Origin of the sequence: Pseudomonas sp. CDFA 610 (genome assembly GCF_021147865.1) — a bacterium.
Lineage (GTDB): Bacteria > Pseudomonadota > Gammaproteobacteria > Pseudomonadales > Pseudomonadaceae > Aquipseudomonas > Aquipseudomonas alliivorans.
On the sequence record NZ_JAGTPM010000004.1, the window covers coordinates 1 to 56,485 of the forward strand.

Here is a 56,485-nt window from a genome sequence, read left to right on the forward strand (position 1 = left end):
ACGTTTACCTACGACTGCGAAAACCGTCTCGTCAAAGCCGAAACGCTGGTGAACAGCCAGCTTCATAGCACCGGCACGTACCAGTACGACAGCCTGGGGCGACGGGTTGCCAAACAGTCCGAAGTAAACGGCCAGACCCAGCACAAACGCTTCCTCTGGCAAGGCCTGCGGATGCTGCGTGAAGAACAGCCGGGACAGAGCAGCCTGTACATCTACGAGCCCGGCAGCTATGCGCCGCTGGCCCGTGTCGATCAGCGTGAAGGTGAACCCGAAAACACGCTTTACTACTTCCACACCGACCAGATCGGCACGCCACTGGAGATGACCGACACCGACGGCCAGATCGTCTGGCAGGCGACGTACAAGGCGTGGGGTTCGATCGAAGCGCTGACCGTGAACGAGGTCGAGCAGAACCTGCGTTTTCAGGGGCAGTACTTTGATGAGGAGACGGGGCTTCACTACAACACGTTCCGGTATTACGATCCGGAGGTGGGGCGGTTTGTTACGCAGGATCCGATTGGGTTTCTCGGAGGGCTTAATCTTTACTCATACGTTCCTGCTCCCACATTATGGATTGATCCTCTTGGATGGCTTCCTTGGGAGAAAGGAGGTTTTGATAGTTGGTTCAATAATGCTTCTGTTGCTGACGTTCTCAAAAATAAGACTGCAGTGGGAGACGCGCTAAGAAGGCCAGGAGGTAAGCATGAAATGTTTCCAGTTTCAATAGCTGCGAAGGCAAAAGAGCTAGGTTTTTCGGCTCAAGAACTTAGAGAACTGACTGTGCCAACCAAAGATGTTACTTTTGTCGGCGTTACTGATGCGCTCGGCAATCCCGTACCTGACGGATCACACCATAATAGCAGCGCAGGTAGAAACTTTCACAATAAGCTAATAAGAGATTTGGCTAAGACTCAGACAAAGGCTCAGGCGTTGAGTGTAATTGATGCCCATCATCGTGCTCATATGAAATTAGGGAGTTGCTAATGGATACTTACGATATTGAAAGGTATGAAAAAGTTCATATTTGGATCGGTACAAACTTTGAGCCAGAACCGGATTATCAGAAATATTTTGAGCTAGATTATGATGCTGAATTAGATGAGCCAAGCTATAAAGTGTGTGGGTTTTGTAAGGATATAGGGATAAGGTGGTATGATGAGGATTTCATTGGAATCATCCCCAGAGCTGAAAAGGAAATAAGCTTAAATGAGCTTCTTAAAGAGGCTCCTATTGATTCTAATAGTTTAGAAAATGTAAAGGCGGAATGTGCTAATTTAGGTATTTCCAAAGCAAATGCAATATTTTGGTACTCTGACGGCGGTATTGCTGTTTCTCGGCCATATAAGGCTAGCTATAATGGCTTAAAATATGTGGGTCTGTTTGAAGGGAATTGACTTTCTGTATGCTTTTTTAATGTGGAGACTATAAGTGCCTCGAAATAGTGATTGATTTTCAATTGTTTCTTTGAGGTACTTATATATTGCTTCTATTTGCTAGCTATTGAGTGGCTTTTGCATTTTTAAAATTTCGTATTAAATAATTTCTGTCAGGTTGGGTTTTGATTTGTCAGATCTCAATTTTTAGAATGTATTTTTCAGGTCTGTTTCGAGTAAAATTTTTCTGTTCTCGCTACGACTCCGCAGCCAACCGCTTGAACTTTAACACCAGCCGTTTCGACCACGTGACGGACAACCGCCTCAAGCAATGGCGCGATCAGGTATACAGCTACGACGCCTGGGGCAACCTGACCGAGAAAAGCAATGGTCTAGCGAAATGGCAGACGTTTACCTACGACTGTGAAAACCGTCTCGTCAAAGCCGAAACGCTGGTAAACAGCAAGCTCGAAAGTACCGGCACGTACCAGTAAGACAGCCTGGGGCGAAGGGTTAGCAAGACCTCAATAACGGACGGCAAAACCGAACACAAACGCATCCTCTGGCAAGGCCTGCGGATGCTGCGCGAAGAACGGCTGGGACAGAGCAGCCTGTACATCTACGAGCCCGGCAGCTATGCGCCGCTGGCGCGTGTCGATCAGCGTGAAGGTGAAGCCGAAAACACGCTTTACTACTTCCACACCGACCAGATCGGCACGTCACTGGAGATGACCGACACCGACGGCCAGATCGTCTGGCAGGCGACGTACAAGGCGTGGGGAAGCATCGAAGCGCTGACCGTGAACGAGGTCGAGCAGAACAACTGGGCGTTACCGCCGAAAGCCGCTGCAAATCATCGAAGACGCGATGGGCCACTTCCTGCATTTCCTTCGCATCGAGCAAGACACGCTGGCCGACATTAGCGCCACCAGACGCTAGCCCTTCACCATCGAACTGCATGACACCGACCACATAACCGGCTTTACGCTGCTTCATGGCAGCCAGCTTTCGCTTGGGTACGATGGATGTGCCTGGCTGCTCCAGGAAACCGACCCGCTATGTCGGACCATCACCTACCTTCATGAATTTATTGCCACACGCCCCGCAAGTCGCTGGATAAACTTCAAGTTCTTCGCGAGCTCGTTCCTCCCCATCAAGGAAGACCAAAATTGGGCAAACAATCCCGCAACAAACCAGGTCCCCTCGACCCAAAGCTGATGTATTTCTACACCCCGTACACCTTCCGCGCGCGCTATTTTCCGGTGTTCATGTTTTCCATGTTCATGTGCATTTTTTCGCTCGCCATCACGACAAGCATTGTCACGCAGGCCTGGTTTGCTCATGACCGCGATGCGTCCATGGATACCTTCAAGCTCATGATGGGCACCAGTGTGATCATGTCAGCCGGGGGCATTTTGCTGGCAAGAGGGCGGCTGTGGGGGATGTGGGTGTTGGTGACCTTGCTGGCGATTTGTATGGCTACGGCGCTGGTGACTTGGGCTATGCCTGATCGGCGTGTCGATGTGATCAGCTCGATGCTGGGTATGCTTTTTCCGTTGCTTGGCTTTTTATCACTGAACAGCAGGCGTCACCGGGAGATGCGTGAGCAGTTTCTGTTCAATCGTGCGCAGCGCAAGGTGCTACGTGAGGAGTACAAACTCAGGGATGCGCGCAAGCGTCACATCGAGAGTCGAAGGGCCATGCTGCGCAAAAGGAAGGAGAGCCGTCGATAGCCGGATGCGTTTTCGACAGGCAACAAAAAACCCGCCGAAGCGGGTTTTCCCAAGACCATCCCGACTTCCTGTCGGACGCCTCCGAGGCGATGGCCGATCATCCTTGATCCTGGTGAGCTCCCTGCTCACCACTTGTTGGATCCAATATTACGGCTCTTGTTGTTGGACAAAAATAGCCAACTACCCCTAGGGCGTGTAAGCCTTTGGCTATACGAGGCCGTTGCAGCCCTGTTCCTGCATCAACATGCCGTGGGAATGTGACAAGTGATGCGTAGGAGCAGCAGGGCGTACATATTTCGATCAGTCGTCCATGACGCGGCACAAATCGCAGGCAATAAAAAACCCGCCGAAGCGGGTTTGTACCAAGACCATTCCAACTCCCTGTCGGCTGCCTTCCCGGCGATGGTCGATCGTCCCTGATCCTGGCGAACTCCTTGTTCACCAGTTGTTGGATCCAATCTTACGACTGTCCCGTCAGGTCAAAAAGAGCCAAATGACTCAATTGCGTGTAAGCCTTTCGCTATACCTGCGTGGGATTTAGTCGAAGGTCGGGTGATGCAGTCCTGCCTGCGCGAGCTATAACTGAGCACAGCAGCATCACGAAATCACCGGCCCGCTTGGGTCCAGAGCTAATAATTCGCCAGGGTGTGTCTATGTCGATCTTCCATCAGGGGCTGTCCAAAGGCCCGGCCAACCACATGGCGCTTACGCCGCTGAGTTTTCTTGAGCGTACTGCCGCGACTTACCCGGATTATCCGGCAGTCATTCATGGCGCGATTCGGCGTGACTGGGCGCAGACGTATCGCCGCTGTCGCCAGCTCGCTTCAGGATTGAGCCAGTTGGGTGTGCAAAGCGGCGATACGGTTGCGGTGATGCTGCCCAATATTCCGGCAATGCTTGAGGTGCATTTTGGTGTGCCGATGCTGGGTGCGGTGCTCAATACGCTGAACGTGCGCCTGGATGCATCGGCCATTGCTTTCATGCTCGGGCATGGCGAAGCCAAGGTGTTGATTGCCGACCGGGAGTTTCATGTTGTGGTGCATGCGGCACTGGCCATGCTGGAGCATCCGCCGCTGTTGATTGATGTGGACGACCCTGAATACGGGGAAGGGCGGGCGCTCAGCGAGCTGGACTATGACGCATTGCTCGCTGCGGGCGATCCTGAGTTTGAGTGGCAATGGCCCGAGGACGAATGGGCGCCGATTTCCTTGAATTACACTTCCGGTACGACCGGCGACCCCAAGGGTGTGGTCTATCACCACCGCGGCGCGTTTCTGAATGCCATCGGCAATCAGATGGCGTGGGGCATGGGACTGCACCCGGTCTACCTATGGACGCTGCCGATGTTTCACTGCAATGGCTGGTGTTATCCGTGGACGATCACTGCGCAGGCCGGTACGCACGTGTTCCTGAGGCGGGTCGATCCGCAGAAAATCATCACGCTGATCAGCGAGCACAAGGTCAGCCATCTGTGCGGCGCACCCATTGTGCTCAATGCGCTGGCCAATCTGCCCAATGCTGCAGACGTCTCGTTCGGGCACGCGGTCAATGCGATGACCGCCGGTGCTGCGCCGCCTGCCCGGGTCATTGCGTCGGTCGAGGCGATGGGCATCTGTATTACCCATGCCTACGGTCTGACAGAGACCTACGGTCCGGTCACCGTCTGCGCCTGGAAAGCGGAGTGGGACGAGTTGCCGCCTGACGAGCGTGCGTCGTTGAAGGCACGTCAGGGCGTGCGTTATCCGACGCTCGAGGGCGTCATGGTTGCCGACCCGCACACCCATCAGCCGGTGCCGAAGGACGGCCAGACCCTCGGCGAGATCTACATGCGTGGCAACACGGTCATGAAAGGCTATCTGGGCAACCCGGCGGCGACAGACAAGGTCTTCGAGGGCGGCTGGTTTCATTCCGGCGACCTGGCCGTCTGGCATGCCGACGGCTATCTGGAGATCCGTGACCGCAGCAAGGACATCATCATTTCCGGCGGCGAGAATATTTCGACCATTGAAGTCGAGGGCGTGCTGTATCGCCATCCTGCCGTGCTCGAGGCCGCTGTGGTGGCCAGGCCCGACGAGAAGTGGGGCGAGACACCCTGTGCCTTCGTCACCCTCAAGACTGGCTGTGACGAGGTGACGGGGGAACAGATCATGCGTTTTTGCCGCGAGCACCTGGCAGGTTTCAAGGTGCCGAAAACCGTGGTGTTCACGCCGCTGCCGAAAACCTCGACCGGCAAGATCCAGAAATTTCTGCTGCGGGACTGGGCAAAAACCGGCCAGACCGATCAGGGCGTAAAGGTCGCCGCTGCTTCGCAATAACGCTGCTCGGCGTTTCTGCTTTCCTGATCGCGGTCCCGGCTGGCGCGCTTGGTCCAGTCCCGGCATTCTTCGCGGAAATTGACCTGAGCGGATCTGCGGCACTCGCGCCGTTCCACCGAGCGGGCGAGGAAGTTCTCGCACACGCTGTCGCCGTCGATGGTGTTGTCGTAGACACGCCATTGCGCGCGATAGCGGTCACGGCCGTCCCATTCGCGTATGGACACCGTCGCCACCTTGTAAGGACGTGACTGACGGGCGGCGGGGCGAGCGGCATCGGCCTTGAAATCAGCCATGTACGTTGCGGACACCATGCCTTTGGCGGGCTCGGTGTGAACGGGGCGTGGTACCTGGCCAAAGCGACAGTTCAACACGCTTTCGTCGATGACATTGCCGTTCTTCAGGCAGTTGTCCAGCGGTTGCACCGGGGCGTTTTGTGCAGCCGTGTTTGCAGGAGCCGGTGTCGGCACCACGTAAGTTTCCTGGCGCAGGGAAGCAGAAGGCGTGCTCGCAGGCAGTGCGGGCTCGGGGACAGGCTCAGGGGTTTGCGTCTCAACGGCAGGCTGCACGATGACAGGCGCAATGATTTTGGGCTTGCGCAGTTGCGAAACAATCATGCCGCCGAGGCAGCCCGCCACGATCAGACCTGCCAGCCACAGACCGTAAGGGCGTGGCTTGCGGGAACGCGGCGTTGATCGTCGGGCCGGATGCGAACCCAACACCACATCGACCTGGCCGGGCACCAGACGCTGGATGCGGATAATGCCGTCATCGTCAGGCTGCTGCTGTTTGGAATTCATCCCTGCTCCTTGAGTCATCCATGGTGCGCTGCCAGGTCTTGTCGCCATGCAGTGGGCGCGAAACTTCAAGTGTATCGGCGTACTACGGCATTTCTGAAATGGTTTAGGGGTGTATTCACGATGCCCGACAGGCTAAGGTCGAGTCCGATTTGATTCACTAGGAAAGTATTGCCAATGCACGAGCGTCTTGAGCAGGTTTTCGGTTATTCGCAGTTTCGTCCGGGGCAGGAGGCTGCGATCAGCGCCGTGCTCGCCGGGCGCTCTGCCGCCGCGATTTTTCCGACCGGCTCAGGCAAGTCGCTATGTTACCAGTTGCCCGCTTTGATGTTGCCGCACCTCACACTGGTGGTTTCGCCGTTGCTGGCGTTGATTCAGGACCAGCTGGCGTTCCTGCAGCGTCATGGTACTTCGGCGGCAAGTATCGATTCGGCGCAGAGCCGGGAAGATGTCGCACAGGTCATGGCGCGGGCGCGGTCCGGCGAGCTGAAGATTTTGATGATCTCCGTGGAACGCCTGAAAAACGAGCGTTTCCGGCAGTTCATTGCTCAAGTGCCGATTTCGCTGCTGGTGGTGGACGAGGCGCACTGCATTTCCGAATGGGGTCACAACTTCCGGCCCGACTACCTGAAACTGCCCGACTACCAGCGTGAATTCAACATCCCGCAAGCCTTGCTGCTGACCGCCACGGCCACGCCGCAGGTGATCACCGACATGCAGGACAAGTTCGCCATCGCCCCCCAGGACGTGGTGACCACCGGCTTCTATCGTCCCAATCTGCACCTGTGGGTCGAGCCGGTTGCCGGGCGCGACAAGCGTCGGCGGCTGGTCGAGTGGCTGAGCGAGCGAGGCGGGCAGCCGACCATTGTCTATGTCACCTTGCAGAAGACCGCTGAGTTCATCGCCGCGCATCTGCAGCAGAACGGACTTCCCGCCAGTGCCTATCACGCCGGTCTGCCGAACGATAAACGTGAGTCGATCCAGAAACAGTTCATGAATGGTCACCTGAACTGCATCGTGGCCACCATCGCCTTCGGTATGGGCATCGACAAGAGTGACATCCGCAACGTGGTGCATTTCGATCTGCCCAAGTCCATCGAGAACTACAGCCAGGAAATCGGCCGGGCAGGGCGTGACGGTGCTGCGTCCGTCTGTCTGGTGCTGGCCAACCGCGACAGCCTCAACGTGCTGGAAAACTTTGTCTATGGCGATACGCCGGAGCGCGAGGGGATTGCGTGCGTGCTGAACGACCTGCTCGCCGCGCGTGGTGACGGACAGTGGGAGTTTCTGCTGAATCCGCTGGCCGATCTCAGCAACATCCGCCAACTCCCGCTCAAGACCCTGCTGGTGCAGCTGGAACTGCGTGGGATCATCGCGCCGCGTTACGCATACTTTGCCGAGTACCGTTTCAAATTTCTGATCGAGCCGGTTGAGTTGATGGCGCGTTTCGAGGGCGAGCGACGTCAGTTCGTCGAAGCCGTGATCGAGACCTCAAGCCGGGCGCGAACCTGGGCGACGGTGGACTTCGATGCGCTGTATCAACGATACGGTGCCGAGCGTGGGCGAGTGGTCACGGCGCTGGATTATTTTCAGGAGAAGGGCTGGATCGAACTGGAAAGCAAGCAGATGACCGAGGTCTACAGCCTGCTGCGCAGCGATTTTGATCCCGAAGCGCTGAGTGACGAGTTGCACACGTACTTCAGCGAGCATGAGGCGACCGAGGTCGCCCGGATTCATACCATGCTGGAGGTATTTGCCAGTGATCAGTGCCTGACCCACCGCCTGGCCCGGTACTTTGGCGATCACAATGCGCCTGAGCGCTGCGGACATTGTTCGGTATGTCACGGCCAGGTCGCCCACCTGCCAGAGCCGCCTGCGCTGCCGCCGCTTGAGTCAAAGGATTTTCAACCGTTGTGCGGCGACTTCATCCGCAAACACCATGACTACAGCGGCCAGCTACCCAGCACCGAGTGCCTGACGCGTTTCCTGTGCGGTATCAGCGTGCCGCTGTTCACCAGACTCAAGGCGCGGGCGACCGCAGGATTTGCTGAGCTTGAGGATTATCCCTATGCGCAGGTCAGGGCGTGGGTGCAGGGCCGGCTGGATTCATCAAACTGATATGCCTGACGAGAAGCTGCTTGCCTGTGATGGAGTCTGGCGCGGTCTGCCAGCCCAAACGCAAACCGGCCGCTCGAGAGCGGCCGGTCATTCATGCGTTTTGAAGATCAACGATCACGGTAGTAGTGACCATGATTATTCTTGCGATGACCGCGATATTTCTTGCCGTGGCCACGACGATCACCACGATAACCACGTTCATCTTTAAGGCTTTCGTTGCCCATGTAGTTACCCAGCGCCGCGCCTGCACCGCCGCCGGCAGCCGAGCCAACCAGACTGCCTGTGTTGCCGCCCACGCTGCGGCCGATCACGTTACCGCCTGCCGCACCCAGACCGCCGCCAATGGCGGCTTCTGTACGGTTATGGCGATTTGCACCCACTGCACCGCCCGCTGCGCCGCCGACGCCTGCGCCAATCGCTGAACCGGTGCTACCGCCGAGTTGCTGACCGACGACTGAACCGAGTACCCCACCCAATGCTCCGCCTACGCCTGCTGTCACGTTATCGCCTGCAGAGGCGAAACCGGTGCTCAGGGTAAGAGACAACAACAGTATCGAGGAATACTTCATGTAGGGAATCTCATAGGGATGACGGCGCGATATTCGTGTCAAGTGAAGAATGTAGCAATGCAAATCCGACGAGTAACACGAATGCAACACAAACAGCTAAGTTATTGTTTTGACTTAGGAACTTAAACCTGAAAATGCAGTCTTAGGCTACTTGTGACAGGCCCGTTTCCAGTGGAGCGGGCCTTTTTTGTGGGCGTCAGATAATCCGCGCCGACTCCGCCGAGCGCTCGAGACGGATCGCCACGAACTTCGACGTCGGCGTGCTGCTGCCTTCGCCGACGCTTTCCAGTGGCACCAGTGGGTTGACCTCTGGATAGTAGGCCGCAGCCTGGCCGGCCGGGATGTCGAACGGCAGCAGAGTGAAGCCCTTGACGCGGCGTTCACGGTTGTCGCCCCAGATGGAGATCAGGTCGGCTTTCTGGCCCGGCTGGAAGCCCAGACGAATGATGTCGGCCTCATTGACGAACAGCACGTCACGCTGGCCTTTAACGCCGCGATAGCGGTCGTCCAGGCCATAGATCGTGGTGTTGTACTGATCGTGCGAGCGCATGGACTGCATGATCAGGTCCGGCACCTCTCCAGTCGAACTGATGCCTTCATGCAACAGGGTGCCCGGCAACTTGTTGGGTTTGAAGTTGGCGCGGGTCGATGGGGTGTTCCAGCGACGTGCACCCGCCGCGTTGCCCAGATAGAAGCCGCCCGGGTTCTTGATGCGCTCGTTGAAATCCTTGAAGCCCGGAATGGTGTCGGCAATCAGGTCGCGAATGCGGCTGTAGTCTTCGACCAGCCACAGCCAGTCGACAGGCTTCTTGCCCAGCGTGGCATTGGCGATACCGGCCAGAATCGCAGGCTCGGAGCGCATCTGCGACGACGATGGCTGCAATTGACCGTTCGAGGCGTGAACCATGCTGAACGAGTCTTCCACCGTGACCGCTTGCGGACCGTTGGCCTGAATGTCGATGTCGGTGCGGCCGAAGCACGGCAGGATCAGCGCGTCCTTACCGTGGAACAGGTGGCTGCGGTTGAGCTTGGTGCTGATCTGAACCGTCAGGTCGCAGTTGCTGAGTGCTTCTGCGGTGCGATGGCTGTCAGGTGTGGCCTGGGCAAAGTTGCCGCCCAGTGCGATGAACACCTTGGAACGGCCTTCGGCCATGGCATGAATGGCTTCGACCACGTTGTGGCCGTTCTCGCGGGGCACCTTGAACTGGAAGCGTTTTTCCAGCGCATCGAGCAGGAACACCGGTGGGCGCTCGTTGATACCCATGGTGCGGTCGCCCTGCACGTTGCTGTGGCCGCGAACCGGACACAGGCCAGCGCCCGGCTTGCCGATGTTGCCGCGCAGCATCATCAGGTTGGCGATTTCCTGAATGGTCGCCACCGAGTGACGATGCTGAGTGATCCCCATCGCCCAGCACATGATGACGTTCTTGCCCAGGGCATACATACGGGCCGACTGTTCGATGTCGGCAAGCGTCAGACCCGACTGCTCGACCAGTTCGTCCCACGAGGTGTCATCGATAGCGGCCAGGTAATCCAGTACGCCTTCAGTGTGTTCGTTGAGGAATGCGTGGTCGAACACCGATGGCGCGTCGGCAGCCTGCGCCTCACGCTCCCATTGCAGCAGAAACTTGGCCATGCCGCGCAGCAACGCCATGTCGCCACCCAGGGCCGGGCGGAAGTAGGCGGTGTTGGTCGGGCGGTCGCCGTTGGTAAGCATTTCCACCGGATGCTGCGGATGCTGGAAGCGCTCCAGACCGCGCTCCTTGAGCGGGTTCACGCAAACCACTTGCGCACCACGCTTCACCGCTTCACGCAGCGGTTCCAGCATGCGCGGGTGGTTGGTGCCGGGGTTCTGGCCGAGTACGAAAATGGCGTCCGCGTGTTCGAAGTCATCGAAAGTGACGGTGCCTTTACCGACGCCCACGCTCTGCGACAACGCAACGCCGCTGGCTTCGTGGCACATGTTCGAGCAATCGGGGAAGTTGTTGGTGCCGTAGGCGCGCACGAACAGCTGATACAGGTACGCCGCCTCGTTGCTGGCGCGGCCCGAGGTATAGAACTCGGCCATGTTCGGGCTGGGCAGGTTGTTCAGGTGCTTGGCGATCAGCGCGAAGGCCGCGTCCCAGGCGATCGGCTTGTAACGGTCGGTTTCGGCGTCGTAGACCATTGGGTCGGTCAGGCGACCCTGATACTCAAGCCAGTAATCACTCTGCTCCAGCAGCGCCGTGACGCTGTGGCGGGCAAAGAAGGCCGGGTCCACACGACGCTTGGTGGCCTCCCAGTTGACCGCCTTGGCACCGTTCTCGCAAAACTTGACCATGCCGCTTTCCGGCGAATCGCCCCACGCGCAGCCCGGGCAGTCAAAGCCGCCGTTCTGGTTGGTCTTGAGCATCATGCGCAGGTTTTTCAGCGCGTTGTCGCTGCCCAGCCAGGCCTGCGTCACGCTGATCAGTGCGCCCCAGCCGCCTGCCGCACCTTTGTATGGCTTATAACGGGGGGTAGGTGTCTTGTCGGCTTGGTGATGAGTGCTCACGCTTGAATCTCCATCGCAGGGCTATAGACCCGCGGCGCACTGTGCTGCGGCAGGTGGATTAAATTGAGGTTGTGCCGGCGCGCCCATTGCAGGGCCAGACCGGTGGGCGACGACAGGCTGACCAGTGTCTGGATGCCTGCGCGCAGTACTTTCTGGATCAACTCCAGGCTGCATCGGCTGGTCACGATGGCAACGCCACCCGCCAGCGGGATGTCCTGGCGGACCAGCGCGCCGATCAGCTTGTCCAGCGCGTTATGACGACCGATGTCTTCACGGCCCAGCAGCAATTGGCCGTTGCCATCCATGTAAATGGCGGCATGCACCGCACCGCAGTGCCGTCCCAGCGGTTGAAATTCGCCGATGCGCTGACGCAGGCCTTCCAGCCATTGGATTGGTGGCAGCGGCGCACCGGGAAGTACGTTCAGCTCAGGCAGCGCCTGTTCGACCGCCTCGACACCACACAAGCCGCAGCCACTGGTGCCGGCCAGTTGGCGGCGTTGTTGTTTCATTTCCCAGAAGGCACGGCTGGCGATTTCAACTTCGGCCTGCATCGCAGAACCGCAACCGCTGAGTTTGAAGTCGTAGATTTCATCGCGAGAGGCAATGATTCCGCTGCCCAGACTGAAACCGACGATGAAATCTTCAAGGTCGGTCGGGCTGACCAGCATGACGGCCTGGCTGATGCCGTTGTAAGCGATGGCCAGCGCTACTTCTTCAGCAAGCTCGGTGCGTGCGCCGTCCTGACCTTCGAGGGTCGCGTAACTGTAGGACTGGCTGGCTTCGGGGGCGGGCGCGAAAGCAGACGCGGTGCCGACCGTGCGCTTGGCTTGCATGGGCAGAGATACCGGCAGATTGACACCTGTAAGACTAGGCGTGTTGTCCGGTATCGTCTAATCGCTAGTTCCAATGCGCTGATAGATGACGTCGATCAATGTCTTATCGAGGGATTTCTGCCACCAGCGCAAAGCACGCTTCGGCCAGCGCCGAACGAGGTGCACTGCGGCGCATGATCAGCCCCAGCTGGGCCAAGGTGCGGGCATCGGCAATCGGATGCATGGCCAGATGCTCGGTCAGCGTTTCCAGACCGCCGTCCAGCGGCATGATGGCGCAGCAGAAACCGCCATGTACGGCCTGTAATAACTGATGAACGGCATCGGTCTGCAACAGGGGTTGAGGCTGAAGACCCCGGCTGTGGAAGTTGTGATCGATGGATTGGCGAAAGTGCATGCCGCTGGTGAGCGTGCCCAACGGCAGCTCGACCAGATCCGCCCAGCTCAATGGCTCATCGCCAAAGGTGAAGTGGCGTCGGTCGTAGAGCAGGCCCATTTTGGTGTCGTCCAGCGCCAGCGAGTCAAAACGGTCGTTGTCCAGCCGCTCCAGGTACGAAACGCCCAGGTCGATACGATTGCTCGCCAGTTGTTCCAGCACCTGCTCGGAGCTGAGCGAAGACAGTTCGAAACGCAGGTTCGGGTGCATCTGATGCAGCCGCTGCAGCAGCGGCAGGGGGTCGAAGCTCGACAACGGCACCACGCCCAGGCGCAACGTACCGACCAGATGACCCCGACAGGCAGCCGCTTCGGCCTGCAGACCGTCATACGCCGCGAGGACCGTGCGTGCCCATGCCAGCACACGCTCGCCCGGCGCGGTAAAACCTTCAAAACGCTGACCGCGATTGACCAGCGGCAAGCCAAGCTCCTCTTCCAGATTGCGCAGACGCATCGACAGCGTGGGCTGAGTGATATTGCAGCGCGCAGCCGCTTGCCCGAAATGGCGGGTTTCGTCGAGGGCGATCAGGAATTTGAGTTGCTTGATGTCCATATTCACTCCGGTGGGCAATCCAGGTGGTCGATTCTACGCGCTCAGGCTGAACGATGGTCAGCCAACGTTGGTCGGAACTCTGCAGGCCACGGTTTATAAGGGCTATGGTTGATGGTGCATATCTGACAACTCAACTGAGGAGAACCGGATTATGAGCATTTGGAGTTTTGTGAAAGAGGCGGGCGAGAAGATCCTTGATGCGATCACGCCCGGCAATGCCAACGCAGATGAGGTCCTGAAGGATCATATTTCCAGAGTCGGATTGGGCAACCCCAATATTCAGACAGAAGTTGATGGCACAACAGTGGTCGTGAAGGGCGAAGTGGCCAGTCAGGAAGAGAAGGAAAAAATCCTGGTGACACTGGGCAATATCAGCGGCGTTGAAAAAGTGGATGACCAGATGACCGTTGCAGCGGGCAGCGCGACCGCTGCGAGTGCCGAGTCCAGATTCTATGAGGTCAAGAAAGGCGACACGCTCAGTGCGATTTCAAAGCAGATGTATGGCGATCCGAACAAATATCAGAAAATCTTCGACGCCAATAAGCCCATGCTCAAGGATGTGAACAAGATTTACCCGGGGCAGACGTTGCGGATTCCTGAGTAAGTGGCGTCTCGGGCAAATGACTGCTCTCTGCTCTCTGCGCTCCGCGCTCATCGTGATACACACCTCTTGCTGCAACCAACGGACTGTGGGAAGCGGCTTGCCGGCGAGGCTTTTTTGAAGCGATGTCTCGGTGACTGATCTGACGCCATCGCCGGCAAGCCACCCACGGGTATGCATTCAGTCAGGAACGTTTGTTTTGGTTTTGCGCGTCTTCCGGACGTCAGCCGTCCCTCACAATCCCTTGATCAACGCCCGATAATCCTCGACGGCCGCAAACTCTTCAGTGTCCTTCGGGGCTTTCTGGCTGTTGGGCTGGCTGACGGCAAGCAAATGTGCGACACCGAAGCGACCGGCGCTACGCAGAATCGGCAGGGTGTCGTCGATGAACAGGCTGCGGGCCGGGTCAAAGGCGGTGTCGGCGTGCAGCGCATCCCAGAACTGCTGGTTTTCTTTGGGAAAGCCATAGTCATGTGAACTGATCAAACGCTCGAAGTAGGGCGCCAGTTCAATCCGCTCCATCTTCAAGGACAGCGAATCGCGATGGGCATTGGTGATCATGATCACCCGCTTGCCTGCCTGTTTGATCGCGGCCAGAAAGGTCTCTGCATCCGGGCGCAGCGCAATCATGTGGGCGATTTCCCGCTTCAGGTCGCGTACTGACAGCTTCAGCTCGGCGCTCCAGAAATCCAGGCAATACCAGTTGAGCGTGCCTGCGTTGCGCTCGAACAACGGTTTCAATTCCAGCCAGGCCATGGCGAAACTGATGCCGTGCAGTTCGGCATAACGCTGCGGCAGGTGTTGCAACCAGAAATGGTCGTCGTAATGCAGATCGAGCAAGGTGCCGTCCATATCCAGCAGGACGGTATCAATTTCGCTCCAGGGCATGGAAAGCATGGTTGCCTCTTGGGAGTGGGTTTTGATGAGTCATCATATCCGACACAAACATTCGGAAAAGCCGCGTTATAGTACCCCGTCCATGTGAAGGAGCCTGTCATGCGTCAGAAACCAACCGTTCTTGCCCGCGCCATTGTCGCCAGCAGTCGTCTGTTCCGCGTGGAAGAACTGCAGTTGCGCTTTGCCAACGGTGTCGAACGCACCTATGAGCGTCTGGTTGGCAGAGGGCCTGGCTATGGCGCAGTGATGATCGTGGCGATGCTCGATGCCGACCACGCTATCCTCATCGAAGAGTATTGCGGCGGCACCGACGAGTACGAGCTGTCGTTGCCCAAAGGCCTTGTCGAGCCAGGCGAAGATATCCTCGCCGCGGCCAACCGTGAACTCAAGGAAGAGGCCGGTTTCGGCGCGCGCCAACTGGAGCACCTGACCGAGCTGTCGCTTTCGCCCGGCTACATGAACCAGAAAATCCAGGTCGTGCTGGCGACCGATCTTTACGAAGAGCGGCTGGAAGGTGACGAGCCTGAGCCGATCCGTGTGGACAAGATCAATCTCAGGGAGCTGGCGAGTCTGGCCCAGAACGCACAGTTCAGCGAAGGACGTGCCTTGGCTGCGTTGTACCTCACCCGTGACCTGCTGACCCAACGTGGACTGTTCCAACCATGACCGACTCGCTCGACAACCTGCCGCACCCGCTGCTCGCTCCTGTCATCGACCTTGCGCGCCAGGCGGGCGAGGCCATTCTGCCGTTCTGGCGCGCGAACGTCAGCGTGACCTCCAAGGCCGATGATTCGCCCGTCACGGCAGCCGATCTGGCGGCTCATCAGGTGCTGGTCGAAGGCCTTCTGGCGCTGGATCCGGCGATCCATGTGCTGTCCGAGGAAGATGCCGACATCCCGCTCAGCGAGCGTGCGACCTGGGAGCGCTGGTGGCTGGTCGATCCGCTGGACGGCACCAAGGAGTTCATTTCCGGCAGCGAGGAGTTCACCGTCAACGTTGCCCTGATCGAGCGCGGTCGCGTGGTGTTTGGCGTGGTGTCCATGCCGACCAATGACCGCTGCTATTTCGGTGGCGCAGAACTGGGCGCGTGGCGCAGTGACTCCCCCGGCCATTGCGAGCCGATCCAGGTGCGTCACGAATTGCAGGCCGGGCAAGCATTCACAGTGGTCGCCAGCCGCAGGCACTCCAGCCCCGAGCAGGAACACTTGCTGGCGGGACTGGCAGCCGGATTGGGACCGCTGCAACTGACCAACATCGGCAGCTCGTTGAAATTCTGCCTGCTGGCCGAAGGCGCTGCCGACTGCTACCCGCGCCTGGCCCCGACCTCGCAGTGGGACACGGCTGCGGCGCAGGGTGTTCTGGAAGGCGCGGGCGGCGAGGTTCTTCAGCTCGACGGCCAGCGTTTCACCTATCCCGCCCGCGAGTCGCTGCTGAACCCGTTTTTCCTGGCGCTGCCCGCCAAAGCCGAATGGCGCGAGAAACTGCTGGTGCTGGCGCAGTCTTGAGCTGATTGCTGCATGCCACGTGGAGCGATGGGCATGATCAGGGTCAATGTCCGTTCCTCACGCTCTGCGTGGGAATGCCTTTCAGGGCGCTCCGCGTTCGCTTACCGGTGCAGCACAAACTGCCCGGTAAACCTGACGGCCGGTTCATCGCTGCCCTGTGCATGAATGCGGGTCGGCAGCTCCAGACGTGCGCGGCCGCGACGCTGGTAGGTCGTGATGAACCTGTCCCACTGCGCCACATCAGGCGTATCGCACACGGCAATCGCATCTTCGCGAACCGGCAGCGGATAGCTGATCTGTCCGTCCTGAATCACGATGTGCCCGTCGTCAATCCCTGCTTCACGCAGGCGCAGGTGAAGCCAGCCCCATCCGGCCAGGACCGCGCCGCAATACAGGCTGCCGCCGAACAGCGTGCTCTTGTGGTTGACGTTGGGCGCCAGCGGCAGATGCAGGCGCAGCCGATGGTTTTGCCAGTCGATGACGCGGATACCCATCTCGCGAGTCAGCGGAATGTCGTGGTGCAACACCTGTTCCAGCGCCGCTGCTGCGTTGCCGGACAAAGGCGCCTGTGGCTCAATCGGTTTCATCGGACGCTCCGCTGCTGTCGCCGAAACTCAGACCGTGCTTGCGCAGCTTGTCATGCAGGGTCTTGCGCGGCACACCGAGCGCTTCGGCCAGGCTGCGCACCGAGCTGTGCGGGCGGGCCAGTTCGGCAGCAATCAGCGCACGTTCGAAACTTTCCACCTGCTCACTCAAGCCGCCACTGACGGGTGGTGCATCCGGCATCGCATTGCCTTCCAGTTCCAGTTCAAGCCCCAGTGCGAAGCGTTCCGCGGCGTTTTGCAGTTCCCGAACATTACCTGGCCAACTGTGACGCAGCAGCAGAGCGCGTTGGCCCGGCTTGAGTTCCTGCTTGGGAATACCGTGACGCGTGCTGGCTGCATCGGCGTAGTGCTCGAACAACATCAGCGCGTCTTCGCCCCGCTCGCGCAATGGCGGAATGCGCAGCGAGGCGACGTTCAGACGGTAATACAGGTCGGCCCGAAAACGCCCCTGATCCGCTGCCTGACGCAGGTCTTCCTTGGTGGCGGCGATGATGCGGATATCCAGCGGGATTTGCTGATTGCTGCCCATGCGTTCGACCACGCGCTCCTGCAGCAGGCGCAGCAGCTTGACTTGAACGTCCAGGCTCATGCTTTCGATTTCATCGAGAAACAGCGTGCCGCCATTGGCAAATTCGAACTTGCCGATGCGGCGTTTCTGCGCGCCCGTAAAAGCCCCCGGCTCGTGGCCGAACAACTCGCTTTCCACCACCGACTCGGCCAGCGCTCCTGCGTTGATCGCCACGAACGGACCGTTCCGACGGTTGGACAGGTCGTGCAGCGCCCGCGCTACTACTTCCTTGCCCGCGCCGGTTTCGCCCAGAATCAGCACGTCTGCGCGGGTACCTGCCAGCGCGCCGATCTGTTCGCGCAGACGCAGCATGGGTGCCGACTGCCCCACCAGACGCGTGCTCAGTTGTTGGCGATCACTCAGAGCCAGACGCAGGCTGCGGTTATCCAGCACCAGTCGGCGCAAGGCCAGGGCGCGGCGCACGCTGTCGAGCATGGCATCGCTGGCGAACGGCTTTTCCAGAAAGTCGTACGCCCCGGCGCGCATGGCTTTGACGGCCAGCGGTACATCGCCGTGCCCGGTAATCAGCAGCACCGGCAGGTCCGGGTCCTGTTCATGCAGTTGCACCAGCAGTTCCAGCCCGTCCATGCCCTGCATACGGATGTCGCTGACCACCACGCCCGGCCAGTCGCGACCGATGCGCTCTGCCAGCCCGTCCGCTTCGGACAGTGACAGAACGTTCAGGCCCGCCAGATCCAGGGTCTGGCGCAGCGCCTGACGCAGGTGGGAGTCATCGTCGATCAGCACCACCTGAATCTGGCTGTCGATGGCTGTGTCCGAACTCATGCAGATAGGTCCTCTGGCGGTTGAAGGTTGGCGCCGGAAGCGCCGGCACGCAGGCGCAGGGTCAACAGCGCGCCGCCGCTCGAGTGATTGGCGAACAGCAATTCGCCATCCAGCGCACGCATCAGGGTGTCACAGATCGCCAGACCCAGCCCAAGGCCCTGAGTGCGGGTCTTGGTGGTGAAGAATGGCTCGCGCGCTCGTGCCAGGGCCTCCTGGGAAAACCCCGGTCCGTTGTCGCGAATGTACACATTGACGCCTTCGCAGGTCTGCTCGGCACTGATCCACAGTTTGCGCGGCGGCCCCTTTTCAGTGAGCGCATCCAGTGCGTTGGCCAGCAGGTTGCCGAGCACTTGGCGCAGTCGGGTTTCGCCAGCCTGTACCCACAGTGTCGCGTCGGGCACGTCACGGATCAACTCGACTTCCATGGCGCGCCGACGTTTGGTCAGCAACGCCAGCGCGTCGTCCAGCGCCGGTTGCAGCGCCACGCTTTCCGGTGCGTGCCGGTCGCGTCGGGCAAAGGCCCGCAGGTGGGCGATGATCGATGCCATGCGCCCGGTCAACTCGCTGATCAGCTTCAGGTTGCCGCGTGCCTCTTCAGTGCGCTCATGATCGAGCAGCACTTCAGCGTTTTCCGCATAGCTGCGAATGGCGGCCAGCGGTTGGTTGAGTTCATGGCTGATGCTGGCCGACATGGTACCCAATGCCGACAGCTTGCCGGTCTGCACCAGTTCGTCCTGGGCGCGTACCAGCTCCTGTTGCGCCTGCTCGCGCTCCAGCACTTCCTGACGCAGCCGGCTGTTCAGGCCTTCAAGGTCGCTGGTGCGTTCGATCACGCGCATTTCCAGCTCGCGTCGGGCCTTGGCCTCGAAGGCAATGCGGTCCAGATAATGGCGGCGGCGCTGCATCATCAGGCCCAGCAACAGCATCAGGACCAGCAACGCCGCCCCGCCAATCGCCTGCACGGTGCGTACAGGGCGGTCGACCAAAGCGCGGGGCGCAAGGATATTCACGTTCCAGCCGGTTTCGGTGATTGCCTGACTTTGGGTCAGCCATGCGTGATCATCGATGTTGAGCGGACGCGGGTCGCGAGTGGGGTAGGGCTGGATTGCAACGATGGCTTTCTTTTCGTCATCGGTCAGGTCACGTGTTGCCCGGAAGCGCCATTCCGGGTTGGAAGTCAGGATCACCACGCCGTTCTGGTCGGTCAGCAACAGTTGCTCGGGCGTCTTGCCCCAAAGTGTTTCGGTGTGGTCCAGATCGACCTTGACCACCAGCACACCGATCACCCGTTCGCCATCGTGCACGGGACCGGCGAAGAAGTAACCGCGCTTGACCGACGTTGTGCCCAGGCCGAAGAACCGGCCCGTTCTGCCGGCCAGTGCGTCGGTGAAGTAAGGACGAAACGAGAAGTTGCGACCGACGAAGCTGTCGCGCTGATCCGAATTGGATGCCGCCAGCGTGAGGCCCTTTGCGTCCATCAGGTACATGACATCCGCACCGGTCTGTTGCGAGATGTCCCTGAGCAGGCGGTTGGCGTTGCCCTGCGCAGTGCTGTCGCCGGGCGTTGTCAGAACAGCGCGCAACGCGGGCAGGTCGCCGAGGATCTGCGGCAAAGTCTCGTAGCGGTGCAGCGTGCCGAGCAGGTTGGCGACGTACAGGTCCAGTGTCTGACGGTTCTGATTGGCCAGCTCGTTGCGGTAATAACGCTCGGCAAGGTGCTCCAGTGGCCACAACAACGGTGCCAGACAGAGGGCCAGCAGGGCGAGGCTGCGCCAGCGAGGGCGGGGAGGCAGGGCAGAGGTCATGGTCATTGGCAATCGCCGAGTGGTTGGCGGTGCCTGCAGCGGCTATCGCGAGCGACGCCGCTGACGTCGAAAGAGGTTCAACCCCTGGCAGCGACTGCGGCGCCTCGCGATGATGTCCCTGCGGGCAATGGAAAACCCGGTCGATCCTGACGTGGGCATCAAAAACCTATTATGCCCGGCACAACCGCGTCAGGCACCCGGACAAACCGCCGCTGCCAGAGCGGTCAGGCGAACAGTTCGGCTTCTTTGAGGCTTTTGCCCTGTTGATCTTTTGCCGACAACTGCGGTGCTGCGTCGAGTTGCCAGTCGATGGCCAGGTCTGGATCGTTCCAGGAGATGCAACGCTCTGCCGACGGCGTGTAGTAATCGGTGGTCTTGTACAGAAACTCTGCGTAGTCGCTCAGTACCACGAAGCCGTGTGCGAAGCCTTCGGGCACCCACAGCTGGCGTGCGTTCTCGGCAGACAGCTCAACGGCTACCCATTGACCGAAGGTCGGCGAGCTGCGACGGATATCCACTGCAACGTCGAGAACCTTGCCCACCGTCACGCGCACCAGTTTCCCCTGTGCATTGTCGATCTGGTAGTGCAGACCGCGCAGCACGCCTTTCTGCGAGCGGGAGTGATTGTCCTGCACGAACTGCCTGTCCAGACCGGTGGCTTCGCTGAACGCCTTGGCATTGAAGCTTTCGTAGAAAAAGCCGCGCTCGTCGCCGAATACCTTGGGTTCCAGAATCAGGACATCGGGCAGCTTTGTTGCAATTACATTCACGTGGTTTCCCCTGCGATCTTGAATAAATACTGACCGTAACCGGTTTTGCCGAAGTAGTCGGCACGCCTGAGCAAATGGTCACGGTCGATCCATTCGTTCTGATAGGCGATTTCCTCAAGGCAGGCAACTTTCAGGCCCTGTCGGTGTTCGATGGTCTGTACGTAGGCCGAGGCGTCGAGAAGACTATCATGAGTGCCTGTGTCGAGCCACGCGAAGCCGCGGCCGAAGCGCTCTACACGCAGGTCGCCGCGTTGCAGGTAGGCGTTGTTCACGTCGGTGATTTCCAGCTCGCCGCGGGGTGACGGCTTGACGCCTCTGGCGATCCGGATCACTTCGTTGTCGTAAAAATACAGCCCGGTCACGGCATAGCTGGATTTGGGCGCCTTGGGTTTCTCTTCGATGGACAGCGCACGGCCAGTCTCGTCGAAGTCGATCACGCCGAAGCGTTCCGGGTCCTTGACCCAGTAACCGAATACCGTCGCGCCGCTCGTGCGGGCCGCCGCCTGCTGCAACTGCACGCTGAAATGCTGACCATGGAAAATGTTGTCGCCCAGGATCAGGCACACTGAATCGTCGCCGATGAACTCCTCGCCAATCAGAAAGGCTTGCGCCAGCCCGTCCGGTTTCGGCTGCTCGGCGTAATTGAATTGCACACCGAACTGGCTGCCATCCCCCAACAGCTTGCGGTACTGCGGCAAATCCTCCGGCGTGGAGATGATCAGAATTTCCCGGATGCCGGCCAGCATCAGCACCGACAGCGGGTAATAGATCATGGGTTTGTCGTATATCGGCAGCAACTGCTTGGACAGGCCAAGCGTGATGGGGTGCAGGCGGGTGCCGGAGCCCCCGGCCAGAACGATGCCTTTGGTCATGCAATCAGGTCCTTGTGGTCAGTGAAGCCCAGTCGTTCTCCTTGATAACTGCCATCCTGAACCCTGCGGCACCAGTCCAGGTTATCGAGATACCATTGCACGGTCTTGCGCAGCCCGGACTCGAAGGTCTCTTCGGGTGTCCAGCCCAGCTCCCGTTCGATCTTGCCGGCGTCTATCGCATAGCGCAGGTCGTGACCCGGACGATCGGCCACATAGGTGATCAGCTCGCTGTACTGCTGCACGCCCGCCGGTTTCTGCGGGGCCAGCTCATCCAGCAATGTGCAGATGCCGCGCACCACATCAATGTTCTTCTGCTCGTTATGCCCGCCGATGTTGTAGGTCTCTGCGACTACGCCGTCGGTGACCACCTTGAGCAGCGCACGAGCGTGGTCTTCCACGTAGAGCCAGTCACGCACCTGCAAGCCGTTGCCGTAGACCGGCAGTGGCTTGCCCGCGAGGGCGTTGAGGATCACCAACGGGATCAGCTTCTCGGGAAAGTGAAACGGCCCGTAATTGTTCGAGCAGTTGGTGAGCACCACCGGCAACCCGTAAGTGCGATGCCAGGCACGGACCAGATGGTCGGACGCCGCCTTGCTGGCTGAATACGGCGAGCTGGGCGCGTAGGGTGTGGTCTCGGTGAACAGGTCATCGACGCCATGCAGGTCGCCATACACTTCGTCGGTAGAAATGTGGTGAAAACGAAACGCCTGACGCTCGGCCTCGGGCAATTTCAGCCAATAGGCGCGTGTGGCTTCCAGCAGGCTGTAGGTGCCCACGATGTTGGTCTGAATGAACGCTGCAGGACCGTCGATGGAGCGGTCGACATGGGATTCAGCCGCCAGGTGCATGATCGCCTGTGGCTCGAACCGTGACAGCAAGGCGCCGACGGCGGCCTGATCGCAGATGTCGGCCTGCACGAACTCATAACGCGTGTCGGTTGCAATCGATTGCAGCGACTCAAGGTTTCCCGCGTAGGTCAACTTGTCGAGGTTCAGCACCTCGTTTTCGGTGTTCTGTATCAGGTGTCGAATCAATGCAGAGCCGATAAAGCCTGCGCCTCCGGTAACGAGTATTCGCATGAACTGACCTTCAAAGTGTGTTTGACGTAATGCAGCATAGCGTTTGATAACGACCCACAGCATCAGCCAAGACATCGCGCGCGGGGCATGAAATAAATTGATTCGTGTTCCGTGGAGCGACAGTAAACCGACGTCGCGTTTTTATGCCTGAACGTGATTGGGTGCCTCGAGCCGATGCCCTTATAGTTGCCCCACCGAAAATAAAGCGCTCTGCCGTTCCAGCGAATAAAAACAGAGGTCCACATGCCGCTCGCCACGCTTATCCGTCGTTCCAGCCTGCCTTGTCCCGAGGTGAGTGCCGAACAGGCCCTGCAACTGCTCCGGCAGCACTATGGGCTGAGTGGCACGCTGAAAACGCTGGGCAGCCAGCAGGACCGCAATTTTCTGCTGGAGACCGAAAAGCGGCGCTACGTGCTGAAAATCTGCCACGGTGCCTACTCGGTCAAAGAGCTGGACGCCCAGCACAGTGCGCTTCAGCACCTGGCGGGGCACAGTGGCCTGAACGTGCCGGGCGTGATTCGTGCCAATGACACCGAACAACTGCTATCCCTCGAGATCGATGGTCAGCCGGTGCATATGCGCCTTCTGGAGTTCATCGACGGGCAGTCGCTGGGGTATGTCGCGCATCTGGGGCGTGACGTCGTGGTCGGGCTCGGCGAGCTGTGTGCGAAGGTCGACCGGGCACTGGCCGACTTCGAGCATCCGGGCCTCGAGCGCATTCTGCAATGGGACCCGCGCCATGCGTATGCGCTGATCAAGCACCTGTTGCCGGTGATCGAAAACGCCGACGCCCGCGCCTGTCTGATAGAAGCAGGCGAGCAGGCGCATCGACGGCTGCTCCCGCTGATCCCGGCATTGCCGGTGCAGGCCGTGCATCTGGATATCACGGAACACAACGTGGTCTGGCTGCGCGATGCTCAGCGGCAATGGCAGTTGCAAGGGTTGATCGATTTCGGCGATCTGCTGACCACCTGGCGAGTGGCGGATCTGTCGGTCACCTGCGCAGCGTTGCTGTACCACGCCGAAGGCGATCCGCTGTATATCCTGCCGGCCATTCAGGCTTACCACGGCATCAACCCGCTCAAGACCGAAGAGTTACAGGCGCTGTGGCCCTTGATCGTCGCCCGCTCCGCGGTGCTGGTGCTCAGCAGCGAGCAGCAGGCCAGCGTCGAGCCGGGCAATGCGTATATACAGGCCAACCTTGAAGGTGAATGGAACATCTTCGACGTCGCGACTTCAGTGCCAATGGCTCTGATGGAAGCGGCGATTCTGCAGACGGTGGGGCTGGCCTCGGCGTCTGTCGAACAACCCGCGTATGCGCCGTTGCTGCCAACCCTGGCGGGCGTGCAGCCTGCGCTGGTCGATCTGGGTGTACTCAGCGAGCACTTCGTTGCGGGTAACTGGGAGCAGAGTGGTATCGATGAATGCCTGCTCAGTGAAGCCGCGGAGCACACCGGTCTGGCCGCCAGCCGTTTTGGTGAGTACCGACTGTCGCGCACCTTGCCCGACAGCGTCCGTGAGCCTGACACCTTTGCCCTGCACGTCGAGCTTCATGTGCCGGCCGACACGCCGCTGCATGCACCTTTCGCCGGTGCGCTCCGATTGATGGCCGATGGCGCTGTGATGCTTGCAGGCGAGGGTGTGAGCCTGAGGCTCTGGGGCGTGATGCCCGAACTTCCGTCGCAGGGTCCGGTGGGCGCGGGCGATCTGATTGGCCGCGGCGCAGGCTCGCTGCTGCTGCAATTGTGTACCGCGTCAGACCTCAGTCCTCCGTTGTTCACCACGCCATCATGGGCCGGTGCCTGGCGCACGTTCTGCCCGTCGCCCGCTGCGCTGCTGGGTTTCGATTGCGACGCACCGGCGCTGGAAGATCCTGCGCATTTGCTGGCGCGACGTGACGCCAGTTTCGCCCGCTCGCAAAAGCACTATTACCAGGCTCCGCCGCAGATCGAGCGCGGCTGGCGCAACCACCTGATCGACATGCAGGGCCGCTCCTATCTGGACATGCTCAACAACGTGGCCGTGCTGGGCCATGGTCATCCGCGCATGGCTTACGAGGCGAGCCGCCAGTGGTCGCTGCTCAACACCAATTCGCGCTTTCATTATGCAGCCATCGCCGAATTCTCCGAGCGCCTGCTCAAGTTGGCACCGGACGGCATGGACCGTGTATTTCTGGTCAATAGCGGCACCGAAGCCAATGACCTGGCGATTCGTCTGGCATGGGCCTACAGCGGCGGACGCGACATGCTCAGCGTGCTGGAGGCCTATCACGGCTGGTCGGTGGCGACCGATGCGATTTCCACCTCGATTGCCGACAATCCGCAGGCGCTCAGCACCCGACCGGACTGGGTGCATCCGGTGACTGCACCCAACGTCTATCGCGGGCCGTATCGCGGTCCCCATAGCGCGCCGGAGTACGTGCGCAGCGTCGACCAGGTGCTGGAAAAGCTGGCCGGGCAGCAGCGTCAGGTGGCGGGTTTCATCTGCGAGCCGGTGTATGGCAACGCAGGCGGGATTTCCCTGCCGCCGGGTTATCTGCAGCAGGTCTATCAAAAGATTCGCGCTGCGGGCGGCGTCTGCATCGCTGACGAAGTGCAGGTGGGTTACGGGCGCCTGGGCCATTACTTCTGGGGCTTCGAAGAGCAGGGCGTGGTCCCGGACATCATCAGCATGGCCAAGGGCATGGGCAACGGCCATCCGCTGGGTGCCGTCATCACCCGCCGCGATATCGCCGAAGCGCTGGAAGCGCAGGGTTACTTCTTTTCCTCGTCAGGTGGCAGCCCGGTCAGTTGCCGGATCGGTATGGCCGTGCTGGATGTGATGGAAGAAGAACAGCTCCGGGACAACGCCCGAGTCATCGGCGACCACTTCAAGGCGCGTCTGCAGGCGCTCGCCGATCATCATCCGCTGGTGGGCGCAGTGCACGGCATGGGGTTTTATCTGGGCGTCGAATTCGTCCGTGACCGCCAGACCCTCGAACCTGCCACCGAAGAAACCGCTCAACTCTGCGAACGCCTGCGCGAGCTGGGCATCTTCATGCAACCGACTGGCGACTACCTGAACATCCTCAAGATCAAACCGCCGATGTGCACCACCCGCCAGAGCGCCGACTTCTTTGTGGACATGGTGTCAAAGGTGCTGCGAGAGCTGGAGTGATCCGAGCGCCCAATGATCATGCCCATGGTGCCGCGTCACATTGGATCTGACTGGAAGAGAAATACAGATTAATATCGATAAATAAAGCGATTAAGTGCTTGGAAAAGCCATTTATATCTTTTTATACAGATTTTTATCCGCTATAAGGGGGCAAGATTGTCATGACCGGTCTGCTATGGTCACGATCAACACCTTTGACCTCCCACTGGAGTCCTGATTGACATGACCACACTCAACAGCACGCCACGCGCCGATGGCTTTCACATGCCTGCCGAATGGGCCACGCAGACTCAGGTCTGGATGGTCTGGCCCGAGCGCCCGGACAACTGGCGTCTGGGCGGCAAGCCTGCGCAGGCAGCGCACGTGGCGGTTGCCAAGGCCATCGCACGTTTCGAACCGGTAACCGTCGCTGTATCCGCCGCGCAGTACGACAACGCCCGTGCGCGTCTGGACATGCCAAACATCCGTGTCGTGGAAATCAGTAACAACGACGCCTGGGTTCGTGACACAGGCCCGACGTTCGTCATCAATGATCGTGGCGAAGTGCGTGGTGTGGATTGGGATTTCAACGCCTGGGGCGGCTTCGACGGCGGCCTTTACGCGCCGTGGAATCTCGATTCGCAAGTGGCGAGCAAGATCATGGAAATCGAACGTTGCCCTCGCTACGTGACCGAAGGGTTCGTGCTGGAAGGCGGCTCGATCCACGTTGATGGCGAAGGTACGCTGATCACCACCGAAGAATGCCTGCTCAATCGCAACCGCAATCCACATCTGACCCGTGAGCAGATCGAGACCGTACTGAGCGACAGCCTGGCCGTGGACAAGATCGTCTGGCTGCCGGACGGTCTGTTCAACGACGAGACCGACGGGCATGTGGATAACTTCTGCTGCTACATCCGTCCGGGCGAAGTGTTGCTGGCCTGGACCGATGATCCCGAAGACCCCAACTACTCACGCTGCCACGCCGCACTGAGTATTTTGGAAAACACCCGTGACGCCCAGGGACGCGAGTTTATCGTGCACAAAATGCCGATTCCCGGCCCATTGTTCGCGACGGACGAAGAATGCGCAGGCGTCGATCAGGTGCATGGCAGTCAGGAGCGCAATCCATCGGTGCGTCTGGCCGGGTCCTACGTGAACTTCCTGATTGTAAACGGCGGCATCATCGCGCCGAGTTTTGACGATCCAATGGACGAGCAAGCCCGGCAAATGCTTCAAAAACTCTTTCCAGAACACGAAGTGGTGATGGTTCCAGGCCGGGAATTGCTGCTCGGCGGCGGTAATATTCACTGCCTGACGCAACAGCAACCGGCCCCTCATAAGGCCTAGTCAGTAATGATTAGTAACATCTGATAGTGGCCAACTGGTCCTGTTCTTGCTGCTTCAAGCCCATCAGCCGATGGGCTTTTTTTTGCGTAACACCTCGTAGCGTTTATCCGAATCTCATCTTTAATCAACAGGAGGCCTGATTCGTTTTCTTAGCGTGACTGTCACACAGCGTCCGTAAATTTAGCCCCTCAAGAATTAAGAGGTTGTCATTATGAACGCAGGTATGAGCCAGCACCGTGCTCGTGGGTTGTCTGCTTCTTCCAGTAACGAGGCCCGTCAGTTGATGGCGGATTGGTTAAGGACAACCAGGCCAGCAAAACCGAGACCTGATGTACGCGCCATGTTGTTACAGCGCTATCCGGCCGGTTTATTCAACGATGCCGAACTGGAGGCGTTGCTGGGTGTAATGAAGGATTAGGAACCGACCGCTCTGTTTCGGCCTTTTGCGTGTTTGACACCCTTCAAGCACTGGGACTAGGATTCGCGTCCCACCGCTTGTGGCTTTGCGCCATGTACGTGCATCAGTAGTCCACTGCGATGACATCGTGCGGCTGTCAGGTTTGGAACCTGAGAGTCCTGAACGGCTCCCGCCGTCGCCACAGCGCGTGTCAATTCGTATAAAAAGGGAAGACAGATGCTTAACACACGTATGGGTATGCTCGCACTGGGCATCATCAGCGCTGGTCAGGCCATGGCTCAAGGGCAGGCAGACTCCAAGGGTTTCGTCGAAGACAGCAGCCTGACCGTCAATCTGCGCAACGCCTACATCAACCGCGATTACAAGAACGACCGTGAAGACAAGGCCGAGTGGGGCCAGGCGTTCATGGGCATTTTCACTTCAGGCTTCACACAGGGCACAGTCGGTGTCGGCGTTGACGCGTTCGGCCTTTACGGCATTCGCCTGGACGGCGGCAAAGGTCGCGCCGGTGCCGGTGGTATCGACTTCTTCAAGAAAAGCGACAACGGTCAGGGCGACGCCGCCGATGATCTGGCCCGTGCTGGCGCGGCCGTCAAAGCCCGCATCTCCAACACCGTCATCAAGTACGGCGACCAGATGCCGCAGTTGCCCGTGCTGAGCTACGACAACTCGCGTCTGCTGCCGGAAAGCTACACCGGCACCATGATCACCTCCAAAGAGATCGATGGCCTTGAAGTGGTTGCCGGTCGTTTCACTCAGCAGGCGCGCAAGAGCGCCGAAGGGCGTGATAGCGGTGACCTGAAAAGCATCAACGTCTACGGTGCCAGCTACAAGTTCACCAAGGAATTCTCTGCCGCCTTTTACGCGTCCGACGACGAAGACGTGCTGAAGAAGCAGTACGTGAACCTGAATTACGTCTTCGCCTTGCCGCAGGATCAGTCGCTGACCCTGGACTTCAACGGCTACAAGACCAAACTGGACAAGGACTTCGCCAACAGCGACGACCGCGACAACAAGATCTGGAGCCTGGCGGCGACCTGGGCGGTGGGCATCCACTCGTTCACCCTCGCTCACCAGCGCAGCAGCGGCGATATCGGCTACGTGTATGGCGGCTACCGCAACGACGGCGGCACCAGCGATGGCGGTAACACCATCTACCTGGCCAACTCCTACTGGTCCGACTTCAACGGCAAGGACGAGCGTTCCTGGCAGGCCGCCTATGCGGTTGATCTGTCCGGTCTGGTCACGCCTGGCCTGAGCTACCGTGCAGCCTATGTCCGCGGCGACAACATCGACGATGGCACCGCTGGCAGCGGCAACGGTACCGAGCGCGAAATCTTCAGCCAGTTGACCTACGTCGTGCAGAGCGGCCCGGCCAAAGACCTGTCGATTCGTCTGCGTAACTCGTTCCTGCGTGTGTCGGCCGATGCTCAGGCGTACAACAGCGAAGGCAACGAAACCCGTATCTTTGTGGATTACCCGATCAACGTTTTCTGATCGTATGAACGGATAGCGTTTCAGCAAAATGCCTCGGTCCCGACCCGGGGCATTTTTGTCTGTGCCGAGCCCAGGCTGCTCAACGTGCGCTAGCGGCTTTGCTACCATGCGCTCACTTCCCGGAGCTGGTCACTGTCATGGCCCTTGCCGCACCCCCTGATCTTTCCGACATCGCCGTTCCCGTTCAGCCGCTGTCGCGCACCTATCCGCGTGGGCGCTTCATCGAACCGCACCAGCATGTGTGGGGGCAGGTGCTGTACGCCATGTCGGGCGTGATGTGGGTCGAAACGCCGCTGGAAGCGCTGGTCGTGCCGCCGCAACGCGCAGTCTGGTTGCCGCCCGGCGTCGAGCATGGGATTCGCGTGGTGTCGGACCTGGAAATGCGCAACATCTACCTGCGCCCGGCCATCGCCCAGACACTGGAAAGCACCGTGCAGGTGTTCGAAGTCGGCGGCCTGTTGCGCGAAGTCATCCTCAATCTGGTGGCTCTGGACCGGGACCGCGAGCAGGAGTATTACGATGCGCTGGTGACGCTTGGCCTGCTGGAACTCAAGCGCGCCCGCCGCTCGCTGCTGAAAATCCCCATGCCCGATGGTTCGGACCGACGGCTGATGAACCTGTGCCAGGCGGTCATGGGCGAGCCTTCGCTGGATATCTCGTTCGAACAGCACGCCGAAAATGCAGGCGCCAGCGTAAGGACGCTATCGCGTCTGTTTCAAAGCGCCCTCGGCATGGGCTTCGCCGAATGGCGCAGGCAGGTACAACTGGCTACTGCCGTGGCCGAAGTCATTCAGGGCGTGCCCGTCAGCCGCATTGCACGCTCGCTCGGCTATTCACCCAGCAGCTTCAGCGACATGTTCCGCCGTGAACTGGGCGTCGCGCCGTCGCAATACGTTGCCAGCAACGACCGTTCCTAGGACTGAGATGAGCCCATAGAAGCGGGTGCTCATCGTTACGCAAGACAGCGCCGCCCCCCATCTGGCCGATAAACAGAAGCCCTTGGCCGATCCGCATTCCAGCCCTTCCGTAGACTCTTCTCATCGCTTACCTCTTCGGAGCTTCTGCATGAGTTACCTCATTTCCCTCGCTATCGGCTTAGCTGTCGGTCTGTTGTACGGCGCACTGGATTTCCGCTCGCCCGCACCGCCGGCCATCGCGCTGATCGGTCTGCTGGGCATGCAACTGGGTGAACAGGCCTGGCCGATGGGCAAACACCTGCTGACCTCCTGGGTTTCCTGATCTTCAGTCTTTCACTTTCCAAAAGGCCTCCCCAATGAACGCCCTGCAATTCTCCCGAACCGGCGACCTCGCCGCCCTGCAATACGTCGAACTGCCAACGCCAAAGCCTGCCGAAGGCGAAGTGCTGATCCAGGTAAAAGCCGCCGGCCTCAACCCAAGCGACGTGAAGAACGTGCTGGGTCGCTTTCCCTACACCACACTGCCGCGCATTCCCGGTCGTGACTTCGCCGGCGTGGTCATTGAAGGCCCGCAAAGGCTGATCGGTCAGCAAGTCTGGGGCACCGGTAAAGAGCCCGGCTTCTTTCGCGAAGGTTCGCATGCCGAATACATCACCCTGCCTGCCGCAGGCGTCGCCCTCAAGCCCGAAGCCTTGAGCTTCGTTCAGGCCGCGAGCCTCGGCGTGCCATACACCACCGCCTGGGATGCCCTGCAGCGCAGTCTGGTGAACAGTGAAACACGTCTGCTGGTCATCGGTGCCAACGGCGCGGTCGGCCGTGCCGCCATGGCGCTGGGCAAGATTCTCGGTGCTCAGGTGATGGGCGCGGTGCGTCGTCCCGAGCAACTGCAAGCGCTGGAAGCCGATGGCTTCGCCGGCCTGCTGCTCGATGCCCCGGAAAGCCTTGGCAATCAGGTCAACGACGTCTTCAAAGGCGGCGCCGACGTCATCTTCGACACCACCGGCTTCTGGCTGCCAGCCGCCGTCCCTGCGCTGGCGCCGTTCGGCCGTATCGCAATCATCGCTGCGCCCGCTGACGGCCACGTGCAACTGCCTGCGCTGGGGTTGTACCGTAAAGGCGGTTCAGTGGTCGGCATCAACTCGCTGCTCTACGACTGCGCGACCTGCGCCACTATGCTGGATCAGTTCGGTCAGTTCTTCGATCAGGGGCTGTTGGCGCTACCGGGCGATCTGGTTGAATCGCCCTTGAGCGAAGGGGTAGCGCGCTATGCCGAGGTCAACGAGGGCAGGGGAGACAAGATCATTCTGGTGCCTTGAAACGGTGATCAGTTGTCCAGCGCGAGCAACTGAACGAACACCGCGAAACTGCCCAGGAACAGCCAGAAAAAACTGAACAGCCAAGGCGTGCGCTTGGAAAACAGCAGTGATTTCTTCGGCCCGGTTTCGCTGGATTCCCAGTCGCTGAACAGCGGCGAGTCGTCATAGGTCAGCCCGATGACCGGCTCGCTGCGCAGCAACCCCGCCTGCTTGCGATGCCAGTGCATGATGATGTCGCACGCCGCCCGGATGCCCGGCCACGCCGCAAGCGTGCAGAACAGCCCCAACAACGCCAGCATCGGCGGCACCACCAGCGTGAACATCACACCCCAATCCGTATTCGCGTTCGCCATCGACGACGCATAGGCAATCACCAGAAACGACTGCGCCGACAAATAGGCGTTGGTGCGGTTAGACAGGTTGGTCGTTTCGTAGTGAATCTCACGCCGGTAAAAATCGAGCCTTTCCTTTGGCGAGCCGAACAACTTGACCTGCTTTTCATCGACGACGTGCTCGGGCGTCTCGTCTGTGATAATTCTGGACACAGTTAGTTAATACCGAATGTTAAAGATGCTGGATAGACCCTGATTCAAGTTGAGCAGTTCGACCTAAAGTCGCCTGGAAGGGGACCGTTCATCCTGTAAATCCCGGCACACGACAAGGACCTCGTCATGACCACGACCCCAATCCTGCAAACCGGGCGCCTGCTGCTGACCCCGCTCCAACTGGCCGATGCACCTGCCATGCAACAGCTTTTCCCACACTGGGAAATCGTACGATTTCTGAACAATCGCGTACCGTGGCCTTATCCCGAAGAGTGGGAGATGACGCGGGATGAGTGGTTGAGGTGTCGTGTCGCAGACGTTTGATGCGCGTACTGACCAGGGCAGTCTCTAGGCAGCCCGGACGTGAAGCTGTACCTTCTGCAACCAGCCTCTACGGGACGATATGTGAAAACGGGTGCAGGTCAGCCAAAGCATGGATGAAAAGAAACTCAAAATCATGGTCTCCTCCACCGTTTACGGTGTTGAAGAATTACTGGACCTTGTTTATACGCTGCTGACCAGCTTCGGTTACGAGGTGCTGATGTCGCATAAAGGTACCCTGCCGGTATCTTCGGAACAGACCGCATTCGAAAACTGCCTCGCAGCGGTAAAGCAATGTGACCTGTTTCTAGGCATCATTACTCCTCATTACGGCAGCGGGGTAGACGGTACGGGCATCTCCATCACCCATCAGGAAATGAAGGCCGCCATCGCGCTGAAAAAGCCGCGCTGGTTTCTAGCCCATGATCATGTAGTGTTCGCGCGTATTCTGCTGAGGGACCTTGGCTACAAGGATCAGCAACAAAGACAGAGCCTCAGTCTGAAGCACAAGGCAACGTCGATCACCGATCTGAAAGTCATCGACATGTACGAAGATGCCACCATGGAGCAGTTGCCGTTGAATGAGCGTCAGGGTAACTGGGTTCAGAAGTTCGAACGTGATGGCGAGGCGAGCTTGTTCGTGACGGCACAGTTTTCTCGCTATCAGGACCTTGAACAGCGCCTCAGAGAGAACATGGGTGACAGTGCGCAGGTTGCCCGGCGCTTGAGAGGCGGCGATGAATAGAACACCTTCCCAGCTCAAGACACTATTGCAACTGGGTGAAACTCAGAACATCGAAGTCAGGACTCAAGCCAGCGTCGATGTCTGCGGGCCGCTGGTGTGTGCCTATCTCAATTCGCAAGGCGGTTATGTGCTCTGCGATATTGACGCGGACAGACCGACGCTTGGCATTGAAGAGGCGCAACACGCTGCGCAAACGCTGGAGCTTAAACTCAAAGACCAGATTCGACCGCCTGTGCTGTTTTCAGTGGAGGTACAGGAGATTGACGGACGTCAGGTGCTTGGTATCGAGATTCCTTCAGGCAAAGACATTCCCTATGCTTTTCGCGATGCCATCTATGTCCGCCAAGGGAATCAGGCGTTGAGGGCAGGTGTTGACGTCATTCGGGACATGATTCTGCGCAAACAGATCGAGCCTGAGCGCTGGGAGCGACTGTTTTCTCCCGAGCTGGACGAGCAGCAGTTATCGCGTTCCGCCTGCCATAAGTTGCTCGCGGCCTCTCGCACGCCGACCGATGCCAGAGAGTCCGGGCAAGGTCTTCTGCATCAATTGCAGTTCTTGTCGCTCGCGAAATATGGCCGTCTTACTAACGCTGCGGACGTCCTGCTGGCCGAGGACCCTGTACGTCGACATCCTCAAGCTCGCGTTCGAGCGGTCTGCTATCGCAGCAAGACGGCCGATGAGTATCAGGATCTACAGCACTTTGCCGGACCGATGACTCAGGTCATCGAGCAGCTGATTGCGTTCATCCTGCGTAATACGCCCTCCAGAGCACGGTTCAGCCAAGGCAGCCATCAGCGCGAAGACCTACCTCTTTACCCGGAAGCAGCGATACGCGAGGGTGTCGTAAATGCTTTTGCACACAGGGACTACAGCAGTTTCTCCGGCGGTATCAAGGTTGAAGTCAGCCCTACACGGCTGGAAATCTGGAACTCAGGAAGCCTTCCCGACGGTGTCGATACTGAAAAGCTGCAACAGGGTCACGTTTCCATTCTTCGCAACCCTGATATCGCCCATGCTCTTTACCTTCAGGGCTATATGGAGAAGCTGGGACGTGGCAGCTTTTTGATTCGACAGGCATGCGAGCAGAGCGGTCTTCCAGCACCTGAATGGCGCTCAGAAGCATCCTCTGGCGTCACCCTCACGTTCTTCACCCCGGAAGTCACCCCGGAAGTCACCCCGGAAGTCACCCCGGAAGTCACCCCGGAAGTCGAACGGCTCATTTTGGCCGTGAAGGGAGAGGTAAGGCGTGCCGAACTTCAACGCCGTTTGAATCTGGCGGACGCCGAACACTTTCGTAAACACTACCTGACGCCTGCGCTCGAGCAGGGCGTGCTTGTCATGACAATCCCCGATAAGCCGACCAGCAGCAACCAGCGATACCGCCTGACCAGCCTGGGCAATGTTATTCGCGCGGGGCTTGAGGAGGAATAACGAGCGGGGTAGCCGTGCCGATGGGCAGGCTACCTGACGGTCAGCCTCAAGCCGTCTCGACAACCCGCTTCGCCGCACGGGCTTCTTCCCGCGCTGCCAGCACCTCTGCCGATGCACGCTCGCCCTTGTAGGCCATCTGATTGAAGAACATGCCGTCAAACTGTTCCTGAGACGGCGTCTTGGTCACGGGGATAAGCAGCGCCGCCAGATCCAGCGTATCGGCGAAGTTTTCCTTGGTCAGGTTGTACCGGCCAAGGTAACTGCCGGTCCACGCCGAATCAGCCTCCACCAGATCGATGGCCGAATCGCGGTAATTCAACGCCGCTGCCTTCAGATCACTGGAATTGTTCAGCAGCCCATTCAGACGATCCATCTCGGCCGCATTCAACTGCCCGCCGGTATTGAGCGCCTTCAGGCTGCCGTCTTCTGCAACCGTGAAGCCAAACTTCTTGTCAGCCAGGTCCGGGTACAGATACGACAGCGCCGACTTAAATTCGTCGAACGCGCCCCTCATCACCTCCGTCACCCCACGATGCAACTCAGCCAGCCGCGGAAAATCCCAGGACTGAGGCGGACCGATCATCGTCTCGACCACTTCCATCGAGTCAATACTCGTCTTGGGCGGTTCGCTCGGATAGTAGACGGCAGCGGGCGTGGCATTGAGGATCGCCTGCTTCGCAGCCTCGCTCATCGGTTGCGCAGTGAGCTTCTGATCGGAAGGCGTCAGGCGGTCGGCCATCGACGGGGCAGTAGTGCTTAAGGAGATAATCATTTCATCAATCCATGATTAGAGTATGTGCAAGGGGTATCGACGGGGTGAGGGGATAGCTTTAGAGGGGAAGGATGAGTGGTGTATCAGGGGGGTTATAAAGTGTGACTGGTTTGGGGGCGGCGTTGAGGTTGGAATTGTTGCGTTGCAACGCTCGGTTGCTGCCTGGATTGCGTAGCGTTTGTGATGTGGAAATGGATGGCTTGCCGCGCTGCATGAATCGTCTCGCAGCGGGTACTTGCCTCTGGGGCAGGAGTGCGTCGCTTTACAGGTGAACGAGCCCCTTGACGGTGCGCTTTCTTGAAAAGCGTAAGAGGGTCGCGCGAGCAATGCGGGACCGGCACGCCACAAACAAAAAAGGCCCACCTTTCGGTGAGCCTTCTTCGGTCTTGCGTATGGTGCCGGCACCAGACGAACGGTAGCAGTCAGCGGGGCTAGATTTTCCGTGGGGCTGGAAGTCGGTGGAAAATTTGGCGTATCCCTACAAGTAACTATAAATAAATCAGCTAGTTATGGATCTCAGTGGAGTCGAACCGGGACTTTTAGGTTAGAGCACGTTGTCGAGCTGCATATAAAATATCCAGAGCAGGATACGGCAAGGTAAACCCTTCAAGTTTGAACATTGCCGATTATTTCCCATGGTGAATCGGCAGGAATCGGCCAAAAGCAACTAGTCGGGTGTGTCTAATCAATCAGGGCGATTCACTCAACGGTACACCTGCCTGCCGTGCAATTTTGCGGACGGCGAGTTGTAGTTCGAGCTTGCATTGATATAGATCTTTATTGTTTTCACGCCCATAGGCTTTAACACATGAAAAAGCAGTGTCTACAAAAAACATGCTTGCAATTCTGGTCATCATTATTGAGTAAGCCCAAGCTTCCTTTCCAGCCTTTATCTTGTGCTCGGGTGAGGCGTGCATAAACATAAGCCACATAAGCGTGTCCTCGCCAGTTATATGGCTTGCTCCGCTGAGGCGATGATAGCTTTCATAGTAATCAGTCTCGCGCCCAAGTGTTTCAAATCTTTTATAAAGCGACTTAGGCCAGTCACTCTCCGGATTGGATGTATCTACAGAGCATTGAGTTTCAATTTCATTAACGAATTCGTCTAATACGGTAATGACTTTTCTTCTTTCCTCTATCATAGTCGATATTTCTTCTGCGTCGGTTCCGTCCAGTATTTTCTGCTTCCATTCATTGAGCTTTCTATTGTGCTCATTCAGCCATGATTGAAAAAATTTTATTAATGTCCCTGAGTCGCCTCTTTCGGCTAGATACATGATGTTTATTGAGCCCTCTACAACAACCCTAGCTAATGCCTCCGCACTGGCTGGCGAACCTGTCGAAATAGCAACTAGCATTCCTTGGACGTGCTCGTATACACGACCGGTCAGATTTAAAAGCGAGTGAATTCGAAAGCCTTCATTGTTATTTTTTGGCTCGATTTCTCCCAAGTAGTCATTAAGAATTTTATCTGCTTTGGCACACGATTCAATGGCTACTGCCGACTCGATAAGGTTTGCTTTTTTATCTATTTTAAAGGCTTTTCTGAAGTTTGGTATGTGAGGCATTGTTGTGTGTGAATCCTGTAGTTTTAATTAATGCATTTCTAAATGGAAGCGCTATTTAATTTTTGAGTGTAGCATTTTGTCGGCTGTCAGAAAATTTTTCACTAACTTTGAATCGTGTGCATCTTGATTTTTAGCTAATTCAGCGTCGTTAAGATTGCTTTCACAACTTATTAATGTTGGGGGCTTAGGCTCAAGAAGAAAACATGGGGACAGACCCCGTGTTTCCTAAACAGGCATTGCCCCTAGCTAGAAGGGGCAGATGTATTTTCGATCTCTTATTCGTCGAATCATCAACGAGCGAGGTCGGCGAACGCCGTAGGGGATCAAGAAAGGCCCTCCGGGGGGCGCGCGGCAAGCTTAATCAGGACGAGGCTTCTGGGCACAAGCGCAATCACACCAAACCCCAGAAACAACAAAGGCCCGCATTTCTGCGAGTCTTTGTTTTGTATGGTACGGCACCAGGCGAGCGTTATATTTCGGGGAGGTTAGGTTTCCAGGCGTCCAGATTTCGGTGAAAAACTTCGCGTACGCCAACTAGTTATTATTAATGAATCAGCTAGTTACGGAATTGAGTGGAGCCGAATCCGGCCGTATTTTGTGCCATTAATATCTTATAATCTTAATGGCTCATTAAATAGAAAAATCAATATCAGCTATGTCAAAAATTCTCTCCGAGAATCGCCAGGGAGGAAAGCGATCAAACTCGCACGCTGTGCCGTTTTTTGAGAAAGTATCGCTAAGCGTAACTCGTATAGCGCGATATAGAAGTTTTCTGGGGTTTTAGCTATATTTAGTCTGGCTCTGGACTTATATATTCATATGCGTCAAGTCTATTTTTTTGTTTTTAAAATTATCTAGGCTCTGCTATAGTAGACCGATTAAAGTGCTGCGTGCGCCAAAGTAAATCGAGGTGATTGTGCTGGGAGATATTCAAATTAGATCCGCCCTTTTAGCTAGGCTTGGTCGAATGTCGCACCGACCCAGCGCGCTAATTGAAGAGCTGAGAGTGCATAATGGAAGTGCAATAGCTGATGTGGTGGCTATTTACAAGGAGGCTCATTGTTATGAGATAAAAGGTGATGCCGATAAAATTGAGCGAGCAATAAGCCAAGCTGCCTATTATGATTTGGCGTTCAGGAAGATAACTTTAGTTACTACAGAGCGTCATGCGAATAAAGCTATAAGGATTATTCCAGCGCATTGGGGAGTGATGATTGCCAGGGAGGTAAGTGGTGTTGTGGTTCTGCGGGGGGCAAGATCTTCAAAAAATAGCCCTTTTTTTGATAAGAAGACTGCTCTCATGACTCTCTGGAGGACAGAACTTTCAGATGTCGCCGAAGGGCTGAATATACAGGTTGCTGCAAAGGCAAATAGGGATAATATTTCTAACTCCATTGCAGGAATTATGGGGAGAGAAGAGCTTAGCCTTGCAATTAGCGCTAAGCTCGCGCAGAGAAAGCTAGGGTTTTTGTAACATAAATGTGATGTGAGCATTTATAGTCGGATTCAGGATGCTGCTAGGCGTGACTAGGGTTCCATGTGAGTTGGCTTTATCGTTCAGGTAATTGTCTCCCCAAGAGTATGGTGGTGTCCGATAGAAAGTTTTTGCCACCAGAATCTTCGCCATATCGTTATACTGCTGGTTCCCTCGCGGATGGTTTTTTAAGCCGTTACCTCTAATAACATATTGAAAATCTTCAAAGGCATACAGGATTTTGGGCGCAGTAACGTTGCGCATGCTTTCTGGTGGGATGTCGATTTCCGAGAAATTAGGGCTTACGATAGTATAATCCCCAAGTTCAATGTCGCTTAGTTCGTGGTGGGCAATAACTTTTTTGTGTATGGCTAGTTCACTTCTGGGTAAAGAGATCTCATGCCCGACTTCGAGTATTTCCTTGATTGATGCTGGTATTGAAGAACCGGTTATTATTATTTTTGAAAATGAATAATCGCGCTTTATAGCGATGATAAAGTTGATTAGCTCTCCCGCTCTTTTGGTCGTATCACATGTGCGGCAAATCCTATTGTCTAGAATAAGGATAATTGATGTGAAATTGGGAGGGCATTTTCTAACTAATGTTTGTATTTCTACTTTGGTTGTAGTGTAGTGCTGAAAGTCTTCAGGCTGAACTCTTAGTGCTATGGTATCTGATTTAATTTTGCCTGTGATTTTGGCGTTGAACACAGCATCATTTCGTTGTGGTGTTCTTTCGATGGCGATAACTGGGATGAACGTGGTGTCGGAAAATTTGTCGATAATATACATGTAGTTGTCTTGTCCCGAAATCGTTATTGCATCAGGGACATCGAAATTATCAAGGTAGAAATTTCTATATTCTTTTAAGTGTGTTTTTATTTTTTTGTGCGTTCCGTCAATAGATTTTTTTAGGGACTGTTCATTCAGACCTTTTTTCATCGGGAAATCAAAGAAAGGAGCGATAAAAGGCTTCAGCGTAGGATGCAAAACCTTTAGGGCTCCGATCTCATTAGTTTTGGTTTTTAAGAATGGAGTATAGTTATTCATGTTTAAATATCAAATCCCTAGTGTTATATTCGGACACGATATCGGAAAGTATTTCATATCGATTTAACTCGTGCCTAAGCATGCCTGCAATTATTGCTGGATGCAGTCCTTGTTCGTTTGCGTATTTTATTACGATCTCTCTGCGTAAATCATATTTTGGTTCACAGTTCCGCCATTCGTTTCTACTGACAAAAATTGTTTTGGTAAGTCGATCGGCTTCTAATTCAATTTCTTCGATTGATGCTTCTTCAAAGTCATCTAGTATGGGTGTGTCTAGTTGATCTATGTGCAGGTGTATATGAGATAGCTCGTGCGTTAGTGTGAACCAGAAATTATCTAGTCTACTGTGTCTTAACGTCATGCCAATGACAGGATGGCCAGACTTTAATTTGAATACAGCTCCGTCAAGCTTCATTCCTTTAAGCTGTTCGTCAAATATAAGTATTATGCCGAGGCTTAATAGCGCGCTGGAGACTAAGCGGACATTTTCAGGGGCGGGACTCATCCGAGTGATTTGATAAATTTGGTCAGTGGAAATCGGCTGGTATTTAGGTACGTCTTGCAAGTTTAAAAGTAGCTGGGCTGTATATTTTATGCGGGAAAGCCAATAGGAAGTGGCGGCGGTATTTGCATTGTTCGATTGTCTAAAGAAAGTTCCGCCTTTGTTGTCTGTGAGTAGGTCGCGAAATAATGAGATGTTTTCACTACAAGGTGCATTTCTTTTAGTGGTTGATGCTTTTACTAAGCGGATAACTTCGTCGTGGGCGTTTAGCGCGTTGATTAAAGCCTTTGGATTTATTGTGCTTTCAGATGTTACTACAAAATCATCCTGTTCCTCATTTTTGTTGGTCATATTGCCCCCGCATATTGAGCGGCCTTGGCCTCTGCCATTTCAAAATAGTTTAGTTGATCTTTGTCTAAACTGGGGAAATGTTGCATTCCAATCCGTTCGTAATAGGTTTTTGCCTTTGGTAGTGAATGTAAGCTAAAACCGGGCCTGAGCCTCAATGCGTTACAAGAGTAGGCTATCGCGGATTTTATTAGAATGCTGCCAATTCCGCTAAATTGTTTGTTGCTCATTGGGTTTTGCCGATTCCAGGGAGCTACGGCAAGATACTCGATGTAAAAAATATTTCCTTTGTCAAAAATGCTTTGTTTGGGGTGGTAGATTAGACATGCCCCTTGAGGTTTTGAGTCAGCTGATAAGAAAAACCAATGATATTCGTCTGTCCGATATGCGATTGATTTTTTAAACCATTCCCAATGGCTATCCTCAAGGCTTAGGTTGCTTATTTCAGTTTCTAATAGATTCTCATCCTGACAATTGTCTCTAACGTGTCTTAGAAGTTTTATGTTGAACTCCCCCCATAATTTATCGCAAAGATTTCCGTGGGCGATGTCCCATCCATGATGGATTTTGAACTCTACTGAGCGGTTGTTTAGATCAAGTAGATTACCCTTCTGTATTATCTCGTCTTCATTAGGCGGCATTGCGTCTAATAAACTTCTAATTTCATCTAGAGTCATTATAAATATCCGGCTGAGGAAGCGAAGTCTTTTGATTCTGCTGGAGGGTTATATTTTTGAGGTGAATACAATTTTCCTAGTGCTCTTCGTAACAGGAGCATAGGTTTAGATGCAGAACGATTATGGCGGGATGTGAGTTGAATGTACTCTTTCTCGATAGCGATTAACGTATCGAAGTTTAATATTTGTTGTTGTATCGAGTTGATCATTTTTTAGCCTTTCCGTGGCAAACAATCGTTCAGGTGTTTCTGCTGTTCCTGCTGAGCGTTAGCTAGCATTCTAGGTCGAGCGTACTCCACATTTTATGTGCGTGCCATGTTTTGGCCACCATTTGAGTCCGATTTGCTGGCTAGGGAGGCATGCGTTGCGTTTCTCAGAAGTGGGGGCGGATTGATTTTCTTTCGGTGTCCCCTCCTGAGTAAGATTTACACCCTCTGATCTATCGACAGGAGGACCCTTCGCCTAGAGGTTGAACTGCCAGGATTTCCCTAAGCGAAAAGCGAGCAAATGCATGGTCAGCAGATAGTAATAGCGCGTCGATTTAGCGTGCGGGCTCAAGTGGTGGTTCAGAAACCATGCGAGATGCTTTTGCTGCCATGCCCATGGATTATCTCGGTTCCAGCGTTCAGAAATGGCTGCTTGAATAGTCTTGGCCTGGCGGATGTGACGTTCGCGTGTGGCATGTGCTCCAGTCAGCACCCCAGCCAAGAAGATCTCCATATCGAATGGTTTATTCATACCCGACCACCGATATACGCCGATACCACGTCGATTCGACCATGTCCCAGCTCATAGCTGATTTGTAAGCGTGCCTCTCGATCAAGGCGTGGATCGAGGCGCCTGTACCTGCCACCGTTGATGGGTTTGAGGTGATGGGTGATCTGCTCATAGCGTTCGCACGCATAAGCCGCGCGCAGTTCGTGGAAGCCTTTGAGGTTGTGCGTATGGAGGATGTCCCTTGCGGGGCGGACGATTTCCCGTTGGAAATCGAGGTAGCTCTCGTTCGGTGCCAGCAGGTTGCGGCTATCGTCGGGTGAGACCTTTTCGGCAAACCTCAGCGCGTCACGAATATGGTCATCCACCGCAATCCAACGTGGCGCCGACGCGCCGGATCGGCCCCCTTTGGTGCCATCCTGGATGTTGATCTTGCCGTAGTGTTCGGCTTCGCGTTTTAGGCGCGGAAGGTCGGCTAAGATGGCCTCGCGTAAGCGCATGCCGGTAGCTCGGGCCAACTGCACGATTGCAGCCGCGCGCGGCAGTTGGTGTTCGTAAAGCGCCTCGACGATCCGCTTAACTTGTTCACGATCCTGGCCTTGCGGGGCTGCTGTGCGGACGGTTGTGCGCTGCATTCCCAGCGCCTTACTCGGGCTCTGCACTTTCACATACTGATCACCGCGAAGCGCGGCCATGGTCCGATTCACACTGGACAACCGGTTTTGCGCAGTCGCGATGGCCAGCTCACCTCGTTCAACTTGTTGGCGCAGGTGTCCGGCGTAGTCCAGCAAGGTCTGCCAATTAATCTGCCGCGCATCGTTAAATCCTGGTCCATCCTCCGACCGACACCACCGAACAAACGCCTGCCAGCGATCACCGTGCGCTTTGACCGTCCCGTAATGCCCACCGCCAAACAGATCTTTCAGCGCTTGCGGCCCGGCATAGCTCAATTGCCGGCCATAGCCAAAGTTCCGCCCATCCCGTTTACCGACCAGTGCCATGATCGAACTCCTCTCGAAGCCAAACCTTTCAAACCTTCCCCACGTCATCCCGCCATGGATGTTGAGTGTTATCAGGGATCAAGGCCCCTGCGGCCTGTGAGGGTTGTCCACTAACGCGGGACTGGCGGCTCTTTACGACCGGGAGCTTGGGCATCTCATGATCTGGCCTCCTGAACACCGATTCCGGTGGGCGGGTGGAGACTGCATTGGCTGACGAGGCCAATGCCGCGAGATCCTGAGTCAGGTGAAGGCAGTGTGGCGATGACCGGGGCATGCCTGACTGTCAGTCAGGTGCAGTCCATTCCGTGGACTGCGGCACCATCATCTGCATCGCTGCTGCGGGTGACTTCGGTGTTTGTCACGCCGATTGTCACGAGGGGGAATGCCGCAAAGCCTTGTACGAGTTGGGCAGCAGCAGCGGTAGGATCGCCCGTCTCTTTCCGGGAGAAAGAGACGGGCGCAGGTTGGCGCAAGGAAATGGCCAAGCGGATAGGTTGCTGCAGGGCAGCTATGAAAGGGAGAGTTGCCGCATTGGGCACACTGGTAAAAGTAGGCATCCATCACATTGCTGTGACCGCGCGAGCCGCCGGACGCTAATCGCACTTTGGGAGAACCACCACAATGTGGCGTAGCCTTAAAGGTTCTGGCTACCTGGGTTGCTGTCAAAGACAGCACTTTGCCCGATCTTTTCTACGCCTGTGGATAATTTGGGTCAAGGCTCGAATTTTCGGGAATTCTGCGGCTGTGGATGAAATTATCCACCGGTGGAAATCTATGGTTTTCCACAGACAATTCGCGTGGGCTTTAGATTTTTTAAATGAGGTCCATCCAAGCAGGGCGGCTTCGCAGCCCCGCTTGGATGGACCCGCGTGGAAGGGCGGACTGCGGTGATCTTATTGGCTTACCCACGTTTGGATGCGCCGCGGCTATTTTGTAGGGCGGTAATGTTGTCGCCGACCGGGTGAGCGAATTCGTGGGGAGTCACATGCCCATGGCGGTTGGCGTCGATGTAGTTGCTCCACCACGCCATGATCAGCCTGCGCTGTTCGAGGAATTCGGCCTTGTGGATATACGCGGCGCGCACGCGGTTGCGTTCCTTGTGGCTCATTTGTCTTTCGATGGCTGCGTCGGTCCATAACCCGGACTCCAGCAGAGCGCTACAGGCCATGGTCCTGAAGCCGTGGCCGCACACGTCCTTGCTGGTGTCATAGCCGACGTTGCGGAGCATGGTGTTCACCGTGTTCTCGGACATGGGCTTCCAGTACTTGTGGTCGCCCGGTAGCACTAACTCTGAAAAGCGACTGAGGCTGCGCAGGCGCTCCAGTATTTCGATGACCTGCGGCGATAGTGGAACCATTTGAATGTCGCCGTTCATCTTGGTCCCTCGTGTGGAGTTGCGTACCCCTTCAATCGGTGCGCGTGTATCGGGGATTTCCCACATGGCGCGTTGGAGGTCGAACTCACTCCATCGCGCGAAGCGCAGTTCGCTGGAGCGGACGAATACATGCAGCGTGAGCAGGACGGCAAGGCGCGTCAGCTCGCGGCCGTTGTAGTTGTCGATACGATTTAGCAGTTCGGGTAGGCGGTTGAGGGATAGGGCCGGGCGATGGACTGTGCGCGGCGCGTGAATCGAGCCTGCCAGATCCAGTGCAGGATTTATGGTGATCTGCCGAGCCCTTTTGGCCCCGCGCATGATGGTGGATAAGTAGTTCTGTACCCTTAACGCCACATCCATGGTGCCGCGTTCCTTGATGCGCTGGGTGATCTCTAGCAGGTCATGGGTATCGAGTTCAGCGATGGGTCGTTGGCCGATCAGCGGGAAGACGTGGGTACGCAGTCGGCTCATCACGGTTTTTGCGTGTCCTTCGGTCCAGCGACGGGACATGTCGGCGTGCCACTCCAGAGCAACGGTTTCGAAAAGCAGTGCCGCCCGTTGGGCTACGATCTTGGCCTTCTTCTTTTCTTCCATTGGATCGAGGTTGTCTAGCAGCAACGCCTTGGCTTCGTCTCGCTTACGCCGTGCGACGGAAAGGGTAACGATGGGGTAATTGCCGATGATGAGCGTACCTTCCTTGCCGTTGGGCTTGGTGTACTTCAAGCGCCAGGTCTTCACGCCATTGGGTTTGACGAAAAGGTACATGCCGCCGCCGTCGAACAGTTTGTAGGCGCGTTCGCGGGTTTTGGCCGTGCGGCATTGCAGGTCGCTGAGGGGGATCGCTAGACGTGGCATAGGGGTACGCGCTCCTGACCGGGAAATCGCAGTACCCCTAACATACCCTCGGGGAAGGGGGATTTTGTTGGATCCCGACAGAGGGTCCTGGAACGAAAAAACCCGCCAAAGGGCGGGTTTTCGGGGCTTCCAGAGCATTCAGTAGAATGCAATGGAGCCTAATGTGGTGCCGGCACCAGGAGTCGAACCCGGGACCTACTGATTACAAGGAAGGTGCTTTAAACATAAAAATCAGTAGGTTAGAGATTTTTCTGTTACGTGGCTTTTGTCTGCGAGCCTCGGTCTACGGTGTGCCTTGGACTGTTGTTACGTGGCTCTGCGTCATTAACGTGTTGGTAGCGGACCAGTGGGCTGATCCAGGAAGCCGTCCTACTGATCACTCTTCTGAGTAGACGGAAACCAGATTGCGGCCAGCTTGCTTAGCCTTATAAAGCGCTTTGTCTGTGCATAGCAGCAGTTCGTCGCATCCCTGAGAGTCCCGTGACGGGATGTATCCTGCCACGCCGATACTGACTGTAACCTTACCCAATTCAACCGAACGACTTTCTATGTTGGCTTCCTCAACGGCATGCCTGATTTGTTCAGCAACCAGCATGGCCCCGTTCACATCGGTGTAGGGCAAAATAACAGCTATCTCCTCACCGCCGTATCGTGCTGCGAGGTCTGTAGGCCTGCTCGAGGCATTGCGTACCAATGCAGCGACCCGGCGTAAACACTCGTCTCCTGCCGGGTGACCATAGGTATCGTTGTATTTTTTGAAGTGGTCAATGTCTAGAAGCAGAAGTGCTATTGCGGTCTGATTGGATTGGGCTTGGTCAAAGCTTTTAGCGAGTACTTGATTGAAGAATCGACGGTTGGCCAAGCCTGTCAGGCCATCTTCGGTCGCGAGTATTTGAAGCTCATTGTTCACCGTTTGAAGTGAGCCGTTGTCAGCCCTCAGTACGAGTTCGTCATTAGCTCGTTGCTCTATGCTTCGCATAGTCCTGAGTCCTAGAAACAAGATCACTCCAAGTGCAGTGGTTGCCGCCAAGATAGTGAGAACGAACCCTCGACGCCAAGCGGCAAATGCATAGGCCTCCGTAATGCCGATCGACAACCGAATTGGGTATCGACCACTGGCGGCATAACCGACCATCCGTCTCGTGCCGTCAACGGGTGAGTCGAAAACGAGTACCCCTCGCGTGCTGCCAGCCAGTATCGCTTTCACGACCGGTCCGTTAACGACATTCACTGCTATCAACTCAGGACTGAAAGGAAGACGAACTAGCTGAACGCCATCCGTGCGTGCCAGATTGACGATGCCGTCTTCGCCCAGGTCAAAGGATCTGAAAAATTCCAAAAAACTTTCCACACGCAACGTTGCAAGCGCCACCCCTGCAAATGCTCCTTGAGCATCTTCAAGCCTTATCGACACCGTAATGATCCATTCACCTGTCGTGCGACTACGAATGGGCGGGCCTATGTAGGGCGCCAGGCTTTCGTTCTGCATATGGTATTTAAAATATTCGCGATCCGAATTGTTGCGTGCAGGGGGACTGGATGAGAGTGTCGTCAGGACCCATCGACCGTCAGCCGCATAGAGAAATATGCCTTGGATCTCCGACTGCGTGTCCACGCGCGCGTGTGCAACTTTAAGTATACGATCCAGATTCTGAGGGTCCTCGCCTTCGTGACGATAACGCTCAGCCAGCCCTACCAAAACCATGCTTGCGTAGGTAATGGAGGTTTCCGCAGAGCGGAGTACGGAGGAAGACAAGTTTGTAAGCTCGGTGTAACGAGCTGCCCGTTCGTCACGGTATTGAGAGTACAGCAGCCCTCCTGTAAAGGTGCATAACGCCGTGCAAGCCACCAAAAGTAGTGTTATGGCTTGCAGACCCAGTCGGCCCGACACTGGCATAACCGATCTCGTGGCAGACAGAGGACGGTTCATATTTACGCTCTTCCATGAAAAATAAGAAAAAAGCCTCTTGCAGCTATGTCAGAAAATCCCGATAGGTTGACTAACGCAATCATATGGAAGCCTGACGGACAGCTTTTCTAGAGTCTGTGCAACGAGTCTAGTGTGAATTTTAAGGAACAACGAGATATGTCTTTCTGCGTTACACCTGCTACGTACGCGAGGCATTGACCAGTGGTACGCTGAGATCGTAGACGTCCATCATGGCCCCGTCCCGGTGGCCGCTGGCCTCTTGCTTGTCTGCCCGCGTGCCGGCCGTGTCGGTGATGCCCCGCCGTTTGAGGTCGTGCAGACCAAATCGCTGCTCGGCCGTGAGGGTGCCGTCCTCGATGGCCGAGGTGATGAACCGCTGCCAGGCGGTGTCCAGGCCGGATTTGCGCAGAGGGCCGCCGTGGCTGGCCACGATGAGATAGCGCCGCTCGGGACGTAGCGGCACCACGGTGGATTTGCTGGCCCACACCTTCGCCCGATAGGCTTTTGCCCCGTCCCAAGCAGCGCGCAGACGCGGCGTCCAACGCACGATATTGTCCCGACTGCCTTTGCGCCGGTTGGTCATGACCCCTTCTGCCAGTTCATGCGCATCGGTCAGGGTTATGGTCTCAATGCCCCGCAAGCGACACAGGTAACCGATCTCCATGACGTAGCTCAGGTACTCCGGACAGCCGCCTTTCTCGTTCCTGGCCAAGCGACCAAACGCTTGAGCACGGTCGACCAGCACCTCCATGACCTGGTGCTCAGGTAAGCGCCGACGTTTGCGCTCCACCGGCGCTTCAATGCCCTGCGCAGGGTTGCTGTCGAGGTAACCCCGGTTGCGTCCCCAATGCAGCACGCGACGCAGGTAGCGCAGCACATGCGCCGCCTTCGACGGCGTGCCCTCATCGGCCAAGCGGTCGACAATCCGCTGGATCAACGCCGCCGTGAATTTTCTGACCAGCAGATCTCCCAGCGGTTTGCCCAGCCGGGTAGGAATCCCCAGCAGCACGTCCCGTGAATAGCAGTAGTCGTCGTGAGTCTTGAGGCTGAGTTTTTGGTAACGATCGCTCTGGTGGAACTGGGCGCAGACGTAACGCAAGGTGCCCTGATCAACCCCCGAGGTCTGCTCCATGATCTGGTGCAGCTCGGCCAAGGTCACGTCAGCCGGTGCCACGTTGCGCCGGCGCTGTTTGCCGGTCTCGTCGTAATGCAGCGTGTACCAGACGCCGGCGTTGCGGTGATCGAAGTAAATGGCCGCTGGGAGAGCGGCCTGATCGATGTGGGGGGGAATGTGCGGATTGTGCTTCCGCTTACGCGCTTTCCTCATAGGATATTCGTGTCATAGCGCTCAGAGGTGACGGACTCGAGGCCCGCCGCGTGGTGGACGAGATCCAGCGTTGTCCAAGGGCCAGTGCGACCTCGAAACATACGGATGCCTTGGGTGATCAGCGAGCGTTCGACGTCGGAGCGGCGCTGGTAGCCGGTAATGCGCTGCAGGTCCTCAAAAGTGAGGACGTTGCTGGTTGGGGAATTCATGTGTGCTCTCTGCGGGAAGCAGCAACCAGGGGGAGTGTATCGCTTCGCCCTGGTGCTAAAAGCCAGAAACTACCGGCTCAATTACTGACGGTTGGACGGGCGAGGACTTGGGCGATGACCAACGCATCGCTGGCGGTCAGCTCCCCTTGGCGTTGCGCCAGGCTGGCGAGTTTTTCCAGTCGGCCTCGCGCATCGGGAGTCTTGTGTACCAAGTAGCCGATGAGTGCCGCACCTATCATGGCAACAAAGATGTGTTTTCGGGATGGTGTGCTAGCCTTTGTCCATTCGCGACTCAGGTGTTCCGTTTGCATAGCCGTACTCCTAGTTGTGGATGGTACTGGGGAGCTGCAACTCCCCAGTACCGCTTGCTTAACAATCTTCGGTGTCACACCTGATGGCTTGGATCCTGCCGGCGTACCAGGTGAATAATCAGGTCTTCCAGATTGGCAACGTCTTCTGTCTCTGACTGCCATTCCAGCACCGCCTGGATCTGCTCCCGGCTGCACTGCAGCACCATCAGTTCCCGCTCACCCCGAGCGGCGCGAATGTCCAGAATCTCCAGCAGTCCACCGATGGCATATGCGTCGGCATGTATTACCGGATAGCCTTGATCCGTGCGTTTAAGTCCAGCAATCACCACGCTAATCGGGTCCACGGCATGCCCAGACAGTTGTTCGCTCATCACTTGAATCTGCATGGCGTCCTCTCAGGTTTTGAAGTGCCAGCAACGCACTGATTGGGGAATAGGACTCAACGGCGTCCGTGCCTGCAGGTTTGCTCGAATGAGGCTCTCGGTGGGTTTGCTGGCATCGATCAGCCGGTGTGTCCTGCCGTCCTTGAGCAGGCGACGCAGCGTGGCAAGATCCGGAATGCGTTGACGGTGCTCGTGCGCAACCTCGGCAAACTGGTTGAGGTTGATGGCAATGACTCCCGGATTCTTGCTGTGATTCACCAGTGGGCTGCCAGGCAGTGACTCCAGGTATTCGAATACCTGCCAGAAGTCGTTCAGCTCTTGGGGGTCGGTCGTGATCGCCGCCTGTCTGTCGCTGGCCATGGCACTGATGTACTTGCGGGCCTGGTGCACCATAGATTCCGGCACGGTCAGTACCAACTGCAGGCAGTCCAGCAACGCCAGCAGCATGCTGTGGTTGCGAATGATGCGGTCCGACGTGAGCTTCTTGCTCGCCCACAGTTCGGATCGGTATTTGGGGTAGACCTCGGCGAAGCGGGCCAGCACCTGGTGTTCGGCTTTCATAGCCTTGACCATAAAGTGGCTGACGTCACCGACTTCGGTTTGCACCAGCGCGTAGGCAGCTGCCCGACTTTCCTCGGTGATGATGGGTTTGGCGAAGTAGAGCTTCGTGATCCGGCTCAGAATCGCTTCGTGACCTGATACGCCGGCGTTCTGGGCAATGACGATCGACGCCCGGAACGGTGGCTCATAGGTGTCATTGCTGTTGTTCTTGACCCCACGCGTGCGCAGCAGCCCGCCACCGTAGTAGTCCTTGAACTCATCCCACTCAAACGATTTCGCATTTTCGGCGTCGGTGTTGCGATCAGCCTCCAGCAGCACCAGCGGTATATTGGATACTTGCCCCATCGCACGGCTACGGCCGGAGATCGATCCTTTGGCAGGGTCAAAGCCTTCATAGATCCGGCCGAACAGCTTCCACAGGAATTTGATCAACGTGGTCTTGCCGGAGTCGGGTTCGCCCGACATCTCCAGGAAGGGAAAGCTCTCGTAGTCGGCGCGGATCTGTTCGGCAAACAGCGAGCCGAACCAATACGTCAGGGCGACGAGGCCTTTCTCACCGAAACACAGCCAAAGGTTTGCCAACCAGTCGTCGCGGTAGCCCTTGGCTGTATTGGCCATGCTTATCTTGATCGACTTCATCAGGCATTTGACGCGTGCCTGGCCGAACTCGAAATAGTCTTCGTCGTTGGCTTTGTAGACGTTGCCACCTTGCACGGCGTAGTCGTTGAATATGTAAGCCTTGTGCTCTTTGCTGTAACCGATGAAGTCGATGGTTTCGACCGTTTTCAGGCCCTCGGTCTGACGGATGACGATCTGGTCCAGGTGCTTCTGCGTACCGAGCCAGGTGGCACCGGCATACATCAGACGCGCCTTGAACTCGCTGCTCGACGATATCTGTTTGGGTGTGAAGGTGAATTTCTCGGGGGCGTTGTCACTGGGCGTGTCCACCTGAAAATAGAACCAGGCGTCGCCGGTCACGTCATTCACCTGCTTGTAAAGCGCCTCAAAATTGCAGTTCGCGATCAGCTTCAACGTGCATACAGACTCCAGAACCTTGTTCCTTGCCTGCCGGTCGTTCAGCAACTGATCGTCATGGTCATCACTGTTTAGAAGGGTGCGCTGCTCGTCTTCCAGCTTCGACAAATCAAACTTCGCCCAATACATCCGGTTGCCGAATTCCAAATGGAATTCCGAGGTCGAGTCTTCCCAGGTGTACATCAAGATCGCCTTTTCACGAGGCGAGGGAGCCAGCAACAGATCGCCTTCGTGACGGGCGATGTCAATATCACGCTGGCGGCGCTGCTCACGCTTGTCAGCATCTTCAAAGCCCCAGCGCTGATGCAGGTCGTTCCAGTCAACCTTGCGGCTACCGCGTTGAGGAACGAGCGCGGCCGCACAGCTATAGCCCAGTTCACGGGACTGTTTCACCCAGCGTTGTAAGTAGCCTCGAGCTGAGGGTTCGTTGTCCAGGGCCCAGACCAGACGGGGAAGGTTGTTTTTGCGTTGAGCTGCCAGCTGTTCCAAAGCCAAGGCCGGGTAGCTGGTGCTCGACATGGCAGAGACTGCCGCTATCCCGTTTTGCAGCAACGACACGGCGTCAAAGATACCCTCGACGATCCACAGTTCTTCAACCGTTGTGAGGTCAATATCAGGGGGGCACCACCAGTGGCCCAATGCGCTGTATTTGGGCTTGAAGCGGGCTTTCATTTTGCCGAACCGAGCTGGTCGGTCGATTAGGCGTTCCCAGTAGCCGTCGTTCGGTAAAGGGAAACGGATGGTTGCACTCGACTCGCCTGACTCGTGGTTGACGTAGTTTTCCTGGCTGAACCAACCGGTCATGGGGCCGATGTCGAAACCGCGGGCGAACTCAAGGTAAGCGCGAGCTGTCACGGTGGGATCGTTATCTGTCGCAGGCGCACGCTTGCTCCAGTCCTCGAACAGGTCTTCATACAGATCTTTCACATGCTCAATGTGACCGCAGCGCTCTGGTCGGCCGCAGCGTATCTGCCAAGGGTTATCGTGGCGCGCATACAGCTCTTTCTTCTTACACTTGGGACAGGTGCCGCCCCGCATGTAGTTTGTGCCTGTGCGCACTTTTAGGTCGAAGTCGAACTGCAGGCGTTCGATGACAGTGGCTCGTAGCTTCTCTTTCATTACAGACATTACTTCGCGGCCTTCAGGCTGTGGGACAGGGCTGCCATAAGGCTTACTTGCGCTGCCATCACCGGGACACGGGCGAGAATTGCGCCATGACGTTGGCCGTCCGCAACGAAGCGGTATTGATCGTCATACCAGTATTCGTTGAGCTTCAAGCGGTACTGTTCACGCAGGGCTTCCAGCAGTGCTTTGGCTTGGGCTTTCGGCAATTGGGTGGTGACGATCACGGCGTTGGCCATCGTTAAACCTCGAATTCGGGCGCAGCTCACCCATACCCACGGGTGTGGGGCAGGCAATATTTAGGGTGGTTTTAGGTAGCGGGGGAGACAGGCTTGCCGTGGCCGGCAACAATCAGGTGTTCGTAGATCAGGTGAACAGGTACCGACCAGGCGAGTCCTCGAACAGGGTCACTGATCACAACCGACATTTCTGCGCTTGCCTGCAGATCTATGCGCTGACGACCGATGACAGCCAATACGTTGCTGTAGGCCTGGTGCACCAGGTGATTCGCGAGTGGCTCTCTGACCTCGAGGCTTTCGACCAGATGGTCGATTGCTCGCCCAAGCAACTGGCCGATATCGCCGAGGTGTTCGCCCTGATGGCGCTCAATGAATGCCTGAGCTGCAGCGCGAATAGTTTCTTGATAATCCATATCGACTGATGCGTTCATCATTGTGCGGTCCCTGATTTTGCGCGGTACAGATCAATGGCTGCGAGCACTTCGGCATGCCGAGCCGCCATGTGCAAATTGTGTGCGTTAAGGATGTGCTCGGCTTCCGCTTGGCTGATGCAACCGTCTGCAAGAGCCTTAGCTATCTCCTGGTCGACGCACCCACGCTTTGCCGCTGCCCTAATGGAAAGGGCATACATTTCAACGTTGTCGAGCGATTCAGGGTCGGACACCGGTACAAATAGACCGCCATACATTGACGCTACGTAGTTGGGGAGATGCTGAGTGCCAGCGTCCTGCTCCAGCTGGAATAACTGCATGTCATTGAGTGGTCTGCTGTTGTTGTTTTCGTATGCGTGGTTATCGAATTTCTTCAATGCCAAACCGATGCGGGCAGCTGCGCACTCGCGTCCACCTGGATAACTACAGATAATTGCGCTGACTACTTCGCGGCGTGTTTTTAGAACTGGACTTTTCATATTCTGCTTTTCCCTGTCAGTGCCTAGCACTACTGTTTGAGCACGCCGTCTTTGATCCCCAGCAATACGGCGGCACGATGTGCCTCCCCACGGCGGCCTTTGAGACGCCCATTTAGAAGGTCGCTGACCAAATTCTTGTTCAATTCATGAATCCTGCTGAATTCCGCAATGCTCATCCCTTTGCGATCAAGCGCTGCGCGGGCTTGCTCAGGCGTAACTGGCACGGGCATAGTGTTCGTTCCTGTTCGATTGTGTTTGTCTGTGGTGATTCTTGGTCAGAAATTTGCTCACGTCAAGTGGTTATGGACAAAAATATGCTCATTGCTGAAGGGGTCGGTATACGGCTCAGGGAAGAGCGTGAGCGCTTAGGTCTGTCACAGACGGAATTCGGCACCTTGGTCGGGGTCAGCCGAGGCACGCAAAAAAACTACGAACTTGGTACTGCTTTAGGAGCGCTTGATCTTAAATACATCATGGCGCTCGAAAGTAACGGTGTTGATGCTGGGTACGTTTTGACCGGTCAAAGAAGCCATGGACAAGGGCTCACAACGGACGAAAGCTCTATCCTCGAACAGTACAGGTCCATCCCGGATGCTGATCAAAAGGCTTTAAGACGATTTCTTAAAGCTATGGCCGACGACGCCAAATAAGTAGTTACAAAAGTTGCCGCGATATTCCTGTTCTCTGATATGAAATAACAGCTGTAGCCCACACAGCCAGCTCCTCTATGCATATCAAGGAGCTAAAGAATGTTAGAAACGGTAGTGATGGATGGTGAAGTTCGTGCTCTGAAGGGGAGTCAGCGATCAGAGCTTTCCCAAACTGAGCATCGGTTGGTTGAGCGCTTCCGTCAGATCACGGACCAAGAAAAGCGGCAGGTGCTGCGCTTGATTGAAGCACTTACCCTGCACCCAGAGACTGATTAAAAGCATATGTCTCCGCCGATCTTTGATCGGCGTTCCCAATACTAGGCAACTGCTTGTCGCCCTAATTGCTCAAACAGCTCTTTTTGCTTGTCAGGTGCAAGATCCCTGAGCCGATCGAACAACATCACGTCCAGTTGCTGCCCAGATGGCCGAAGCGTGTGTGAGAACGTGAGGTTAGCCACCCAAGTGTGGCCGCAACTGGCGTCCAGGCACTGGCAGTACAGTTTCACGTAAGCCCTGGTCACTTCCTCCCTCGAGCTAATCCGTCCCTTGTGCCCGCATGTTGTGCAATAAATCCGCATGTCTTCCCTCCCCAGGGCCAGCCTATAGCCAGTATTTTGCCATATAAGTGGTGGCACTATCTGTGTCTTCAGTCAGATCAGGCCGTTACAGATATTTCCGGTATCGGTCTCCAGGCGAACCGCCTGTCCTCTCGCAACGACGCGTTAGCCTGGTCAAACAACTGGCAGATCGGCCTGATCTCGTTGCTGGTGTACACGCGATCGATCTTCTCGATGTCACCAAATCCCCCGCTGTTCTCCGGGATGATCCCGGCCAGAGCAGGGTTCATGCGCCAGGCAGCAATCACGTCGTTTCGGGTGATGTTCTTGACCTTTTCCAGCTCGTCCTTGGCCTGGAAATCACCGACCGGGATGATCTGGATAGCCTTCTCGGAACCGCCTGGAATGTTGACGAACATCGAGCGAAAGTTACCTACGCCCTTGCTGGCCGTGATTTGGGCGCGCAGTTCGTCTTCGTCCTCTTCGGTCAGGTTCGGGTCGTTGGTGTAGAAGATGTACCCCGCATGCGCACCGTTGCTGTAGTAGCGCCGGCGAAACAGCGTGGCGGCCTCGTTGAGCAGCAGTGCCTGCAGGCCGCCCAGATACTCGGGTACCCCATAAATATTCTGTTCGACGTCGTAGTTGAGGACGTGCTCGATCTCGTGCGCTTCAAACTCGGCTTCCCTGCCGTTCTGCTCCAACTGGACGAAACCGCCGTCGACCTTCACCCGCATGTTGATGGAGGGCAGGTGCCGTAGCTCCAGGATCTGGCCGAACGTATTAGGCACCCGGTAGAAGTAGGCTTCGCCAAACACCATGAAGTCCAATGCGGCCCGACTCATATCGGCCACCGTCAGACCGGCTGAAGGGATGAACTCACGCAGCAACAGGTTGCGTTTGAACCCTGGTATCGCGCCGTGGTGCGCGTTTGCCTTGAGCAGCCTGGCCAGGCCCCTGCGCGAAACCGGTGGCGTGTAGAGACGACCGTCGTCGCTGGGAAACACGCCCAGGTACTGCGCGATGTTGTCGGTCAGCACCGATTCCGGCGCGCCGAATGTGAACGCTCGCATGGGCCGTTGCGCCGGTTTTTCCTGCTGCAGGGTTTTGGTTTTTGCCATGGGAAGTTGATCCAGTGAGTGCGTAGCGACTGCGCCGCTTTTTGTCCGTGTTGAGGGGTTCGTACTGCAGGGCGTGCATGACCGCCCAGGCCACATCCGCGTGGCCGGTAGCGTCTGTGCGCGAAGCGCTGTAGGTGACCTGGCCGCTGGCGGTCGTGCCGCGCTTGATCGTCAGGAAGGCCTGGGCGATATCGTTCCAGCCGGCGTCCCACTCGATGCGGCTGCCCTGGATGGTGTCCTGCGCCTTGAGCACCAACAGGTTCTTGGTTTCCAGGCTGTAATGGATCGAGGTCGCACGCGGGTAGAAGTCGCGCACCAGGTCGAAGACGCCGTAACCGATGCCGGTCGTGTCGATGCCGATGTGCTGGACGTTGAAGCGCTCGGTCAGCTTCTTGACCTGCTCGGCCTGGTACTTGAACGACTGGCCACGCCAGCTGTGCTTCTCCAGGATCCGGAACTTGCCGCCGTTCTCCAGCGGCGGCGCGATGACCACGCAGGTGGCGTCGTCGCGGGTCCGGCTCGGGTCGTACCCGATCCAGACCGGGCTGTTGCCGTAAGGTCGCGGGTCGTCTGGGTCAAAGTCGGCCCACAGCGACAGGTCGGAATAGCAGCGCTCCAGATCTGCCAGGGCAAACGCGCTCTGGCTGCTGTCGATGAATTTGCACATGAACAGCTGCTGGAACTTATCGTCGTCGTACTCCAGCTGCAGCTGCTCAAGGTCGAACAGATCGCAGCCGCCGGCGATCGCGTCCAGAATGGTGATCACCTTGCGCCACTGACCGTCCGGACACAGCGCGCCGGCCGAGATCTGCTTGTCGCTCGGCCATGGATCCTTAGCGGCCTTGCGTTTGCTGTTGCGGAACTTCTCGCCCTGCCAGAACGGGTACGCCTGATGCGATACGGCGCTGGGCGTTGAGAAATAGGTTTTGCGCCACTTCTTGTGGGTCGCCATGGCGCTGGCCACGGTGTTCAGTTTCTCGAAGTCGCGGATCCAGAAATATTCGTCGACGTACACATGGCCATGGTGACCCTGCGCGGTGCTGCTGTTGGTACTGAGAAAGCGCAACTCGGCCCAGGGCTTGCCGTCCTTGCTGAGAACGATCGGGTTGCCGGTCAGCTCCAGGCCGAACCAGGACTGGGCAAAGGCGATGATGTAGCTGCGGAAAATCTCGGACTGGGCACGGCTGGCCGACAGGAACACCTGGTTATCACCGGTCAGCACCGCATCCATGAAGGCTTCGCCGGCGAAATAGTACGTCAGGCCCACCTGACGGCTTTTGAGGATGTTGCGGATCCTGGCGGTCAGCGGGTTCTGTTTGGCCGCGAACAGCTCTTTCTGGTAGCCGTACATTTTGCTGATGAACTTGTCGAGAAAGTCGA

54 protein-coding genes and 2 pseudogenes (1 of these 56 cut by a window edge) are annotated in these 56,485 nt (G+C 56.8%); 22 read left to right on the forward strand and 34 right to left on the reverse strand.

Going from position 1 to position 56,485, the window contains the following annotated elements:
- The 5 genes and pseudogenes from KDX39_RS07860 to KDX39_RS07880 all read left to right on the forward strand — a co-directional run.
- On the forward strand, positions 1–984 hold a 984-nt coding region (locus tag KDX39_RS07860), incomplete at its 5' end, for an RHS repeat domain-containing protein (protein WP_231659948.1).
- Positions 984–1,394, forward strand: a complete 411-nt coding sequence (locus KDX39_RS07865; protein WP_231659949.1) for an immunity 22 family protein — start codon at positions 984–986, stop codon at positions 1,392–1,394. The genes KDX39_RS07860 and KDX39_RS07865, both read left to right, overlap by 1 nt.
- Positions 1,395–1,627: 233 nt before the next feature.
- Positions 1,628–2,296, forward strand: a pseudogene (locus tag KDX39_RS07870) (RHS domain-containing protein); the annotation flags it as partial.
- Positions 2,297–2,542: 246 nt separating this feature from the next.
- Positions 2,543–3,106: a type III secretion protein gene (locus tag KDX39_RS07875; RefSeq protein ID WP_231659950.1), complete on the forward strand. Its 564-nt coding sequence runs from the start codon at positions 2,543–2,545 to the stop codon at positions 3,104–3,106.
- Between the two features lie 653 nt (positions 3,107–3,759).
- The gene (locus KDX39_RS07880) at positions 3,760–5,421 is read left to right on the forward strand and encodes an acyl-CoA synthetase (RefSeq protein WP_231659951.1); all 1,662 of its coding nucleotides are present in this window, start codon (positions 3,760–3,762) and stop codon (positions 5,419–5,421) included.
- Here KDX39_RS07880 and KDX39_RS07885 read toward each other — a convergent pair.
- Positions 5,388–6,218, reverse strand: coding sequence for a hypothetical protein (locus KDX39_RS07885; RefSeq protein ID WP_231659952.1), 831 nt, complete (start codon positions 6,216–6,218; stop codon positions 5,388–5,390). The genes KDX39_RS07880 and KDX39_RS07885 overlap by 34 nt on opposite strands.
- Before the next feature lie 174 nt (positions 6,219–6,392).
- Between KDX39_RS07885 and KDX39_RS07890 the strand changes: the two genes are divergently transcribed.
- Positions 6,393–8,333, forward strand: coding sequence for a RecQ family ATP-dependent DNA helicase (locus KDX39_RS07890; RefSeq protein WP_231659953.1), 1,941 nt, complete (start codon positions 6,393–6,395; stop codon positions 8,331–8,333).
- A 107-nt stretch (positions 8,334–8,440) separates the two neighbouring features.
- Here the strand turns inward: KDX39_RS07890 and KDX39_RS07895 are convergent, their stop codons facing one another.
- The 4 genes from KDX39_RS07895 to KDX39_RS07910 form a co-directional block, all read right to left on the reverse strand.
- Positions 8,441–8,902 carry a glycine zipper domain-containing protein gene (locus KDX39_RS07895; protein WP_099227251.1) on the reverse strand — a complete coding sequence of 154 codons (462 nt, stop codon included), beginning with the start codon at positions 8,900–8,902 and terminating at the stop codon, positions 8,441–8,443.
- A 196-nt stretch (positions 8,903–9,098) separates the two neighbouring features.
- A complete protein-coding gene (locus tag KDX39_RS07900; protein ID WP_231659954.1) occupies positions 9,099–11,435 on the reverse strand; it encodes an FdhF/YdeP family oxidoreductase in 2,337 nt (778 codons plus the stop codon).
- Positions 11,432–12,268, reverse strand: coding sequence for a formate dehydrogenase accessory sulfurtransferase FdhD (gene fdhD, locus KDX39_RS07905; protein WP_029244058.1), 837 nt, complete (start codon positions 12,266–12,268; stop codon positions 11,432–11,434). The genes KDX39_RS07900 and fdhD overlap by 4 nt, the downstream gene beginning before the upstream one ends.
- Positions 12,269–12,371: 103 nt before the next feature.
- Positions 12,372–13,253 carry a LysR family transcriptional regulator gene (locus KDX39_RS07910; RefSeq protein ID WP_231659955.1) on the reverse strand — a complete coding sequence of 294 codons (882 nt, stop codon included), beginning with the start codon at positions 13,251–13,253 and terminating at the stop codon, positions 12,372–12,374.
- A gap of 151 nt (positions 13,254–13,404) precedes the next feature.
- On the opposite strand from KDX39_RS07910, the gene lysM reads away from it, so the two are divergent.
- A complete protein-coding gene (gene lysM, locus KDX39_RS07915) occupies positions 13,405–13,857 on the forward strand; it encodes a peptidoglycan-binding protein LysM (RefSeq protein WP_099227253.1) in 453 nt (150 codons plus the stop codon).
- 231 nt (positions 13,858–14,088) lie between these two features.
- Here lysM and yrfG read toward each other — a convergent pair whose 3' ends face one another.
- Positions 14,089–14,751 (reverse strand): GMP/IMP nucleotidase, encoded by a 663-nt coding sequence (gene yrfG, locus KDX39_RS07920; protein WP_099227254.1) that lies wholly within the window; start codon positions 14,749–14,751, stop codon positions 14,089–14,091.
- Positions 14,752–14,850: 99 nt separating this feature from the next.
- Here yrfG and nudE point away from each other — a divergent pair, with 99 nt between their 5' ends.
- On the forward strand, positions 14,851–15,417 hold the full coding sequence (nudE, locus tag KDX39_RS07925) for an ADP compounds hydrolase NudE (protein ID WP_099227255.1): 567 nt from the start codon (positions 14,851–14,853) through the stop codon (positions 15,415–15,417).
- Positions 15,414–16,256, forward strand: coding sequence for a 3'(2'),5'-bisphosphate nucleotidase CysQ (gene cysQ / locus KDX39_RS07930; protein ID WP_231659956.1), 843 nt, complete (start codon positions 15,414–15,416; stop codon positions 16,254–16,256). Before nudE ends, cysQ begins: the two co-directional genes overlap by 4 nt.
- A 101-nt stretch (positions 16,257–16,357) precedes the next feature.
- Here the strand turns inward: cysQ and KDX39_RS07935 are convergent, their stop codons facing one another.
- The 6 genes from KDX39_RS07935 to rfbB all read right to left on the reverse strand — a co-directional run bounded on the left by KDX39_RS07935 (position 16,358) and on the right by rfbB (position 22,741).
- Positions 16,358–16,843, reverse strand: coding sequence for a thioesterase domain-containing protein (locus KDX39_RS07935; RefSeq protein WP_099227257.1), 486 nt, complete (start codon positions 16,841–16,843; stop codon positions 16,358–16,360).
- Positions 16,830–18,215, reverse strand: coding sequence for a sigma-54-dependent transcriptional regulator (locus KDX39_RS07940; RefSeq protein WP_099227258.1), 1,386 nt, complete (start codon positions 18,213–18,215; stop codon positions 16,830–16,832). The genes KDX39_RS07935 and KDX39_RS07940 overlap by 14 nt, the downstream gene beginning before the upstream one ends.
- The gene (locus KDX39_RS07945) at positions 18,212–20,020 is read right to left on the reverse strand and encodes a sensor histidine kinase (protein ID WP_231660204.1); all 1,809 of its coding nucleotides are present in this window, start codon (positions 20,018–20,020) and stop codon (positions 18,212–18,214) included. The genes KDX39_RS07940 and KDX39_RS07945 overlap by 4 nt, the downstream gene beginning before the upstream one ends.
- A 224-nt stretch (positions 20,021–20,244) precedes the next feature.
- On the reverse strand, positions 20,245–20,790 hold the full coding sequence (gene rfbC, locus KDX39_RS07950) for a dTDP-4-dehydrorhamnose 3,5-epimerase (RefSeq protein WP_025996600.1): 546 nt from the start codon (positions 20,788–20,790) through the stop codon (positions 20,245–20,247).
- Positions 20,787–21,662 (reverse strand): glucose-1-phosphate thymidylyltransferase RfbA, encoded by an 876-nt coding sequence (gene rfbA, locus KDX39_RS07955; protein WP_231659957.1) that lies wholly within the window; start codon positions 21,660–21,662, stop codon positions 20,787–20,789. The genes rfbC and rfbA overlap by 4 nt, the downstream gene beginning before the upstream one ends.
- Positions 21,659–22,741, reverse strand: a complete 1,083-nt coding sequence (gene rfbB / locus KDX39_RS07960; RefSeq protein ID WP_231659958.1) for a dTDP-glucose 4,6-dehydratase — start codon at positions 22,739–22,741, stop codon at positions 21,659–21,661. Before rfbB ends, rfbA begins: the two co-directional genes overlap by 4 nt.
- Positions 22,742–22,984: 243 nt before the next feature.
- Here rfbB and KDX39_RS07965 point away from each other — a divergent pair, with 243 nt between their 5' ends.
- The 7 genes from KDX39_RS07965 to KDX39_RS07995 all read left to right on the forward strand — a co-directional run bounded on the left by KDX39_RS07965 (position 22,985) and on the right by KDX39_RS07995 (position 31,374).
- Complete coding sequence (locus tag KDX39_RS07965; RefSeq protein WP_231659959.1) at positions 22,985–25,897, forward strand: aminotransferase; 2,913 nt, start codon at positions 22,985–22,987, stop codon at positions 25,895–25,897.
- 222 nt (positions 25,898–26,119) lie between these two features.
- Positions 26,120–27,226 (forward strand): agmatine deiminase, encoded by a 1,107-nt coding sequence (aguA, locus tag KDX39_RS07970; RefSeq protein ID WP_231659960.1) that lies wholly within the window; start codon positions 26,120–26,122, stop codon positions 27,224–27,226.
- 211 nt (positions 27,227–27,437) lie between these two features.
- Entirely contained in the window at positions 27,438–27,644 is a 207-nt protein-coding gene (locus tag KDX39_RS07975; RefSeq protein WP_231659961.1) for a hypothetical protein, read from the forward strand.
- A gap of 216 nt (positions 27,645–27,860) precedes the next feature.
- On the forward strand, positions 27,861–29,141 hold the full coding sequence (locus KDX39_RS07980) for an OprD family porin (RefSeq protein WP_184322106.1): 1,281 nt from the start codon (positions 27,861–27,863) through the stop codon (positions 29,139–29,141).
- 137 nt (positions 29,142–29,278) lie between these two features.
- On the forward strand, positions 29,279–30,058 hold the full coding sequence (locus KDX39_RS07985; RefSeq protein WP_231659962.1) for an AraC family transcriptional regulator: 780 nt from the start codon (positions 29,279–29,281) through the stop codon (positions 30,056–30,058).
- Positions 30,059–30,206: 148 nt separating this feature from the next.
- Positions 30,207–30,380, forward strand: coding sequence for a DUF1427 family protein (locus KDX39_RS07990; protein WP_231659963.1), 174 nt, complete (start codon positions 30,207–30,209; stop codon positions 30,378–30,380).
- Between the two features lie 34 nt (positions 30,381–30,414).
- Complete coding sequence (locus tag KDX39_RS07995) at positions 30,415–31,374, forward strand: quinone oxidoreductase family protein (RefSeq protein WP_231659964.1); 960 nt, start codon at positions 30,415–30,417, stop codon at positions 31,372–31,374.
- A gap of 8 nt (positions 31,375–31,382) precedes the next feature.
- Here the strand turns inward: KDX39_RS07995 and KDX39_RS08000 are convergent, their stop codons facing one another.
- Positions 31,383–31,919 (reverse strand): hypothetical protein, encoded by a 537-nt coding sequence (locus tag KDX39_RS08000; RefSeq protein ID WP_099227268.1) that lies wholly within the window; start codon positions 31,917–31,919, stop codon positions 31,383–31,385.
- Between the two features lie 126 nt (positions 31,920–32,045).
- Between KDX39_RS08000 and KDX39_RS08005 the strand changes: the two are divergent.
- From KDX39_RS08005 to KDX39_RS08015, 3 genes and pseudogenes are all read left to right on the forward strand, one after another.
- Positions 32,046–32,192 (forward strand): annotated as a pseudogene (locus tag KDX39_RS08005) (GNAT family N-acetyltransferase); the annotation flags it as partial.
- 160 nt (positions 32,193–32,352) lie between these two features.
- On the forward strand, positions 32,353–32,985 hold the full coding sequence (locus tag KDX39_RS08010) for a DUF4062 domain-containing protein (RefSeq protein ID WP_184322098.1): 633 nt from the start codon (positions 32,353–32,355) through the stop codon (positions 32,983–32,985).
- Positions 32,978–34,417, forward strand: a complete 1,440-nt coding sequence (locus KDX39_RS08015; protein ID WP_210043803.1) for a Fic family protein — start codon at positions 32,978–32,980, stop codon at positions 34,415–34,417. The genes KDX39_RS08010 and KDX39_RS08015 overlap by 8 nt, the downstream gene beginning before the upstream one ends.
- 46 nt (positions 34,418–34,463) lie before the next feature.
- On the opposite strand, the gene KDX39_RS08020 is transcribed toward KDX39_RS08015, so the two are convergent.
- Positions 34,464–35,189 (reverse strand): hypothetical protein, encoded by a 726-nt coding sequence (locus KDX39_RS08020; protein ID WP_184322094.1) that lies wholly within the window; start codon positions 35,187–35,189, stop codon positions 34,464–34,466.
- A 689-nt stretch (positions 35,190–35,878) separates the two neighbouring features.
- On the reverse strand, positions 35,879–36,757 hold the full coding sequence (locus KDX39_RS08025) for a DUF5677 domain-containing protein (RefSeq protein WP_231659965.1): 879 nt from the start codon (positions 36,755–36,757) through the stop codon (positions 35,879–35,881).
- Between the two features lie 916 nt (positions 36,758–37,673).
- Between KDX39_RS08025 and KDX39_RS08030 the strand changes: the two genes are divergently transcribed.
- On the forward strand, positions 37,674–38,231 hold the full coding sequence (locus KDX39_RS08030) for a sce7726 family protein (RefSeq protein ID WP_191947031.1): 558 nt from the start codon (positions 37,674–37,676) through the stop codon (positions 38,229–38,231).
- Here KDX39_RS08030 and KDX39_RS08035 read toward each other — a convergent pair.
- From KDX39_RS08035 to KDX39_RS08110, 16 genes are all read right to left on the reverse strand, one after another.
- A complete protein-coding gene (locus tag KDX39_RS08035) occupies positions 38,217–39,281 on the reverse strand; it encodes a beta family protein (protein WP_231659966.1) in 1,065 nt (354 codons plus the stop codon). The two genes, KDX39_RS08030 and KDX39_RS08035, sit on opposite strands and share 15 nt — an antisense overlap.
- On the reverse strand, positions 39,274–40,134 hold the full coding sequence (locus tag KDX39_RS08040; RefSeq protein WP_231659967.1) for an ImmA/IrrE family metallo-endopeptidase: 861 nt from the start codon (positions 40,132–40,134) through the stop codon (positions 39,274–39,276). Before KDX39_RS08040 ends, KDX39_RS08035 begins: the two co-directional genes overlap by 8 nt.
- Positions 40,131–40,808: a GNAT family N-acetyltransferase gene (locus KDX39_RS08045; protein WP_231659968.1), complete on the reverse strand. Its 678-nt coding sequence runs from the start codon at positions 40,806–40,808 to the stop codon at positions 40,131–40,133. Before KDX39_RS08045 ends, KDX39_RS08040 begins: the two co-directional genes overlap by 4 nt.
- Positions 40,809–41,270: 462 nt before the next feature.
- Positions 41,271–41,546 (reverse strand): hypothetical protein, encoded by a 276-nt coding sequence (locus tag KDX39_RS08050; protein ID WP_231659969.1) that lies wholly within the window; start codon positions 41,544–41,546, stop codon positions 41,271–41,273.
- Positions 41,543–42,523, reverse strand: a complete 981-nt coding sequence (locus KDX39_RS08055; RefSeq protein ID WP_231659970.1) for an integrase domain-containing protein — start codon at positions 42,521–42,523, stop codon at positions 41,543–41,545. Before KDX39_RS08055 ends, KDX39_RS08050 begins: the two co-directional genes overlap by 4 nt.
- Before the next feature lie 901 nt (positions 42,524–43,424).
- Positions 43,425–44,753, reverse strand: a complete 1,329-nt coding sequence (locus tag KDX39_RS08060; RefSeq protein WP_231659971.1) for a tyrosine-type recombinase/integrase — start codon at positions 44,751–44,753, stop codon at positions 43,425–43,427.
- Positions 44,754–45,129: 376 nt separating this feature from the next.
- A complete protein-coding gene (locus KDX39_RS08065; protein ID WP_231659972.1) occupies positions 45,130–46,683 on the reverse strand; it encodes a sensor domain-containing diguanylate cyclase in 1,554 nt (517 codons plus the stop codon).
- Between the two features lie 178 nt (positions 46,684–46,861).
- Positions 46,862–48,010, reverse strand: coding sequence for a site-specific integrase (locus KDX39_RS08070; protein ID WP_231659973.1), 1,149 nt, complete (start codon positions 48,008–48,010; stop codon positions 46,862–46,864).
- Entirely contained in the window at positions 48,007–48,219 is a 213-nt protein-coding gene (locus KDX39_RS08075) for a hypothetical protein (protein WP_122435129.1), read from the reverse strand. The genes KDX39_RS08070 and KDX39_RS08075 overlap by 4 nt, the downstream gene beginning before the upstream one ends.
- 77 nt (positions 48,220–48,296) lie before the next feature.
- Positions 48,297–48,530 (reverse strand): hypothetical protein, encoded by a 234-nt coding sequence (locus KDX39_RS08080; RefSeq protein WP_122588800.1) that lies wholly within the window; start codon positions 48,528–48,530, stop codon positions 48,297–48,299.
- Between the two features lie 74 nt (positions 48,531–48,604).
- Positions 48,605–48,916, reverse strand: coding sequence for a hypothetical protein (locus KDX39_RS08085; RefSeq protein ID WP_231659974.1), 312 nt, complete (start codon positions 48,914–48,916; stop codon positions 48,605–48,607).
- A gap of 9 nt (positions 48,917–48,925) precedes the next feature.
- Positions 48,926–51,637, reverse strand: coding sequence for a toprim domain-containing protein (locus KDX39_RS08090; RefSeq protein WP_231659975.1), 2,712 nt, complete (start codon positions 51,635–51,637; stop codon positions 48,926–48,928).
- A complete protein-coding gene (locus tag KDX39_RS08095; protein ID WP_025994425.1) occupies positions 51,637–51,870 on the reverse strand; it encodes a hypothetical protein in 234 nt (77 codons plus the stop codon). Before KDX39_RS08095 ends, KDX39_RS08090 begins: the two co-directional genes overlap by 1 nt.
- 71 nt (positions 51,871–51,941) lie before the next feature.
- On the reverse strand, positions 51,942–52,304 hold the full coding sequence (locus tag KDX39_RS08100) for a hypothetical protein (RefSeq protein ID WP_231659976.1): 363 nt from the start codon (positions 52,302–52,304) through the stop codon (positions 51,942–51,944).
- Positions 52,301–52,780: a YmfL family putative regulatory protein gene (locus tag KDX39_RS08105; RefSeq protein WP_231659977.1), complete on the reverse strand. Its 480-nt coding sequence runs from the start codon at positions 52,778–52,780 to the stop codon at positions 52,301–52,303. Before KDX39_RS08105 ends, KDX39_RS08100 begins: the two co-directional genes overlap by 4 nt.
- A gap of 29 nt (positions 52,781–52,809) precedes the next feature.
- Complete coding sequence (locus tag KDX39_RS08110) at positions 52,810–53,010, reverse strand: DNA-binding protein (protein WP_029242402.1); 201 nt, start codon at positions 53,008–53,010, stop codon at positions 52,810–52,812.
- 84 nt (positions 53,011–53,094) lie between these two features.
- On the opposite strand from KDX39_RS08110, the gene KDX39_RS08115 reads away from it, so the two are divergent.
- Positions 53,095–53,430 carry a helix-turn-helix domain-containing protein gene (locus KDX39_RS08115; protein WP_043305053.1) on the forward strand — a complete coding sequence of 112 codons (336 nt, stop codon included), beginning with the start codon at positions 53,095–53,097 and terminating at the stop codon, positions 53,428–53,430.
- Positions 53,431–53,529: 99 nt separating this feature from the next.
- The gene (locus KDX39_RS08120; protein WP_231659978.1) at positions 53,530–53,706 is read left to right on the forward strand and encodes a hypothetical protein; all 177 of its coding nucleotides are present in this window, start codon (positions 53,530–53,532) and stop codon (positions 53,704–53,706) included.
- Positions 53,707–53,747: 41 nt separating this feature from the next.
- Here the strand turns inward: KDX39_RS08120 and KDX39_RS08125 are convergent, their stop codons facing one another.
- From KDX39_RS08125 to KDX39_RS08135, 3 genes are all read right to left on the reverse strand, one after another.
- Positions 53,748–54,008, reverse strand: a complete 261-nt coding sequence (locus KDX39_RS08125) for an ogr/Delta-like zinc finger family protein (protein WP_005737198.1) — start codon at positions 54,006–54,008, stop codon at positions 53,748–53,750.
- Positions 54,009–54,085: 77 nt separating this feature from the next.
- Positions 54,086–54,937: a phage portal protein gene (locus KDX39_RS08130; RefSeq protein ID WP_231660205.1), complete on the reverse strand. Its 852-nt coding sequence runs from the start codon at positions 54,935–54,937 to the stop codon at positions 54,086–54,088.
- A protein-coding gene (locus tag KDX39_RS08135) for a terminase large subunit domain-containing protein (protein ID WP_231659979.1) crosses the window boundary here: on the reverse strand, positions 54,864–56,485 show its 3' portion. It continues 433 nt past the right edge of the window; 1,622 of the gene's 2,055 nt are visible here — the last part of the coding sequence; the start codon falls outside the window, past its right edge; its stop codon occupies positions 54,864–54,866. The genes KDX39_RS08130 and KDX39_RS08135 overlap by 74 nt, the downstream gene beginning before the upstream one ends.

What these genes read in the sequence shown, in the direction of transcription:
- KDX39_RS07880 (WP_231659951.1), top strand. Translation starts at nt 3,760, where the DNA reads ATGTCGATCTTCCATCAGGGGCTGTCCAAAGGCCCGGCCAACCACATG.
- KDX39_RS08020 (WP_184322094.1), bottom strand. Translation starts at nt 35,189, where the DNA reads ATGATTATCTCCTTAAGCACTACTGCCCCGTCGATGGCCGACCGCCTG.
- KDX39_RS08050 (WP_231659969.1), bottom strand. Translation starts at nt 41,546, where the DNA reads ATGAATAAACCATTCGATATGGAGATCTTCTTGGCTGGGGTGCTGACT.
- KDX39_RS08045 (WP_231659968.1), bottom strand. Translation starts at nt 40,808, where the DNA reads ATGACTCTAGATGAAATTAGAAGTTTATTAGACGCAATGCCGCCTAAT.
- KDX39_RS07965 (WP_231659959.1), top strand. Translation starts at nt 22,985, where the DNA reads ATGCCGCTCGCCACGCTTATCCGTCGTTCCAGCCTGCCTTGTCCCGAG.
- KDX39_RS08095 (WP_025994425.1), bottom strand. Translation starts at nt 51,870, where the DNA reads ATGGCCAACGCCGTGATCGTCACCACCCAATTGCCGAAAGCCCAAGCC.
- KDX39_RS07945 (WP_231660204.1), bottom strand. Translation starts at nt 20,020, where the DNA reads ATGACCTCTGCCCTGCCTCCCCGCCCTCGCTGGCGCAGCCTCGCCCTG.
- KDX39_RS08085 (WP_231659974.1), bottom strand. Translation starts at nt 48,916, where the DNA reads ATGCAGATTCAAGTGATGAGCGAACAACTGTCTGGGCATGCCGTGGAC.
- KDX39_RS08015 (WP_210043803.1), top strand. Translation starts at nt 32,978, where the DNA reads ATGAATAGAACACCTTCCCAGCTCAAGACACTATTGCAACTGGGTGAA.
- KDX39_RS08055 (WP_231659970.1), bottom strand. Translation starts at nt 42,523, where the DNA reads ATGGCACTGGTCGGTAAACGGGATGGGCGGAACTTTGGCTATGGCCGG.
- KDX39_RS07940 (WP_099227258.1), bottom strand. Translation starts at nt 18,215, where the DNA reads ATGAGTTCGGACACAGCCATCGACAGCCAGATTCAGGTGGTGCTGATC.
- aguA (WP_231659960.1), top strand. Translation starts at nt 26,120, where the DNA reads ATGACCACACTCAACAGCACGCCACGCGCCGATGGCTTTCACATGCCT.
- KDX39_RS08065 (WP_231659972.1), bottom strand. Translation starts at nt 46,683, where the DNA reads ATGAACCGTCCTCTGTCTGCCACGAGATCGGTTATGCCAGTGTCGGGC.
- nudE (WP_099227255.1), top strand. Translation starts at nt 14,851, where the DNA reads ATGCGTCAGAAACCAACCGTTCTTGCCCGCGCCATTGTCGCCAGCAGT.
- KDX39_RS07990 (WP_231659963.1), top strand. Translation starts at nt 30,207, where the DNA reads ATGAGTTACCTCATTTCCCTCGCTATCGGCTTAGCTGTCGGTCTGTTG.
- KDX39_RS08120 (WP_231659978.1), top strand. Translation starts at nt 53,530, where the DNA reads ATGTTAGAAACGGTAGTGATGGATGGTGAAGTTCGTGCTCTGAAGGGG.
- KDX39_RS08080 (WP_122588800.1), bottom strand. Translation starts at nt 48,530, where the DNA reads ATGCAAACGGAACACCTGAGTCGCGAATGGACAAAGGCTAGCACACCA.
- KDX39_RS07885 (WP_231659952.1), bottom strand. Translation starts at nt 6,218, where the DNA reads ATGAATTCCAAACAGCAGCAGCCTGACGATGACGGCATTATCCGCATC.
- yrfG (WP_099227254.1), bottom strand. Translation starts at nt 14,751, where the DNA reads ATGCTTTCCATGCCCTGGAGCGAAATTGATACCGTCCTGCTGGATATG.
- KDX39_RS08100 (WP_231659976.1), bottom strand. Translation starts at nt 52,304, where the DNA reads ATGATGAACGCATCAGTCGATATGGATTATCAAGAAACTATTCGCGCT.
- KDX39_RS08110 (WP_029242402.1), bottom strand. Translation starts at nt 53,010, where the DNA reads ATGCCCGTGCCAGTTACGCCTGAGCAAGCCCGCGCAGCGCTTGATCGC.
- KDX39_RS08090 (WP_231659975.1), bottom strand. Translation starts at nt 51,637, where the DNA reads ATGTCTGTAATGAAAGAGAAGCTACGAGCCACTGTCATCGAACGCCTG.
- rfbB (WP_231659958.1), bottom strand. Translation starts at nt 22,741, where the DNA reads ATGCGAATACTCGTTACCGGAGGCGCAGGCTTTATCGGCTCTGCATTG.
- KDX39_RS08060 (WP_231659971.1), bottom strand. Translation starts at nt 44,753, where the DNA reads ATGCCACGTCTAGCGATCCCCCTCAGCGACCTGCAATGCCGCACGGCC.
- KDX39_RS07865 (WP_231659949.1), top strand. Translation starts at nt 984, where the DNA reads ATGGATACTTACGATATTGAAAGGTATGAAAAAGTTCATATTTGGATC.
- KDX39_RS07910 (WP_231659955.1), bottom strand. Translation starts at nt 13,253, where the DNA reads ATGGACATCAAGCAACTCAAATTCCTGATCGCCCTCGACGAAACCCGC.
- KDX39_RS07985 (WP_231659962.1), top strand. Translation starts at nt 29,279, where the DNA reads ATGGCCCTTGCCGCACCCCCTGATCTTTCCGACATCGCCGTTCCCGTT.
- KDX39_RS08010 (WP_184322098.1), top strand. Translation starts at nt 32,353, where the DNA reads ATGGATGAAAAGAAACTCAAAATCATGGTCTCCTCCACCGTTTACGGT.
- KDX39_RS07995 (WP_231659964.1), top strand. Translation starts at nt 30,415, where the DNA reads ATGAACGCCCTGCAATTCTCCCGAACCGGCGACCTCGCCGCCCTGCAA.
- KDX39_RS08105 (WP_231659977.1), bottom strand. Translation starts at nt 52,780, where the DNA reads ATGAAAAGTCCAGTTCTAAAAACACGCCGCGAAGTAGTCAGCGCAATT.
- fdhD (WP_029244058.1), bottom strand. Translation starts at nt 12,268, where the DNA reads ATGCAAGCCAAGCGCACGGTCGGCACCGCGTCTGCTTTCGCGCCCGCC.
- KDX39_RS08035 (WP_231659966.1), bottom strand. Translation starts at nt 39,281, where the DNA reads ATGAATAACTATACTCCATTCTTAAAAACCAAAACTAATGAGATCGGA.
- KDX39_RS08070 (WP_231659973.1), bottom strand. Translation starts at nt 48,010, where the DNA reads ATGAGGAAAGCGCGTAAGCGGAAGCACAATCCGCACATTCCCCCCCAC.
- KDX39_RS07975 (WP_231659961.1), top strand. Translation starts at nt 27,438, where the DNA reads ATGAACGCAGGTATGAGCCAGCACCGTGCTCGTGGGTTGTCTGCTTCT.
- KDX39_RS08125 (WP_005737198.1), bottom strand. Translation starts at nt 54,008, where the DNA reads ATGCGGATTTATTGCACAACATGCGGGCACAAGGGACGGATTAGCTCG.
- rfbA (WP_231659957.1), bottom strand. Translation starts at nt 21,662, where the DNA reads ATGACCAAAGGCATCGTTCTGGCCGGGGGCTCCGGCACCCGCCTGCAC.
- KDX39_RS08025 (WP_231659965.1), bottom strand. Translation starts at nt 36,757, where the DNA reads ATGCCTCACATACCAAACTTCAGAAAAGCCTTTAAAATAGATAAAAAA.
- KDX39_RS07935 (WP_099227257.1), bottom strand. Translation starts at nt 16,843, where the DNA reads ATGAAACCGATTGAGCCACAGGCGCCTTTGTCCGGCAACGCAGCAGCG.
- KDX39_RS07890 (WP_231659953.1), top strand. Translation starts at nt 6,393, where the DNA reads ATGCACGAGCGTCTTGAGCAGGTTTTCGGTTATTCGCAGTTTCGTCCG.
- KDX39_RS07980 (WP_184322106.1), top strand. Translation starts at nt 27,861, where the DNA reads ATGCTTAACACACGTATGGGTATGCTCGCACTGGGCATCATCAGCGCT.
- cysQ (WP_231659956.1), top strand. Translation starts at nt 15,414, where the DNA reads ATGACCGACTCGCTCGACAACCTGCCGCACCCGCTGCTCGCTCCTGTC.
- lysM (WP_099227253.1), top strand. Translation starts at nt 13,405, where the DNA reads ATGAGCATTTGGAGTTTTGTGAAAGAGGCGGGCGAGAAGATCCTTGAT.
- KDX39_RS08115 (WP_043305053.1), top strand. Translation starts at nt 53,095, where the DNA reads ATGCTCATTGCTGAAGGGGTCGGTATACGGCTCAGGGAAGAGCGTGAG.
- KDX39_RS08040 (WP_231659967.1), bottom strand. Translation starts at nt 40,134, where the DNA reads ATGACCAACAAAAATGAGGAACAGGATGATTTTGTAGTAACATCTGAA.
- KDX39_RS07895 (WP_099227251.1), bottom strand. Translation starts at nt 8,902, where the DNA reads ATGAAGTATTCCTCGATACTGTTGTTGTCTCTTACCCTGAGCACCGGT.
- KDX39_RS08075 (WP_122435129.1), bottom strand. Translation starts at nt 48,219, where the DNA reads ATGAATTCCCCAACCAGCAACGTCCTCACTTTTGAGGACCTGCAGCGC.